The organism is Peribacillus sp. NPDC096448, assembly GCF_044762675.1.
Classification (GTDB): domain Bacteria; phylum Bacillota; class Bacilli; order Bacillales; family DSM-1321; genus Peribacillus; species Peribacillus frigoritolerans_B.
Genome location: NZ_JBIWEU010000001.1, coordinates 333,552 through 391,222, shown reverse-complemented (window position 1 = coordinate 391,222; position 57,671 = coordinate 333,552). Strand labels below are relative to the sequence as shown.

Sequence of the window (57,671 nt, the reverse complement as noted above, 5' to 3'; positions counted from 1 at the left end):
TTCCAAACATTTTTACTTTTTCTTACATATGTTTCATAATACCCAAAAATCATTATTTAAAACCGCTGGAATGCACTTGAATTATATTAATAAAAAGTAAAGAGTGACCAGTGCTCCCAGGCATCCCGCTATGGAAAAATGGAGCAGCTTCAGTTTATTGCCCAATAAAATCCAGAGACCGCAATTAATGAATAAGAAAATATAAAGGATACCCTCTTTGCCGGGTGCCATGAATTCCGCCAAACTGACAGTTAATAAAAGCAATGATAATACCATTCCCATCAAAGCCATCTGAAAAATGATTTTCCTGCCATTTAAGCGGCGGACAGCCAGCCCAAAGACAAGTATTGAAATTGTTGTCATAAGCATTTGCATTCTTATGGTTATTTCAGTAAAATAATTCAAAAATACAATAAATGCAAAAAGGGTTCCAATCAACACCCCGGAAAAGATGCTGTTTTTTTTGCTCCCGGTTTCAATCGATTTTGATGGCGGAAGTTCGCCTTGACAGTATAACGCAAGCAGGTAATTACAATATTGCTCCGGAAGCATACGACTTTCCTTCCAGGAGTTTATTTCTTGAATGATGATTTTCTTTCTCATCTCATCCATGAATCTCACATCCTCATGATGATCTTCTTTTTAACGGCTTAGCTTTTTAAAATTTGTTTCTGTTATAATTTCAGTTATATGGAAAAACCGATAACTTTTGTTTTTATTAGGATATTTTTACATCGAAATTGAAAAAAAGAGCCGCTCCCGAACGCTGGGCATTCAAAGAGGGCTCTGTTAAGTGCATATATATTCTATTCAAGGAAATCTTTCAAGCGTTTGCTGCGGCTTGGATGTCTCAGTTTACGTAGTGCCTTCGCTTCGATTTGACGGATACGCTCGCGGGTGACCCCAAACACTTTACCTACCTCTTCAAGAGTACGGGTGCGGCCATCATCAAGTCCAAAGCGGAGTCTCAAGACGTTCTCTTCACGGTCAGTAAGAGTATCCAAGACGTCTTCAAGCTGTTCTTTCAATAGTTCATATGCTGCATGTTCCGATGGGGAAGTCGCATCCTGATCTTCAATGAAATCACCTAAATGTGAATCGTCTTCTTCACCTATTGGCGTTTCCAATGAAACAGGCTCCTGAGCTATTTTCAAGATTTCACGAACTTTTTCAGGAGTTAAATCCATATCCTCCGCAATTTCTTCCGGTGAAGGTTCACGACCTAAATCCTGAAGAAGCTGTCTTTGGACACGAATCAATTTATTGATGGTTTCCACCATATGCACCGGTATCCGGATCGTTCTTGCTTGGTCGGCAATGGCACGGGTTATCGCTTGGCGAATCCACCATGTTGCATACGTACTGAATTTGAATCCCTTGCGGTAATCAAATTTTTCCACAGCTTTGATAAGTCCCATATTACCTTCCTGAATCAAATCAAGGAAAAGCATTCCGCGTCCGACATAGCGCTTGGCGATACTGACAACAAGACGAAGGTTAGCTTCTGCCAAACGGCGTTTCGCTTCTTCATCTCCATCTTCAATTCTCGTCGCCAGAGAGATTTCCTCTTCTGCCGATAAAAGGTCGACCCGACCAATTTCCTTTAAATACATGCGTACTGGGTCATTAATTTTAACGCCAGGAGGAACACTTAAATCATTTAAGTCAAACTCTTCTTCTTTTGCAAGTTTCTTCTCATCTGGATCATCTTCATCTTCGTCTTCCTCACCATCAGTGAGTATTTCGACGCCGTTTTCTGCTAACACCTCATAGAACTCATCCATTTGATCGGAATCTAACTCAAAACCGCCAATCATTTCAGCGATTTTTTCTAAAGTCAAAGAGCCTCGTTTTTTACCTAGCTCTAGTAATTTTTCTTTCACCTGTTCAAGGCTAAATTCATTATCAACTTGTTTGGAACGTGCTGGTTTTTCAGCCATTAGTTCCCCTCCTTCCAGGACTTACACCTAAACGACTACAACATTTTACGCAATTTAATGATTTCCATGGCAATTTGTGCAGCAGTGACATAATCACTTCGTCTAACTGCATCTTTTTCTTCAACTTGTTTTTCTTTTATCTTTAACAACTTTTCATATTTCAACACTTGATTTATACAATCGGTCAGTTCTTTATCGGTAACTTCCTCATTCACTGACATCATTTCTATTTCCGAAACGATCCTTCTCAAGTTTGGATCCGGTAAATAAGTAAGGAAAAAGCTTGTATCCGGTTCGTGTCCATCTTCATAGAACGCATATAAATAGGTGATGATTGCCTGATGTTCATCTACATGAAAGACCGTTTGCCCAAGCAACTGCTGAATTTTGAAAGCCGTATCCCTGCTTTTTAGCATATGGGCAATCAACTTCATTTCAGCATTATGGTGAGCAGGCTTCAACTTATGCTCATATTGCAGGGCCATTTTCTTTTGGGCTGCTGGCTGCGGCAGTGTCCCCTTCTTGCGTTCCGTAAAGAACACCTGACGCTGCTGCTGTTCCAGCGCATCCAATGAAAGGGAAAATTCAGAGGATAGCTGCCGGAGATAATGATCCCTCTCCACTGCATTGGGCAATCGCGAAATTTCTTTAAGGACTTCTTCGATATATTGAATTCGATCTCCTTCATTATTTACATTTTTCCCTCGACGCAAATAATGCATTTTGAATGCCATGTAGGTTAAACTGGCCCCTATTACTTCAGAAACAAAGCTTTTTTCACCGAATTCCTTTATGTAGTCATCGGGGTCCATGTTATCAGGCATGAGAGCGACTTTCACGGAAAACTCGTGGTCCTGTAGCATATTAACTGCACGATTGGCAGCGTTCAATCCCGCAGAGTCCGAATCGTAGCAAATAAGTATCTGGTCAGTATTTCTTTTTAAAAGCTGGATATGCTGGTCCGTCAGGGCAGTACCCATTGTAGCGACCGCATTCTCCACACCTGCGCCAACTGCTGAAATGCAATCGGCAAAGCCTTCAAAAATGACTGCTTGTTCTTTCTTTCGTATGTGTGGTCTTGCATGATGGAAATTATATAAAGTTTTACTTTTATTAAAGATTGGCGTTTCAGGACTATTCAAATATTTGGGCTCATCGTCCCCCATCGCTCTTCCTGAAAACGCAATCGTATTTCCTTGATGATCCATAATTGGAAACATGACTCTATTTCTGAAACGGTCAAAATATGACTCGTCTTTTTCCCTGTAAATAATAAGCCCTGCCTGCTCCATGTATTCCGCTGGAAACCCGCGTTTTAAAAGAAACTTGGACACGAAGTCCCATGAATCCAAAGAGTAGCCAATTTGGAACTTTTCTATCGTCTCTTCAGTAAACCCCCGTTTAAGTAAGTATTCGAGAGCATCCTGCCCCTCTTTCGTATTAACGAGGAGATGATGATAAAACTTCCTCAGAAGGTCATGGGCTTCAACCATTTGCTGAGCGCCTGCCGGCATGTTGGAACGCTTGGAATCCTTATTGATTTCAACATCCAAAGGAACATTTCCTTTTTCAGCTAAAACTTTTGCAGATTCCACGAAGCTGTAGCCTTCTATATCCATTAAGAAGGTAAAAATATTTCCGCCTGCCCCGCAACCAAAACAGTGAAAGATTTGTTTTTCCGTTGAAACGGAAAACGAGGGCGAGTTTTCACCATGAAAAGGACATAGGCCAAAGTAATTGCGCCCCTGCTTCTTCAACTGGACATACTCCCCAATTAAATCAACAATGTCAACAGCTTCACGAATTTGATTAATTTTCTCATCTTCTATACGGCCATTTATCATTTTTCCACCTTGCAATATTGGTGATAGTTTCTTATTCGATACTGTTTCTTAATTCCCTGCAATGTTCGACAATGTTTTCATAAGTTTATTTGTAAAACATGCACGATTTTCCTTTGTGAATGCTTTCGGCCCTTTCGTATGCTTACCCTGCCTGCGGAGTTTCGCCGACTGATAACGCATATCCAAGAGCATGAAAATATTCTCGTCAGTGTATTCCTTTCCCCTTGGCGAGAGGACATAAACGTTTTTAGGAAGCAGGGTCCCAGCCAAACCAATATCTGCAGTAACGACAATATCACCCTTTTTTACTGAGTTTACTATATAAAGATCTGCCGCTTCTTTGTCTGCATCGACATATACCCATTTACCTTCAGGGTTATTCATCATATTTTTATATGATGCAACAAAACAGACTTCAACATCATGCAAACTTGCACAATGGAGGATTTCGTCTTTCACCGGGCATGCATCGGCATCGACGTGTATCGTAGGTTTATTATTCATACCTTCTAATTCTACATCTTTCTGCATAATCCTTTTTCTCCCCTAAACTTTATGAAGATATGGTGAATTTCCAGCATTGATTCAGAGCGTTCCCTCTAAAAGAGCAAACATTATTCTTCAAAGAATACCTGCTTATTTAAGTGAAAGCACTTCTTTTGCCTTGAAAAAGACCAGCCCCTCCTGAATTATACGGAACATGTCGAATTATTTTTATGATATAAACCTTGACATATCATTAACCTTTAGTTTATTCCTTATTAATTAAGTCTAAACCTTAAGATTACTTTTTTCTCACAATTTTTTATTATAGTCTATTTGACTAGAAGATGCCAACATTTAAATTCCGAATATGTTTTCATGCAAATCAATCGATTTACACTTGGAAACTAAGAGGAATTTTATGTAATTATTTTGATTTTATTCTTATTATTCCCTCATTCGGCCTTGGCATTAAAATGTGAGCTGACACATAGAGTGTCTAGCTCACATTTTGATTTTCGTTAATTTTAAGGATCAACGGTTTTTGTTTTGAAGGATATTGATTATCAAATTGGCTGTTTCTTCGACAGCTTTATTGGTTACATCAATGATTGGACAGTTCAACCTTGATATGATTGTATCAAAGTATGTCAATTCTTCTTTTATGCGCTCCACATTTGCGTAAATGGCATGATCATTGAGCCCAAGTGACTTTAATCGTTCTTTACGAATATGGTTCAGCTTTTCCGGGCTGATCTTTAAACCAATGCATTTTTCAGGAGGTACCAGGAACAGCTCTTCTGGAGGTTCCACTTCAGGCACTAAAGGTACGTTCGCCACTTTATAGCGTTTGTGTGCTAAATATTGTGATAATGGCGTTTTGGAAGTGCGTGAAACACCCACTAAGACGATATCTGCACGTAAAATTCCCCGAGGGTCACGTCCATCATCATATTTTACAGCAAATTCAATGGCTTCCACACGCTTGAAATAGTCATCATCCAGCTTTCTTACCAGACCTGGTTCATTAAGCGGCCCTTTCGGCGCCCTTTCCTGAAGGATGTCCATGAGCGGCCCTAAAATGTCATAAGCAGACAGGTTTTCTTTCTCGACCTGTGCTTTCATATACGCTCTAATAGCTGGCTTCACCAGAGTATAAGCAATAATCGCCCCATCCAACTTAGCCAGTGATATCACTTCATCCACGTTTTGTTCATCTTCAATATACGGAATTCTCTTTATGGAAAAAGCAGATCCCGAGAACTGGCTTGCAGCGGCTTTTGTGACCAATTCCGCTGTTTCCCCTACTGAATCCGATACAACATATATAATAGAACCGTTCATATTCTCCGTCATTCCTTTTGCAAGCCCCCTAATAGCCTTCATCAGCCAAAGCTACGAATGCTTTCGTAATATTGGTTTTTGTAATCCTTCCAATTACTTCATAGCCTTTTTCTGTGTCTTTAACGACCGGTAATGAGTCGATTTGTTTATCAATCAATTTTTTGGCAACATCAATCAAAAGGTCTTCTTTTGAACACATTGTAATATTGGGCATCCTAGTCATGATGATATTGACTGGAATGGAGTTAAGCTCTTGTTTCCCAATACTCGCACGCAATAAGTCTTTCCTTGATAAGACACCAACAAGCAATGCATGCTTATCGACGACGAACATTGTTCCGACATCCTCTAAAAACATCATGACGATTGCATCGTACACGGAAATGCCCTCGTCAACGACGACAGGTATCGATTGGTAGTCCCGTACATAAAGATGGTTAAGGCTATCTGTCAAAAGCTGTGTCCCTGACCTGCCTGTATAGAAATACCCCACTCTGGGCCTGGCATCAAGAAAACCTGCCATCGTTAAAATCGCTAAATCTGGACGAAGTGTCGCCCTGGTAAGGTTCAATCTATCCGCAATATGTTCTCCGGTAATCGGTCCGTTTTCTTTTACAATTTGTAAAATTTGTTCCTGACGCTTATTCAATTGGATTATAATCACCACCCCACTGCTTTCGCAGAGTAAAGTAACAAAAGTTATTCATTTAATAATTATATACTAAATTATTTAATTAGGGCATTTTTGGCCTATTTATTGATCATTTATCTTTTTAAGAAATCGGAAACCCTTATTCAAAGTGTTTCCGATACCCATACATCCTTTCGATCAAGTAAGGATGATTTTATTCATGGCAGCAAAACCTGCAACCAAATCACTGATTTCCTTCATTAAGGATAAACGGTTGTTGCGGATCGCTTCATCTTCTGCCATGACCATTGTATTCTCGAAATATGGCTCTATTTCCGATTGAAGCGAAACAAGCTGTTCAAACCGCTCATTCTCATCTTCAGATTCATTATACCGCTTTGCCACTTTTTGATATTTGACGTATAACGCATTTTCTTGATCATTTTCAAAGGCACCAGGGTCGACTGTCACCTTATTGTCACATTTTACGGCAATGTTCATGACCCGGCTTAAAGCTTCCATGCTTTCTTTAAAGCCTGCTTCGTCTTTTTTAGCATCCAATACATGTGCCCGTTCCACGATGGAGTGGATATAACCGATCTCATTGAGCAAAACTGCGTCAATCAAATCGTAACGGATTTGCTGTTCTTGAAGCAGGTGTTTGACACGGGCTTTAAAGAATGTGAACATATCCGCTTTAACTTCTTCAAGATCACGTTTTAAGATGCCTTTTGATTCCAGTCCTTTAAGACCTAAAGCAATAAGCTCCTCTAATGAAATATTCCATTTCTTCTCAGCTAGAATTTGGACGACACCGCTCGCCTGCCTTCTTAATGCGTAAGGATCCTGGGAACCTGTCGGAATGACGCCAATAGCGAAGAATGAAGACAAAGTATCAATTTTTTCAGCTAAACTCACTACCGCTCCAATGACTGAAGGCGGTACATTATCATCCGCATGCCTTGGCATATAATGTTCATTGATAGCCGCGGCCACTTCTTTGGCCTCCCCTTTCAAGAGAGCATATTTTTCACCCATATACCCTTGCAATTCAGGGAATTCATAAACCATGTTACTTACCAAATCGAACTTGGCAATTGCCGCTGTACGAAGCGCCATTTCTTTTTCCGCCTTTAAATTCAAAGCATCCGCAAGGGCACCGGTCACTTCAGTTACCCGGGCAGTTTTCTCGGCTAATGTACCGATTTCTTCATGATAAACGATGCTGTCAAGCTTTTTCAAAGCATCCGAAATCTCTTTTTTCTGATCTTCTTTATAGAAAAATGCTGCATCCGATAAGCGGGCACGCAATACTTTTTCATTACCTTTAGAAACCTTATCCAAATGGCGGTCATCGCCGTTACGCACGGTTACAAAGTAAGCAAGCAGGTTCCCGTCCTGATCTTTAACAGGGAAATAACGTTGATGTTCCTTCATGGATGTGATAAGTACCTCTGCAGGAAGCTCAAGGAATTCTTCTTCAAAATGTCCAAATAACACCGTTGGATACTCTACCAAATTATTTACTTCTTCTAGCAGATCTTCATCGACAGGGATGATCCAGCCTTTCTCCTGTTCCAGCTCTTTAATCTGATCCAATATAACTTGCCGGCGCTTTTCTGGATCCGCCATTACATATTGTTCTTTCAGCGCATCTTCGTACCGTTCCGGCTGCTCGATGATGGCGCTGTCGCCCAAGAAACGGTGACCTTTTGTTTCACGGCCGGTTTCCACATCAGCAATGCTGAATGGCACTATTTCATTGCCGAATAAGGCAATCAGCCATTTAATCGGACGGACGAAGCGGAGCTCCTGATTGGCCCAGCGCATATTTTTCGGGAACGTCATGCCGCTGATGATTTCAGCAAGCTCCGTTAAAAGCTGAACGGTCTGCTGTCCTTTTATGAATTTATTCACATGGACATATTCCACACCCTTGAGTTCTTTAAAATAAATGTCCTCTGAAGTCATGCCTTGACCCCTGACGAATCCCAATGCAGCTTTAGACCAGTTGCCTTCGCTATCCAAAGCGATTTTCTTGGCCGGACCTTTTGCTTCTTCTTCGATATCCTTTTGGGATTCTTCCACGTCCTTCACCAATACGGCCAAACGTCTTGGTGTGGAAAAAGCTTCAACCGTTCCGAATTCAATCGCTTTTTCCGTTAGCCATTGCTGCACTTTATCTGACAACTGTTTCATTGATGCTGTCACAAAACGGGCAGGCAGCTCTTCCAATCCAATCTCCAATAACAAATCACGCTTGCTCATTTGTATTCTCCCCTTTCACTTTCAGGATCGGGAAGCCTAATTTTTCCCGCTCTTCATAGAAGGTTTTGGCAACCTTACGCGCTAAGTTACGGCACCGGGCTATATAACCCGTTCTTTCCGTCACCGAGATGGCACCTTTGGCATCCAAAAGGTTAAATGTATGTGAACATTTCAAAACATAATCATATGCAGGATGTACAAGTCCTTCTTCCATTTGGCGATGCGCTTCCTTTTCATACATCGTGAAAAGCTGAAACAGCATATCAAGGTCGGAGGTTTCGAACGTATATTTCGAATGTTCGTATTCCGGCTGACCGAATATATCCCGAACTGTGAATCCATCTGTCCATTCTAGGTCAAATACGTTTTCCTTATCTTGAATGTAAGAGGCGAGACGTTCGATCCCGTATGTAATTTCCACGGAAACCGGTTTACACTCTAGACCGCCCACTTGTTGGAAATAGGTAAATTGCGTGATTTCCATTCCATCTAGCCACACTTCCCAACCGAGACCGGCACACCCTAGTGATGGATTTTCCCAGTTGTCCTCCACAAAGCGAATATCATGCTCAAGCGGATTTATCCCTAAAGCGCGTAATGAATCCAAATATAACTCTTGGATATTGTCAGGCGACGGCTTCATGATCACTTGGAACTGATGATGCTGATAAAGTCGATTAGGGTTCTCACCATAACGACCGTCAGCAGGACGGCGGGAAGGCTCTACGTAAGCGACGCTCCATGGTTCCGGTCCAATGGCTCTCAGGAACGTGTATGGGCTCATCGTTCCTGCCCCTTTCTCGACATCATAAGCATTCATCAATATGCAGCCTTGTTCAGACCAATGCTTTTGTAACGTTAAAATCATATTTTGAATATTCATCGTACACCTCCAGGTTATTTAAAACGGCTTTTTTAAGATTAAAGGTCGGAACTCATTACATTTTGGCAAACAAAAAACTCCCGTCCCTATGCGAAATGCATAGGGACGAGAGTATACCCGCGGTTCCACCCTAATTGCCGTTTATTAAACGGCCTCTTTTCAAAGCAACATGCTCCGGAACGCCCTTCCCTGTAAATCCATATCCCGGCTTCCACCGTCCCGGGTTCGCTTTTTATGGAGAATGACAGATACTCTTTTCCATCAACGCAATCTTCTTATTTTGATGATTAGAATTTTATACAAACTAGCATGGAATGTCAATAGTTCAGATCCTAAAACATATCTTTCATCGTATCAATCTGTTTCAGGAACTTTTTTGATTTCAAATGCAGACCGGAATATTCCTCATAATATGCATCGATTATCTTCCGCAGTTCTTTTTTCGTTTCTGGCTTGACTGAAATGTTTCCGAGCCTTGATAAATCGAAATAATAAAAAATTCGAAGCAATTTGACGGCTGCAGGTGAAATTTTATAATGATAAGGGTCTTTCCCCAGACAGCGGTGACAGATAAAGCCCGCTTCCCGAAGCGAGAAGGAGAATTCCCCTTCCGTTTCACCACATACAGCACACTGATTCAGCACTGGGTTAATCCCATTTACGGGCAGCATCTTCATTTCAAAAATGAATTTCAAAACCTCTGCGTCATATTCCTCGTTTATGTAATGCAAGGTTTGCGAAAGCAATTCATACAAATATGGATTCGGTTTCTTATCATCGACGCTTTTATCAAGCAATTCAACAATATATGAAGCATAAGCAGTGGCAAAAAGATCCTCCCTTATGAAACGGAGTGAATCGACCATTTCGCCTTGCTGAAGACTGCCGAGTCCGGTTGATGTAGTTACAAGAAAATACCCGGAGCAAAAAAGCTGTGTGACGGCAGAAAGCCTGCTATTAGGCTTACTGGCTCCTCTAGCCATGACGCCAATTTTTCCTAGCTCACGGGTATATATAGTAATGATTTTGTTATTTTCTCCATATGCAGTTCGCCTTATGACAATGCCCTCACATTTTTGGAGCATACCAAGACACCACCCATGCTCGCCAAGGCTAACCTATGAAACAGGAAAATCAATTTCTGCTAGCTCATCATTCATTCCCAAGTGTCCTTCCTGTCTCTCGACTTCTATCTCCTTAAACAGCAAATAGGTGTCCACATTACCTGTTTCAGTGAATAATTCCCAGGTAAAATCCAACATTTAAAAGCCCACCTTTCATTTTTAACTAGCAATATTAATATCCGACCATATGATTAGCTTGACCGTTTTCCAAACTTTCATGATGCGTAAATTTTGTTAATTAATACTCGCTCTCATTAAAGCCATAATCGCGAAGCTGGCTTGCTTTGTTACGCCAATCCTTCTGTACCTTCACCCACAGTTCCAAGAAAACTTTAGAGCCCAATAGGTTTTCGATATCCACCCTGGCACGGCTACCGACTTCTTTAAGCATTTTCCCTTGCTTTCCGATTACAATGCCTTTTTGTGAATCCCGTTCTACAACGATCGTCGCCATCACATTGATGGTGTCGCTGTTGTCCATTTTTTTAATTGAATCGATGACAACAGCCACTGAATGAGGAATTTCTTCCCGTGTCAGGTGCAGTACCTTCTCGCGGACCAATTCGGAAATGATAAAACGTTCCGGGTGGTCGGTCACTTGGTCAGCTGGATAAAACTGGGGACCTTCAGGCAGATGCTCTTTGATTTGTTCAAGCAGTGTATCAACATTATTTCCTTCAAGCGCAGAAATCGGAACGACTGCCGCAAATGGGTAAAGCTGTTGGTATTTTTCAATGATCGGAAGTAAATCATCTGGATGCATCGCATCGATTTTGTTTACAACCAAGAAAACAGGCGTTTTTACGGATTGAAGTTTTTCGATGATAAACTCGTCACCGCGTCCGTATCCTTCAGTCGCATTGATCATGAAGAGAATCAAATCGACTTCCTTCAATGTATTCGTTGCCACTTTCATCATGAAGTCACCAAGCTTATGCTTTGGTTTATGAATGCCGGGTGTATCGATGAAAATCATTTGTGAATCGTTTTGCGTAAGTACACCCTGGACCTTATTTCTTGTAGTTTGCGGTTTATCGCTCATAATGGCGATCTTTTGACCGATGACCCGATTCAGAAATGTACTCTTTCCAACATTAGGTCGTCCAATAATTGAAATGAAACCTGATTTGTAATCTTTTACTTGTTTATCGTCAAATAGTTTATCCATTTAAATCCTCCGGTGAAAAAGCTCCTGGAAGCAATTCCTGTACTGTTAGTTCTTTTATATCCCCATTTAAATTGGTCAAAACGACCGGCATGTCCTTTTCGCACAGTTCTGAAATAACCTGCCTGCATGCCCCGCATGGAGAAACGGGACCATCGGTATCTGCCACGACTGCAAGTTTGGTGAATTTTTTATCGTTATGGGCATAAGCGCTGAATAAAACTGTCCTTTCGGCGCAATTACACATGCTGTATGCAGCATTTTCTATATTACAACCATGATAGACCTTTCCATCAGCGGTCAAAAGGGCTGCCCCCACCTTAAATTTGGAGTAAGGCACATATGCTTTATCCCTTGCTTTTTTAGCTTCCTCAATCAATTCTTTTGTATTCAATTCACATCTTCCTTTCAAATTGAGTACCATTTCGGCAACCTACAGGCCAAACTTAGGCAAAAAGATAATCAATCCAACTATTATAGAAAATATAGCATATATGAATACAGCTCCGGCTGCAATATCTTTTGCCTGCTTGGCAAGCGGATGGATTTGATCCGTTACCAGGTCCACTACCCTTTCGATCGCAGAATTAACGAGCTCCAACGTAATCGTACCGGCAATGGCCGCCAAAATGAAAAGCCACTCCATCCCATTCAATGAGAAGTGCCAACCAAAGAATACGACGATTGCCGTTAACGCGAAATGAATCTTGATATTGCGTTCAGTCCGAACAGCCTCCAAAATTCCCTGACAGGCAAAAGAGAAACTTTTTAATAAAGGATACCTTTTTTTACCCTTCTCTTGAAAGTCCATATTCTTCCAAGATCTCCTTTTGTTTTGTGAACATCACTTTTTCATCTTCTTCATTCATGTGGTCGAATCCCAATAAATGAAGAAAACCATGCAGCGCTAAAAATCCAAGTTCCCGATCAAATGAATGACCATATTCTTCAGCCTGCTCTTTCGTGCGTTCAATGGAAATGATGATATCCCCTAACATGCGGGGCATTTCCGCTCCGACAATTTCCACTTCGTCTTCGCCCATTTCTTCAAGCGCAAAGGAAATTACATCTGTAGCTGAATCTTTATGACGATATTCTTTATTGATTTCCTGAATCCTATTATTGTCTACAAATGTGACAGACAGCTCGGTGTCTTTTTCAATGTTTTCTTTTCTTGCCGCAAATTGCAGAATGCTTTCAACAAGCTGCTGAGCTTCCTCCGTTACTTCATTCGTTTCATCCATTAAATCGATAGCTAAAATCATTCTTTCACCTTCTGTCCTAATTTATCCGGCTCCGGATATTCAATCCTGGAGTGGAAGATACCATTCAGCGATTCACATAAGGAATGCTTCACGATACTCAATTCTCTCATAGTGATGTCACATTCATCAAATTGACCATCAGAAATCCTTTCCTGAATGATGAAACTTACCAGCTCTTCAATCTTCTCCGGAGTTGGGTGCTTCATCGATCTCACTGCAGCTTCCACACTATCCGCTATGCCGATGACGGCTACTTCCTTCATTATCGCCCTCGGCCCTGGATATCGGTAGGCCGCTTCGAGTGTGGACTCATCCTGTTTTTTTGCCTTATGGTAGAAAAATTTCAATAATGTGGTCCCATGATGCTGCTCTGCAATATCCACAATCTCTTTCGGGAATTTGTGACTGCGCAGCATCTCCCCGCCATCTACGGCATGGGCAATGATGATATCCCTGCTCGTTTCCGGCTGCAGCCGATCATGCGGGTTTTCTTCACTCATCTGATTTTCGATGAAGAAGTGCGGCCGTTTCGTTTTACCGATATCATGGTAATAACTGCCGACCCTTGCCAGCAATCCATTCGAGCCGATGGCTTCACAAGCGGATTCCGCCAAATTGGCGACCATTACACTATGATGATATGTCCCCGGAGCTTCAATCAAGATCCTCCGCAATAGCGGATGATTGGGATTTGCGAGCTCGATAAGCTTAATCGATGATAAAATCCCGAAACCAGCCTCGAAAAACGGTAGCAGTCCCATAGTCAAAACGGCTGAACCCACTCCAGAACCCATGGCAGCAGCAGCATAATATAGGTACTCCATTCTAGTATAATGGCTGTCCATAATAAAGATGAGCGAAAAAACGAATGCCATATTGATTAAAGACAATAGCAGCCCCGCTACCAGCACCTTTGATTTGAAATTGGGCCTGGATAGAATGATGATTGCCGTCAATCCCCCGAAAATGATATACAGCCCCATCGAGAAATCCAGATTTCCAGGGGTATCACCATTAAATATAATCGTACCATACGAACCTAACAATATGATCATTGCTACCGCTAACTTATCATTCAATAATATCTTGATGAGCATCGCCGCCATGGCACCCGGGAAAATGTATTCCAAGTTCGAGTTTTTCAGGTCTGCCAGAATGCTGACCGTTTTCATGGTAGCCATTGAAAGGATAAAGACAAGACTGAAGATCAATAACTGATTGTATTTGTTATCCTTTTTGGAAATGGAATAGTAGAAATAGTAATAAAAAGCGGCAAAAGTCAGGAATATGAATAACAGCAGGCCGATATACGGGTATATGGTAGACTCCGTATTCAAGAAGCCTGCCAGTTCAAGCTGCCTATATACATCCCTGTCCACTAATTGATTTTCTTCAACGATGATCTGACCTTGAAGGATCCTGATTGGCTCCACGCTTTCAACCGCTTTCCTTCGCTGTTCCTCGGTTTTGTCCTTATCGAAAAATACATTCTGGATGATTGCCGTACGTGCAAGGGAAGTAGAGGCTTTTTTCATTTCACCGCTAATGCTCATATAACCCAATTCCTCTACTACCTTTTTCTTGGCATTTTCGACGTCACTTGCAGCGATTCGGGAGCTCATCACATTATTCACTGCCGTAATGGTTGAATCCTTCGCTATTTTCAACTCATCTTCATCCGCCTGCACTAATGCTAGGAAAACGGATTCCTCGATATTTTTATTCACTTCATCGGTCAATTTTTCTTTTAGTATGGAAACTTTTTGAGCATCCGTCTTTACGGTCTCTTTTTTATCCTCATCTTCTTTATGATCTTCATCGGCGTCCGTTTCTTTATTCACCTCAATTGCTGAATCGAAAATGGATGAAATCAGATCGACTTTATTTTTGGCATATTCTTTTTTTAAAGAATAAACATCCGCAACCTGTTTTGAAATCTCTTCTTTTTCCTGTTCCGTCTTATAGGTATCTTCCACAGTCTTGGTTGAACGGATTGTTTGTTCAGCAGGCTTAAAAAGCTCTACCTGTACCCTTTCCGGCTTAACATTGGAGAACATCAAACCATACGCAAACAAACCAAGAATGATGAACAAAAGCACTTGAAAAAAGCGATGGACCAACAGCCCTTTTATTTGAGTGAAAAATTTCTGGATACGATTCAAGGAAGGTCCTCCTAAAAAAATGATGTTTATTATTCTAGATATGTAAAATCATAACAGTTTTCATATGAATTTTCACCTTCGTATTGATAAATGTAAAGGTTCTGTCATTTCCTATCCACTTTTTCACCATAAAGTTTGTTATTTAGACACATCACGAAAAATCCGCCGATTGAAATGGCGGATTTTTTCTTATGACTTCGCCTGCTCGTAAGCAGTGATGATTTTGGCGACAAGCGGATGTCTTACTACATCACTTTGTTCAAAATAAACAAAGGAAAGGCCTTTAACATTCTTCAATATCTCTTCTACCCGGACAAGACCTGACTTCATACCTTTTGGAAGGTCAATCTGGGTCCGATCTCCCGTAATGACCATTTTCGATCCGAAACCAAGCCTGGTCAAGAACATCTTCATTTGGGCTTCCGTCGTATTCTGGGCTTCATCCAATATGACAAAGGCATCTTCAAGCGTACGCCCCCTCATATAAGCCAGGGGAGCTATTTCGATCGTTCCGCGCTCTATCATCCTTTGCGTCTGTTCCATCCCTAGGAGGTCATGGAGAGCGTCATACAACGGCCTTAGATAAGGATCTACCTTTTCCTTCAGATCACCAGGCAGAAAACCAAGGCTCTCCCCTGCTTCGACGGCAGGCCGTGTCAGGATGATCCGTTTAACATGTCCATTTTTCAAAGCATTGATGGCCATCACTACAGCAAGATAGGTCTTCCCGGTTCCGGCAGGCCCAATTCCAAATACAAGATCCTGTTTCTTTATTGCCTGGATATAGTATCTCTGCCCGATTGTTTTGACTTTAATGGATTTCCCCTTAGCCGTTTTAGCGATTTCCTCATCATATAATTCACCGAAATACTCCAATGTGCCTTTTCTTGCCAATTCAATTGCATAAAGCACATCTCTTGAACTGATCGCAATTCCTTTTCTGACCACTGTCAATAATGCCTTGAGGATTTCCTCCCCCATCGTTACCCGCTCGATATCCCCGGCAACACTCACCGCTTCGCCTCGGGTTATGACGGAAATGCCAAGTTCCTCTTCGAGCACTTTTACATTTGAATCTCCATTGCCCAATAAAGCGATCGCCTCATTGGGTGATTCGATTTCGAGCTTAATTACTTTCACATCATCTGCCATTCGTTAGTCTCCTTGAATGATTGGCTGTCCAATCGCTATATCTTCAATAACTTGGTAATGTATAGATAATTTAACTTTACCATTCTCCATGCTTTCGTGCAAAATTTTTTCCTCGACGATTTCATCTTCCTCGTCTAAATGTTTTTTTAATTCCGCTTTAGCCATTTTCCTGCCTTCCTCAACGGCTTCTTTCTCCGTATAACTTCGTACAATATCTTCCTTGCTCCTTAAGGTCACTTGTTTATAAGAAATAGGCAATTCCCATTGAAGAAAGTGAAAAGGCCTCACTGTCGTTTCCTTTTCCTGTTTTTCATATCCCGGATCCTTGAAACCCCATACCGGAAGGGAAAAGCCCCCCATTTTCAAAAAGTGCTTGCTCGTTTCATCCCCGTTAAAAACAGAAAACTTGGTTTTTAACGGAACCTCCACTTTCGCTTTATACCACGTTTTCCCTTTTATTACTCCCTTTGCGGATACAATTTCCTGTTTATCCTCTTTTCCAATCAACCCTGATACAAGAAGTTGTCCTTTTCCTACATAATCATTCACATTAACAATAGATTGTCCTTTTTCAACGAACATATCAGTGATGATCGCTTTTTTTGATGCTACCAAATTCTGTGGAGATGTTTTCTCGACCTCTTTAGGCTGCCGTTTTTCCACAACCCTAAAATGATATGTCGTCCCCTTTAGCTCAACCCCCACCCATGTCAATGCACCAATCCGGTCCGACAGCTTACGCTGAATCGTATCCACATCATCAACAAAGAATTGCACTTTACCGATCTTCACGCCCATCTTGTCCAATTCTTTCCGGATGGCATGCTCGGTTGCAGGTTTGGCATCTTGAACCTCAATGCCCCATACCATATTGGAAAGCACGAAAATGCAAAGCAGGAAAGCGATCATCCCCGCTAAAAAACCGCTGTTTTTCATGACTCTCTTCATCAGGAAAGGGAAACCCTTTCCCTGCATGAATTTTACTTTACAATCACTCTTACGCATGACCTGACGGAGTTTGGGGATATCCCTGATATCCATATGGAAAATCAGGGATTCACTTCCGACACGCTTCACTTCCCAGATATGAAGCCCCCTTCTCGTCAGCATATTAATCAACCGTTCTGCACCTTTTCCATAAGCCTTCACCTTTACATAGCCTGTATAATAGTTTGTCCATTGGTTTTTCATGGAGACCTCCCGGGATCATTCATTGATAAAATAAACCTTGTCAATTTTGCCTTCGAGCATGATTTCTTCCGGCAAAATCGTCTTTATGACAAAGGCATTTCCCTTTATCAGCAACTGCCCATTTTTCAGCATCAATCGTACTTCGCTGTCTGTGAAAGCCAATAAGCCACGATGGTTTTCAATATAAATATGTAATTGTCCGATCATTGTAATTCGCGGCAGGTCCATCATGACATCTTGCGGAAGGTCCATTGTTTTGGTCATAAGCTGTTTCACTTTTTTTCCCCAATTGCGTGCCATAAAAAAGAACCCCCTTTCATCTCAATGTATGAAATGAAAGAGGGTTCTAGCACAAAATTATAAGTGAATGAAAGTCTATTTTTTCATGCTCATTTAATGACGCTCTAAAAAAAGCCCGGGGCTCCGAATCACCTTCTGGACCTATGAAGACTTCTCTTCGCTCTTGGCGGTCCCAGCACTTCTGACATGATGATGCCATCAATCAGCTGCTTTTTGCCAAAAGTCGGTCCTTTGCGATAGACCGGACTGTTATTATCAGAAATCGTTGATCTAAGTTGATCCGCCTTCGCTTTTTGATGCAAACGCTCTTGATCGTACTTCTGCTGTAGCCGTCTAAGCTCCGCAATCCTTTTGTTCGCTTCGTTCTTCGTCTCATCGATCACTTCTGCAGCCTGAGCTGCCTGCTGTTCGACTTTCCTTACGGGAGCAGGTGCAGGTCTTTGCTGCTGATTCCCTTGCTGCATTTCACCTTGAAGCTCCTGCATTACCTCCTGCCATTTCTTTTTCGGAGGCGTGTTAGGATCTTGAGGCTGTTTTTTCTTTCCTAACATGGACGATAAAATACCGATCAAGACAATGATAAGGAATGGGTTCTCGAGAAAGAAATCAATAAAATCTCCCATTTAAAGACCTTCCTTCCCTGACCTAATTATTATTATGGTTATTGTTGTTATCTTTTGGATTGTCTGATATTTTACTGATGGAATCGCGCATATCCGTATCGGCCGTGATATTTTGGATATTCATATAATCCATCACTCCAAGGTTTCCGCTTTTCAGTGCATCGGCCATGGCCAATGGAACTTCCGCTTCGGATTGTACAACCTTCGCTCTCATTTCCTGAACACGGGCAACCATTTCCTGTTCAAGCGCAACAGCCATTGCACGTCGTTCTTCGGCCTTTGCCTGGGCTATTTTCTTATCGGCTTCGGCTTGGTCCGTCTGTAATATGGCCCCGATATTTTTACCGATATCCACTTCAGCGATATCAATGGATAGAATTTCGAATGCCGTTCCTGAATCCAACCCTTTCGATAAAACCGTTCTTGAAATCAAATCGGGGTTCTCCAGTACATCCGTATGCATTTTCGAAGCACCGATCGTCGATACGATCCCTTCACCTACACGGGCAATGATCGTCTCTTCACCGGCACCACCGACCAGGCGTTCAATATTGGCTCGGACCGTGATCCTTGCCTTCGCTTTCACTTCAATACCATTCATCGCCACACCAGAGATGAATGGAGTTTCGATAACTTTCGGGTTAACGCTCATTTGAACGGCTTCCAGTACATCACGGCCAGCAAGGTCAATAGCTGCACCCCGTTCGAAAGGCAGTACGATATTGGCACGTTCTGCAGCAATTAATGCATTTACCACTCGATCGACATTACCGCCTGCAAGGTAATGGCTCTCCAATTGATTCGTTGAAACATTGATTCCAGCCTTATGGGCCTTGATAAGAGGGTTGACGACCCTGCTTGGTATAACACGGCGAAGCCTCATCCCAACTAATGTAAATATGCTGATTTTGACTCCTGCCGCTAAAGCAGAAATCCATAACATTACTGGTACGAATGTGAAAAACACTGCCAATACGATGATAGCAGCAATCACTGCCAGTACAATAAATATCGTTCCTGAAGTTATCACTAAATGATTCATCCTTCCTGTATCTTTTGATTTTAATTTGAATCCGGAATTTCCCGGACGACTACCCTTGATCCTTCAACTTTAACGATAATGATTGTCGAACCTTTGGAAATAAAACTTCCTTCGGACACGACATCCACTCTTTCTTCTTTGACCAAAGCTGTTCCTGAAGGCCTCAAATCTGTTAGGGCCTTCCCTTCTGCACCTAATAAATCCAAACGATTCGGATTGCTGACATATCCTTGTTCCGTTTTTGTTGCATCGGTTAATATCATTTTCCTGAAAAATTTCATCTGTTTTCCAAACACCTTTACAAGTAGGATGAATACCAAAATGGATACGGTGACCGCAATTAGCAAGGAGATCGTCATATGGACCGGATCACCTGTCGCGAGGAACAGACTCCCCACTATCGCTGTAAACCCGAGCAGCCCGATAATCCCCCCTGGGATAAAAAATTCAATTAGTACGAGAATGACCCCAATGATGAACATCGCTAACGATTCGTATCCGGTGATACCGGCGACAAGATGACCATAGAAGAATAAGACAAGACTGGTGATTCCAATGACCCCCGGAATTCCAAAACCAGGTGAAAACAATTCCATCACAATCCCGATTCCCGCTATCGTCAATAAAATGGGAACGACGATCGGGTTGGTCAAAAAGCGGGCAAGTTTCTCAGGAAAGCTTTCTTCGATTGACCGAATATCAGCATCTTCAACTCCAAGTATACTATACAGCTCCGCTTTCCCAGAGACGGTGCCTTCACTATATCCAGCCTTTTTTGCCTGTTCGGCTGTAAATGTCAGCAACTTCCCTTTTTCAGCTCCATATTCGGGTAGATCGATGTCAACATCCGCCATCGCCTGGGCGTATATGGGATCACGCCCATTTTGTTCAGCAGCAGTTTTCATGGCAGCCAACCAATAAGATTGCGCTTTCTTACCTGCAGCGTTCCCCGTTGAATCAATAACAGCCGCAGATCCCATGGTGGCACTCGGAACCATATAGATCTCATCTGCACTTAGAGAAATGTATGCCCCAGCAGATAAAGCCCTGTTATTGACGTAGGCAACTGTCTTGATTGGTGAATCGGACAGTAACTTTGCAATTTCCCCTGCTGCATCCACAGCACCTCCAGGGGTATTCACCTCGAAAACGACAAGATCTGCATCAGCTGCTTCAGCAGTGGTCAGTGCGCGTTCCAAAAAGGCCGAGAGTCCCTTTTCCACCGTCTCTTCAATTGGTACATGGTAAACGATCTTCTCGTTTGCAGATACCGTCGAACCCCCAAAAGAAGACATGGTGAACAGCAATCCAAATAAGAGTACAGATAAATAACGCCAAATTTTCAACGGAACGCCCCCTTTCCCGTATTAAACGCGGTAAGCGCCCCTATACCCAGGAACCTACCAATAAATTCAGCCCGCAACTAAAATTCGAATAAGGAGCAAATGAAGCAACCCTTTACCCTGTTCTTTAGTTATTACGTATGTATATGAAAAAGGTTTCAAAAAAAGCAAATAAAATTAAAAGTGCCCCTATTATCTTGGCTTCGTTTCAATAATATACGCATAAAATTCATGAAATACACAAAAACCACAGGCAAGTTGCCTGCGGTTAGGTTTCGAGTTTTAAGTTTAGAGTTTAAGATAGATGTTGTTGTACTAATTTGTTTACTAGAGAACCATCCGCTTTACCTTTAACTTTAGGCATTAAAGCTCCCATAACTCGCCCCATATCTGCTTTGGATGTTGCATTGACTTCTAAAATCGTTTGTTTAACGATTTTAGAAATGTCTTCTTCTGAAAGTTGCTGAGGCATATATGCCTCTACGTATACTAGTTCGGTGCGGACTTTATCCACGAGATCTGAACGACCTGCGTTTTCAAACTCCTGGAGGGAGTCTTTGCGTTGTTTTAATTCGCGAGAGAGCACTGTCAATTCTTCATCATCTGTTAAATCTTGTCTCTGCTTCATGGCTTCGTTTTGAATAGAAGCTTTCAGCATCCGAATAACAGATAGTTTGTCCTTTTCCTTGTTCTTCATCGCTTGTTTCATATCATTATTTAAACGCTCGAGAAGACTCATCTTTCCACCCTCTCTTAGAATTTACGTTTTCTTGCAGCTTCAGACTTTTTCTTACGTTTTACGCTTGGTTTTTCATAAAATTCACGCTTCCTAGCTTCCTGAAGCGATCCTGCTTTAGATACAGTACGTTTGAAACGACGAAGAGCATCTTCAAGCGATTCGTTTTTACGAACGACGGTTTTAGACATCTCTTTCCCTCCCTCCGAAAACAACACACTAATTCAAGTTGTCAACATGTTATACATGTACTAAACAATTATAATATATCATCTTTAGCAGGTCAACCAATAAAATCAAACTTATTTTGAATATAATCATGTTATTATCATAATTTTTCACTAACGATGATTCAACTTGCATGAAAATCCAATTTATAGCATGTCTCCCGTTGATGGGCCATAAGCTTACTAAGAGGTGACAGTCATGCATGAGCTATTTTTATTCATTTTATTCATTGCGATATTTTTGGCGGGTATGTCAGTTTTACGAATCGGACTGTTCAATATGTCCGGTGCAGCATTAAAAACTTTTCTCTCAAAGGTTACGGATAAGCCATGGAAAGGCTTCTTGGCCGGAACCATCTTTACCGGGATCCTGCAGAGCAGCTCGGCGGTCATGGTCATGACGGTCGGCCTCGTTTCCGCAGGAAGCTTAACATTCCCGCAAACAATCGGGATTATTCTGGGAACGAATATCGGCTCCACCTTTACAGCAGAGTTCATGACGTTCTCTTTGGATCGTTGGATCATTCCCGGTGCCGTAAGCGGCGCTTTCCTTTGCTTCATGCCAAAAGCATTACCGAGAAGCATAGGGATGTCCTTGATCGGAATATCATCCATCTTCGCGGCGATGAGCGGTTTTAAAACGCTTTCGACACCGATTGCAGCCTATCCATCCATACAAACGCTCATCCATTACATAGAGGGCCATATGAGTTATGCCCTATTTGCGGGGATATTATTGACGGCACTCATTCACTCCAGTTCGGCAACCATCGGGATAGCCATGAGCTTTTTGATGAATGGGGAGTTATCTGTCTCCTCGGCAATCATCATCATGCTCGGATCGAATATAGGCACCTGCATCACCGGATACATGGCCAGCATCGGTTCTGGCAGACAAGCTGCCTTCACAGCTTATGCACATATTTGGCTGAACGTCATCGGGGTTGCCGCATTCCTGCCTTTTGTGGACATCCTGGAAAGGACTGCTGCCTTTTTCACCGAAAACAAAGGCACACAGCTCGCGCATGCCAGTGTCATTTTCAATATCTTGACCTCTTTGGCCGTCTTGCCATTCGCACGGCAATTCTCCAACCTCATTCTTTTGGTGCATCGGCCACTCTTAAAAAAATAAGGGCTGTCCATCTTTCAGCGTAGCTCCTGGGGAAGAATGGACATCATAAACATAAGCACGTTTACTCCCTGCTTGATACCCCCTAAATCCACTTATTTTTGAATTTATGGGTTCCAAAAATGATACGGGTCCTCTTTTTTTCATGAATGAATAGGCGCAATGAACAAAGGCATGGGCTATTACCAGTTGAATTACAATCCGATTTATATTGGAATCAATAAAAAACAGGCGGAGAAAAAATAATTCATTTTTCTCCGCCTGTTTTATTTCATGGACTTATTATAAGGTCCTTACAATATCAATAATCGGAATCAGCCGTTAAGCCCTTTACGATGGAGACACCTGCACTCGCTCCAATTCTTGTAGCACCAGCTTCAATCACTTTCTGGGCATCGCTTGTATTGCGGACCCCGCCTGAAGCTTTGACACCGATATCCGGGCCAACCGTTTTTCTCATAAGCGTGATATCTTCAACTGTCGCTCCGCCGGTCGAAAAACCAGTTGATGTTTTCACATAATCCGATCCGGCTTTTACGGCCAATTCACATGCACGGACTTTTTCTTCATCGGTCAATAAAGAAGTTTCAATGATCACTTTTGAAAGGGCCTTACCAGTGGATGCAGCTACCACAGCACGAATATCCCGCCCTACCAATTCATCATCCTTGTCCTTCAATGCGCCGATATTGATTACCATATCGACTTCGTGAGCGCCATTGGCGATGGCATCTTTCGTTTCAAAAGCCTTGGTTTCCGGTGTATTTGCACCTAGAGGGAAGCCGATAACCGTACAAACTTTCACTTCTGAACCTTCCAAAAGTTCACTTGCATATTTCACCCAAGTTGGGTTTACGCATACTGAAGCAAAGTTATACTCTCTCGCTTCTTCGCATAATACTTTTATTTGCTCTTTGGTTGCATCTGCTTTTAATAACGTGTGGTCAATTAAACCTGCTACATTTTGTGACATTAATAAATCCTCCTCAAAAACAATCTATTACTAGTTGTACGTACCTCTCATGATACCATAGTTTATTCATTTTGACGATATATATAGTCTTTACCCGAAAGAGCCAAGAAAACACATCAAAAAAAAGACAGCGATTAACCGCTGTCTTAGATATTGGATGCTTGTTGCAACGGAAAATCCTTCACGACCGTCACGAACTGACCTTCACTAAATGGATAGCCAGACTTTGTAATTTTCACTTTGACGATTTCACCGACCATTTCTTCCGAAGCCGGGAAGACGACTTTCATGTAATTATCGGTGTAGCCCTCATAAAGGCCATTTTCCAACTTCGTTTCAGGAATGACTTCCAGAACTTCCCCCTCGAATCGGGAGGCATACTCTTTTGCCAACTGATCCGACAACGTTATAAGACGGTGGACGCGTTCATTTTTGATATCTTCATCCACTTGATCTCCCATACGGGCAGCCGGAGTCCCTGTTCGTTTTGAATAAGGGAAAACATGAAGTTCGGAGAATTTATATTTTTCTATAAAGTTATATGTCTCCATGAATTCTTCCTCGGTTTCACCTGGGAAACCTACGATGACATCAGATGTAACAGCAAGTCCCGGAAGTGCAATTTTCAACTTTTCGATTCGATCACCGAAGAAATCCATCGTATATTTACGTCTCATCCGTTTTAGAACTGTATCGGAACCCGATTGGATTGGTATATGCAAATGACGTACCACTTTTTTCGAATTCGTCAGCACTTCAATGATTTCATCTGTAATTTGGCTGGCTTCAATGGATGAAATACGGATACGCTTCAGCCCATCGACTTTTTCCAAGTCCCGCAGCAGCATCGCCAAATTATAGTCTTTCAAATCGTCCCCGTAGCCGCCAGTATGAATTCCGGTAAGGACTAGCTCTTTATAGCCTGCCTCGACAAGCTGTTCAGCCTGGTGAACGACTTCTTTTGGATCGCGGGAACGCATCAAGCCACGTGCCCAAGGGATGATGCAGAAAGTGCAGAAATTATTGCAACCTTCCTGAATCTTAAGTGAAGCGCGTGTTCGGTCTGTGAAAGCAGGTACATCCAACTCTTCATAGACACGGTTTTTCATGATATTTCCTACGGCATTGATTGGTTCACGCTCTACCTTGAATTGCTCGATGTAATCAAGGAGCTTAACCCTGTCTTGTGTTCCTACAACAATATCCACACCTGGTATGGCCATGATTTCTGCCGGCGATGTCTGTGCGTAACATCCCGTTACCGCGATGACGGCATTCGGATTCTTACGAATGGCACGACGGATGACCTGACGGCTTTTCTTATCGCCAGTGTTTGTCACCGTGCATGTGTTGATGACATATACATCTGATGTATTTTCAAACTCAACACGATCATATCCCCCAGTTTTGAATAATTGCCATATAGCCTCTGTTTCATAATGATTCACTTTACAGCCTAATGTATGGAAAGCGACCGTTGCCATTTTTCATCACCTCAAAAGTTCTACATGATAAGAAACAGCGGAAAGTGCATATAAAGGTGCTGTTTCAGTTCTTAATATTCTTGGTCCAAGACCGCAAGCCATAAAACCGGCATCAGTCAGTTTATCAATTTCCTTATCTGCTAAACCACCTTCAGGCCCAAAAACGAATAGGATGGATTGCCCAGCAGTAATATCTTTCAAGACAGAAGCGAGTACCGAAGTTTCCCCCCGTTTTGCCTCTTCTTCAAAAGCGATTAATTTATGATCGAAACCGGAAGCATACCCAGCTAGTTGATCTGCCGTCATCGGTTCCTTGATGGCAGGGATAACCGTGCGGTGAGATTGCTCAGCCGCCTCTTTTGAAATCTTCTGGAGCCTCTCCAATTTCTTACCTACCTTTTTGTGGTCCCATTTTACCACCGAACGAGCAGCAATAAAAGGGATAAATTCAACGGCACCCAGTTCAGTACCCTTTTGAACGATATATTCCAACTTATCCCCTTTAGGCAGACCGCTCGCAATCACAACCCTTACAGGAAGTTCCTTTTCTTCATTCTTCCATTCGGCTACAGTACCTATTACAGCATCATCAGTAATTTCTGAAATTTCCGCGATAGCTGTCATGCCATTACTTTTCACCGTGATGATCCGTTCCCCTGGTCCCATTCTCATCACCCTGGCGATATGGTGAAAATCATCACCTGATATCGTCACCGTGTTTCCATTGATATCTACTTCATTAAGAAAATACCGTTGCACACTGCCACCTACTTCGTCTAGTCTAAAAAACTCACAGGCTAACAGTCAGAATCCAGAATGCAAGCCGTGCAAAGATTCAAGCTAAAAAAAGGTACTCTGACTATCAAAAAACCCGATAATCAGAGTAACTTTTCCAATTAAGCATTTCTTTTCGCGATTATTGCCACCCAATCTTCCATCAAGATCGTTTCCTCAACAGTGAAACCAGATGCTATAATCGCTTCCTTCACATCTTGTTTCTTAGTTTGAATGATTCCGGAAGCGATGAAATGTCCGCCAGGTTTAACGACTTTCGCTACATCATCCGTAAAACGCATGATCACTTCGGCAAGAATATTAGCCACGACGATATCCGCTTGTTCATTCACACCATCCAATAAATTGCCTTGTGACACGGACACTTTATCCTGCACGTTATTTATTTCCACGTTTTGTTTGGCTGACTGTACTGCCACTTCATCCAAATCAAGGGATTGGATTCGTTTTGCATCCAATAATGCAGCTGCAATGCTTAGAACACCAGAACCAGTTCCTACATCAACGACTAAATCCCCAGGCGATACAGTACGTTCCAGCGCTTGGATGCACATGACCGTCGTCGGGTGTGTTCCCGTTCCGAAGGCCATGCCTGGATCAAGTTCAATGATCAATTCGTCACTGCTTACTGGAGTGTAGTCTTCCCACGTTGGCACGATGGTAAAACGTTCGGATATCTTGACGGGGTTATAATATTTTTTCCAAGCCGTCGCCCACTCTTCTTCATTCACTTCACTAATTGAAACAACATTTTTCCCAAGGTCTATATCAAAAAGAAGGAGATTATTGATTGATTCCTTAATAGCATCAATAGTATCGCCAAGGAAGCTGTTAACTGGCAGATAAGCCTTAATGACTACACCTTCATCCGGATAATCATCTGGGTTCAAGTGGTAGATTTCGCCAAAAACATTTTCACGTTCCTTGACTAATTCTAGAGGATCCTCAATGACAACACCGCTCGCACCTGCCTCATGAAGAATATTCGAAACAGGTTCAACCGCTTCATTCGTTGTTTGGATTGCAAATTCAGACCACTTCATAATCTACCAACTCCCAATTTGTTCTTTTACTTTTATTCACCTATCTTTGAAAGCACGCTTTACTTTTGAGAAAAAGCCATCATCTTGTTCATCTACACCTTGTCCGCTGATTTCACTGAACTCACGAAGCAAGTCCTTTTGTTTTTCCGTTAATTTCTTAGGCGTGACCACTAATACGACCACATGCTGATCTCCTTGGCCATATCCTCTGACATTCGGAACCCCTTTGCCTTTTAAACGGAAACGGGTGCTCGTTTGTGTACCTGCAGGAATCTTCAGCTTCACTTTTCCATGCAGCGTCGGAACTTCTATTTCATCCCCTAATGCTGCCTGGGCAAAAGTAACCGGCATTTCACAATAAATATCATCGCCATCCCGTTCAAAGAATTCATGGCTGCGTACATGGAAGACTACATAGAGGTCTCCTGCCGGGCCGCCATTGATTCCTGGCTCGCCTTGGCCGGTTACGCGCAACTGCTGTCCATCATCAATTCCTGCTGGCACCTTGACTTGGATCTTTTTACGTTTTTGGACTTTTCCGTCGCCGCCGCATGTTGAACATTTATTAGGAATGATTTTTCCTGTTCCTTGACAATGGTGACATGCTCTCCGGTTCACAATCCTTCCGAAAGCTGTGTTTTGTTCAACATTTAATTGACCGGTTCCATGACAATGTGAACAGTTTTCCACCTTTGTACCTGGTTTGGCACCGGATCCTTTACAAGTGCCACAATTCTCTTCACGCGGAATTTCGATCTCAGTATCTTTTCCGAATGCAGCTTCTTCAAACGAAAGCGTCATCGTATACTGTAAATCCGCCCCTTGACGCGGTGCATTAGGATCTCTCCTGCGTCCGCCGCCGCCAAAGAAGCTACTGAAAATATCTTCAAAACCGCCGAAACCGCCAAAGTCCTGACCGCCAAAGCCCTGATTGGGATCTGTATGTCCGAATTGGTCATAATGGGCTTTTTTCTGTTCGTCACTCAATACTTCGTAAGCTTCCTTGATTTCCTTGAATTTATCCGCAGCATCGTCCGCTTTATTAATATCAGGGTGATATTGTTTGGAGAGCTTACGATACGCTTTTTTGATTTCATCCTTCGAAGCACTTTTCGAAAGGCCTAACACCTCATAATAATCGCGTTTACTCATATCTAAAATCCACTCCCGATTCGATTCACATAAAGGTAATATTATCACTGAACGAAGATAATAATCAACTAGAAAAGTACAAACGGCTTTAACACATTTTTGCAAATGGCATTGCCTGGCCCAATTTGCACACATTTTTCCCTAAAATCCCACGATTCCCCATCAGTGATTGCAACACTTCACGACAATGATTCCATTCACTGTAAAAAAAGCCAAAGTCAAGATAACCTGACTTTGACTTTTTTACAATGGCAGGCAGAAATACTGCCCAATATATCAGTGTCCCGTTTGGACCACTTTTTATTTTTTCTCTTCTTCGTTAACTTCAGTATATTCAGCATCAACCACATTATCGTCTTGAGCAGACTCGCCAGCACCGGCTTCGCCAGCTTGCTGAGCTTTTGCCGCTTCTTCATAAAGCTTCATTGTTAAAGCTTGAACGATTTCGTTAAGTGCATCTTTTTTCACGCGGATTTCTTCAAGCTCATTTTTCTCGATTGCAGCTTTCAGTTCATCCTTCGCTTCATTCGCTTTTGTTACTTCCGCTTCGTCCACTTTACCTTCTAGATCCTTAAGCGTTTTTTCCGTTTGGAAAACTAATTGATCTGCTTCGTTACGAAGTTCAACTTCTTCTTTACGTTGTTTATCGCTATCGGCATTTTCTTCTGCTTCACGTACCATGCGTTCGATTTCTTCATCAGAAAGGCCTGAAGAGGATTTGATGGTAATCGCTTGTTCTTTGTTCGTACCAAGATCTTTCGCACGAACGTTCACGATACCGTTTTTATCGATATCGAATGTCACTTCAACTTGCGGAACTCCACGCGGTGCCGGTGGAATGTCACTCAATTGGAAACGACCAAGAGTTTTATTATCCGCTGACATTGGACGCTCACCTTGAAGGACATGGATATCAACTGCCGTTTGATTATCAGCCGCTGTCGAGAATACTTGTGATTTACTTGTCGGGATTGTAGTATTACGGTCAATCAGTTTCGTGAATACTCCGCCCATCGTTTCGATTCCAAGTGAAAGTGGAGTTACATCAAGAAGGACAACGTCTTTAACATCCCCTGTTAATACGCCACCTTGAATTGCAGCACCCATAGCCACGACTTCATCAGGGTTTACACCTTTGCTTGGTTCTTGACCGATTTCCTTTTTGATCGCTTCAACAACCGCAGGAATACGTGTAGATCCACCGACAAGGATTACTTTGTCGATTTCAGATGCCGAAAGACCAGCATCTTTCAATGCTTGACGAGTCGGTCCCATCGTACGTTCCACAAGACCTGTAGAAAGCTCATCGAATTTAGCTCTAGTCATCGTTACATCCAAGTGAAGCGGGCCAGCTTCTCCAGCAGTGATGAACGGTAAAGAAATTTGAGTTGACGTTACGCCGGAAAGATCTTTTTTCGCTTTTTCAGCTGCATCTTTCAAACGTTGAACTGCCATTTTATCTTTTGAAAGGTCGATTCCGTTTTCTTTCTTGAATGCTTCAACTAGGTAATCGATGATTACTTGGTCGAAATCATCTCCACCCAGACGGTTGTCGCCAGCTGTTGACTTAACTTCGAAAACGCCGTCTCCAAGTTCCATGATCGACACGTCAAATGTACCGCCGCCAAGGTCGAATACAAGGATCGTTTGATCTTCTTCCGTTTTATCCAAACCGTATGCAAGTGCTGCAGCTGTCGGTTCGTTGATGATACGTTCTACTTCAAGGCCGGCAATTTGACCAGCATCCTTAGTTGCTTGACGTTCTGCATCATTGAAGTAAGCAGGTACAGTGATAACCGCTTTAGTAACTTTTTCGCCAAGATACTCTTCAGCGTATGATTTCAAGTATTGAAGGATGATTGCAGAAACTTCTTGAGGTGAGTATTCTTTTCCTTCAATTACTTCTTTATGGTTGGTACCCATATGGCGTTTAATGGAAATGATCGTGTTAGGGTTTGTAATCGCTTGGCGTTTTGCCACTTCCCCTACTTGCCTTTCTCCATTTTTGAATGCCACTACGGATGGTGTCGTACGGTTTCCTTCGGGATTCGGGATTACTTTTGGTTCCCCGCCTTCCAGTACAGATACACAAGAGTTTGTTGTACCTAAGTCAATACCAATAATCTTGCTCATAGTTTCACTACCTCCCAATTATTTATATGTAAAAATCTTATTCGTTCACTTTTACCATTGCAGGTCGAATCACACGGTCTTTAAGAAGGTATCCTTTTTGGAATTCCTCGACGACGATATTCGAACCGAAGTTTTCATCTTGAACTTGCATGACCGCTTGATGCAAACGCGGATCGAACTCTTCGCCAACCGAACTGATCGGTTCGATGCCTTCTTTAGCCAATGCATCAGTAATCGCTTTGTAGACCATTTCCATGCCAGATAGCAAGGATTTCGTTTGTTCATTTTCCGCTTCGATTTTTGTAGCTCTTTCAAAATTATCAAGAGCCTCCACTAAATCACTAGCAATACTTTGAACTCTATATTTTTGAGCCGCCTCCATATCAAGCTTGGCACGGCGTCTTGAATTATCAAAATCGGCCTGCAGACGAAGATAACGGTTATCCATTTCCTCGATTTTCGCCTCAAGTTCGGCAATCTTTTCTTGAGCCAATTGAAGTTCATCTTTTTCAACCGGACCATCGTTTTCTTCCGCTGGAATTTCTTCTTCAGCGAAAACTGCTTCTGCAGCGCTTTCCTCGATTGTTTCATTTTCCAATGTTTGTTCTTCGTTTTTATTTTCTGTCACAATCTCACCTCCCTAAAAGGGTAATACAATTTATGCTAAAGTAATATGCCAGGCCGCGGAATATACTCCTCCGCCACCTTAACAATATTACCTTTGCTACTATTTTTGATACAGTTTTGTCATCAGGGCCGTTAAATCTTTCGAGAAAAACGAAAGCAAACTGATCACTCTCGAATATTCCATTCTCGTTGGACCCAATATGGCCAATGTGCCAACTTGCTCCTGCCCGATTGAGTAGGTTGCCGTAATCAAACTGCAGTCATCGAGCACTGTGTTTTGATTTTCACGGCCGATCTTGACGTGGATGCCCGATGGATTTTGAGTAATTAGTTCATAAAATCCCTGTTCCTGCTCAATCATCGATAAAAGCGTACTTACTTTAGCAATATCATGGAACTCCGGCTGCCTCAACATATTCGTTTTCCCGCCGAAAAATATTTTTTCGGGCTTTGTGTCCGTCAGGGTCTCCGCAAGGATCGAGACCATCGATCCATAGTTATGAATGTGGCGGCTCAATAGAACTGCCACTTCCTTATAGATCTTATCCTTTAGATCAACTAGCGGAACATCGACCAAACGGGAATTCAATATGTTTACCATCTTTTCAATTTCATTTATATCAAAAGAAGGCGGTAAGGAAATCATTCGATTTTCCACATGACCTGTATCCGTAATAATGATGGCTATTGCCGTTTCAGGACTTAAAGGAATGATCTGGATTTTTTTCAGCTTATGCTCATTCACTTTTGGCCCGAGTACAATTGCCGTATAATTCGTCAGTTCCGAAAGTATTTTCGCTGACTTCTGAACGATCTTTTCCAATTCATAAATTCGTTCTACAAAAACGGATTTTAATATCTTCATTTCATTCTTTTTCGGAGCTTGAGGAGAAAGTAAATGATCCACATAATATCTATACCCTTTTTCAGAGGGGATCCTACCGGAAGATGTATGGGTTTTTTCTAAAAATCCCATTTCTTCAAGATCAGACATTTCGTTGCGAATTGTGGCAGAGCTGAACGTAATTTCATCTTTCTTCGACAAGCTTCGTGACCCGACTGGCTGGGCAGAATGGATGAAATCCTCGATTATCACTTGTAGAATCAATAATTGACGATCAGTTAGCATGTATGATCACCTCTGTTAGCACTCTGTCTCATCGAGTGCTAATATACTAATAAATTATCAAATGCAGCTTATGATGTCAACAATGAAAACCGCTTATTCATCGTTAAAATAACACTGATTTCCTTCAGTCGGGATCAATCACGCCTAAAAATGTTTGGAACACTTCATTTCCTAGAAGTTTGCCCCGCTCAGTCAAGCGCACAAACCCGCCTTCCACCTTAAGCAAACCCTTTGCCGATCCTTCTTCGAGCGGTTTCCTGAAAATCTCCGTCATTTCTACAAAAAATTTATTCTTGAAGATTTCCAATGAAACTCCTTCCGTTTTCCGGAGACCCAAAAACATCTCCTCTTCCATCCGTTCATGAAGCGGAACTGGGTGTTCTTCCAACACAGGCAGCTCGTTCGCCAGCAACGGAGTGATATATTTCTTCACAGGCCCATGATTGGCCACCCTTTTACCTCCAGTATAGCCATGTGCACCGGCACCAATCCCATAATACTCCACATTATCCCAATATGTCAGGTTGTGCTTGCTTTCAAACCCAGCTCGGGCAAAATTACTGATTTCATATTGATGCAGACCATGCTTCTCCATCTCTTCCATCAGCCTCTCATACATCGAAGCCTCGAGCTCCTGCGGCGGCAGGTTTAATTTACCCCTTCGCATCTGATTATAAAAAACCGTTTTCGGCTCAACGATCAGTGAGTAGCTGGAATAGTGCGGCAATTGAAGGGCAATCGCTTTATCCAGCGTATCCTTGAAATCTTCCATCGTTTGGCCCGGCAATCCATAAATCAAGTCGATGCTTATATTCGTAAAGCCAACCTCTTGAGCCAAATGAATCGTTTCATAGACTTCAGATGCCCGGTGAGTCCGGCCAATCCGCTTTAATAATTCATCATTGAAGCTTTGCACCCCAAAGCTAAGTCTATTGACCCCTGAATCATAAAGGATCTCGAGTTTTTCCCTTGAAAGATCCCCTGGATTGGCTTCGAATGTATATTCAGCTTTCATGGGATCAAAGGGGAGGGTTTCATTGATTGCTTCACATAAGAATGCAAGTTGCTTTTCATCCAGGGAGGTCGGTGTCCCTCCACCGACGAAAACCGTATCCAAACCTGCAGTCGGGTATTTGGAAAGCTGCATCACCATTTCCCTTTTCATCATCTGTAAATATTCGTCGACCGGCTGTCCCTGCAAAAATACTTTATTGAAATCACAATAGTGACAAATATGTTCACAAAATGGTATATGGAGGTAGGCGCTTTTGATCATTGTGTTCACAACCTTTTAATCGAATGAGTCGATAGAAAAAGAGGCTAGATCCCCTCTACCCTCTTTTTTCTAACTATCGTTTATTTTATTTATTTTTTTGGTGTCGTATCATCCATTTTCAAAACAGCCATGAAAGCTTCTTGCGGAACTTCAACGGAACCTACTTGTTTCATCCGCTTTTTACCTTCTTTCTGTTTTTCGAGCAACTTACGTTTACGGGAAATATCGCCGCCGTAACATTTAGCCAATACGTTTTTGCGCATTGCACTAATCGAAGAACGGGCGATGATTTTTTGACCGATCGCCGCTTGGATCGGCACTTCGAATTGTTGCCTTGGAATCAATTTCTTCAGTTTTTCAACAATGACTTTACCGCGTTCATAAGCAAAGTCCTTATGAACGATGAAACTTAAAGCATCGACAGTTTCAGAATTCAGTAAGATATCCATCTTCACAAGCTTGGACGGTTTGTAGCCGATCAACTCATAATCGAATGAAGCATAGCCTCTTGTATTGGATTTCAATTGATCGAAGAAATCATACACGATTTCCGATAATGGAATTTCATAATGAATGCTCACACGAGTCTCATCGATATATTCCATATCAATGAAGTTACCGCGTTTATTTTGACAGATTTCCATGATGGCCCCGACAAACTCTGTCGGTGCCATCATTGTCGCTTTGACGTATGGCTCCTCGACACGTTCGATCTTTTGAGCATCGGGCATATTGGACGGGTTATCCACTTGCAGGACCGTTCCGTCCGTTTGCACCACATCATAAATAACACTCGGTGCAGTGGTGATCAGATCGATTTTGAATTCACGTTCAATCCGTTCCTGGATGATTTCCATATGAAGGAGTCCAAGGAATCCGCAACGGAAACCGAAGCCCAATGCTTGCGATGATTCCGCTTCGAACTGCAGCGCTGAATCGTTCAATTCCAGTTTCTCCAATGCATCCCGTAAATCATTGAATTTCGATGCGTCAATCGGGTATAAACCGCAATATACCATCGGATTCATCTTTCTGTAACCCGGCAATGGTTCTGTCGCACTATTCACGGCACTTGTAATCGTATCACCAACAGTCGTATCACCAACGTTTTTAATGGATGCCGTAAGAAAACCTACATCACCGACGTTCAGTTCATCCAGAAGCTGGGTCTTAGGATTGAAGACACCCAATTCGGTGACATCGAATTCCTTGCCAGTGGACATCATTTTGATTTTGTCGCCCACTTTAACCGAACCCTCAACAACACGGATATAGGCAACTACACCGCGATACGCATCAAACAGTGAATCGAAAATAAGCGCCTTGAAAGGAGCATCTGGATCACCTTTCGGAGCTGGAACCAATTCAACGACCTGTTCCAAAATCTCCTCGATTCCGATTCCGGCTTTAGCCGAAGCCAAAACTGCATCGGAAGCATCCAATCCGATCACTTCCTCGATTTCTCCGCGCACCCGTTCCGGATCTGCACTCGGCAAATCAATTTTATTGATGACCGGAATGATTTCCAGGTTGTTGTCCAAAGCTAAATACACATTTGCAAGCGTTTGGGCTTCAATTCCCTGTGCCGCATCGACAACAAGGACAGCGCCTTCACAAGCTGCAAGGCTTCGTGACACTTCATACGTAAAATCGACATGTCCCGGTGTATCAATGAGATGGAAGATGTATTCTTCTCCATCTTTCGCGTTATATTTCAATTGAATCGCATTCAATTTAATCGTAATTCCACGCTCACGCTCTAAATCCATGGAATCCAACAGCTGACTCTTCATTTCACGCTGAGTCATGGCGTTCGTTTTCTCAATGATACGATCCGCCAATGTTGATTTACCATGATCAATATGAGCGATGATGGAAAAGTTACGAATTTTTGATTGTCTTTTTAATTTTTCTTCTCTATTCATGACGTTCACTCCCACTAGTCGACACAATACACTATTTTTTATTATATCAATAGAAAATGCAAGATTCAACAGAATAGTTACAAAAGAAGCATCATTGCAGGGCAAAGGATAAAAAAAGGCTGCATCCAGGATTCGGATGCAGCCTTTTGTCAGGGCACACTCAACTCAACTCATTTCATACCTAAATCATATCAATAAGTGCTTGAAAGGCACCTGATATAGTCTCTCCAAGCGTTTTGCCGATCGATGAGAAAAAGTTGAAGGCTTTCATTTCTTCAAGCTTTTCTTTTTTCGTCTCCAAATCATGACTCGTCACTTTTTCACCAAGGATATCCGCTTCCATCTCCCCTTGGTCCGATTGGTTAATGATGAATGCACTATTCAAAGAGGGATCTTCATACCCCTTCATTTTTTTCATCCCGTCATTCGCTTGCTGCATCCCGATCAGAACACCTAAAAATAATACGAGCACAATCCCTGTACATTTCAACCAAAATCGAACCATGATAAGAGAACTCCTTTCAAATTACTTCGCTTCCGATTCCCCAGTCGTTTTATCAACCGCTTTGGCATCCCAGTAAAATTCACTGAAAACATCGGTAAAGGCATCAACGGTCAAGTACATTTCCTCGAAAGTATTATCAACACCGCCAATTTCTATGAGCATGGCATTGCTTGACAAATCCTGATTGTATACTCCATTCTGCCCCGCTCCGCCTTGTTTCATAACCCCTCGTGAAATGCCAGGGTATTTTTTCTCCAAAGCTTTATGAAGCTTATTGGCAAGCGCTGCATTTTTTTCGAAGTTCGGGTTATTGCCCCCGACCACGAAGGCAATCTTGGCATAATCTTTACCGCTAATGTTAATGGTCGTATCTTTTTTTCGTTTAGAATCACGATGGATATCAATGATATATTCTAGATCTTTGTTGGTAGCCAACGCAGTCTGTACGGATTTCCGAGACTCTTGATAGGATTTGGCATAATTCAATCCTTTATTATTGAGATTTCCCATGATATCCGTTTTATCGAGCGATGAACCGATCCCCTTATCAGCCAAATCTTCAACCATCCGTTCCCCGAGTTTCGTAATATTGATTTTAGAATGGTAGGCTAGGTCCGGTTCGGTCACGCCCTTTAAATAAGGAAGATACGATTCCCGGTTATGGCTATGGTAAATCTCGACCACTTTCCGGCCATTGGTCGTTTGATTCGGCTGATTGGCCACTCCTTTATCCGGTTCTTCAATCTCATCCAGGTTTTGCAGGGATGCATCCCTTTCTTCATTCAGGACATCCACTGGCGGTGAAGATTCATACGGCATATTCGTATAATTCGTTCCTTCCCCAGCAACGAGGATCTCATTATCAAAAATCGAAAAGCCAGGAAGCTCCCTTCCCAGTAAACTTCGCGGGTCCTCCAATGAAATGTTGGTCGAGACTTTTATCAATTGATTCGTGATGATCGATTCCTGCTTACCTTCCGGCAGGGCATTAAAAAGATAATGATTTTCATTGGCCAGCATCGAAAACAGCATTTTTCCCGAGAATTGATTGGCTACAGTATGTACGGAGTTAGAAGATATCCGATACTCCGGTCTTAGGGAAGTCATGACCCCACTGACTGAAAAAACAAAAAGAAGCAAGGCGAGAATACCTAGAAAAGTTTTTATTATCGTTGATCCATGAATGGCTGTTATGATTCCTGGGGAATTTCTTCTTTTCATCCTTCCACCCTCTCTATAGCTTGTCTATTAATACCTATGACTTTGCTAGAAAGGGTAGAACACCATTTTTGGGCACTGAAAGTGATTTAACGGGTATAATAGCCGGCATTATCTTGATTTATTGAATGATGCAAGGCTGCATTTAAACCATTGGCTATCAAATTGGCCATATCCTCGATGAAAACATCTACTTCTTTCGGTGTAACCATTAAATTATGACCAAGTGGCGAAAGCACTTCATAGATCAATTTCCTCTTCTCTTCATCAGGGAGGACACCTATCATTCCCAAGAAGGTTTGGCGTTCCTTTTCACCTGGCATATCCTCTTCGGTCAGCTTTGTCCGCTTTCCAAAACTGAATCCAGCAGGTGCCAGTGAACGTGATGGTCTGTCCCCTTCATTCATTTCCTTGCCAAAATGCTTCAAAATATAATCAATCGTATCGCTTGCAATCGATACGGCATCCACGACGGTAGGTATTCCAATTGCTATAACTGGAACTCCCAGTGTAGCCTGACTTAATTCTTTACGTTTATTTCCTACACCAGACCCTGGATGGATCCCTGTATCCGTAATTTGAATCGTTGCATTCACACGATCGATCGAACGGGCAGCCAATGCATCAACGACGATCAGGAAATCTGGATTACTTTTTTCGATGACTCCTTTTATGATGTCACTCGTCTCGATTCCCGTAATCCCCATCACCCCTGGGGAAATCGCACTGACCGGCCGATAGCCTTCCTTGACGGATTCAGGCTGCAATTCGAACAAATGTCTTGTGACTACAAGGTTCTCAACGACTGCAGGTCCCAGAGCATCGGGGGTAACATTCCAATTACCAAGACCGACGACCAAACAACTGCTTTCCTTGGTGATTTTATTTCTTTTCAAGAAGTAAGCCAGTTCGTTGGCAAACACCTTTTCCACCCGTTGCTGAGTTTCCGTATCCTGCTGGCGGATTCCCTGGACCTCGATGGTCAAATAACTGCCCTGTTTCTTACCGATTTCTTTTTCTCCCTCAGCCGTGACCTCGACTAAGGATACCTTCAGATCATCCACTTCTTTTTCTTTAATAATGACCCCTTCAATACGGGATACATCCACTTCCTCTACTACACCTTTATGTTCAAGGGCTATCTCCTTTGCTTCAATCGCCAAATCTGTACGAATTCCGTATTCACTAAGGTCCAAATTATTTTCCATAACGGCCTCCTGATGTTTGAATTGTATCTAATCTAGTATTTTCAATAGTCTCTCTTAAACATTCTGTCGTTTTTGCTTTTTTATTATTCATTTTTTTGGTACAATGAGTGATGACGAGATGAATTTTTTCCCGAAATTATAATTCCTTTTCGATTCTCAATCTGAAGTATTGCATATTTATGAGCAGTCTGATAGAATATCACTTGTGCTATTTGATATGGATTTGAAAAGTCGAGTTCATATAATCTCGATTTCTTTGTAGGAGGTGAACGGAATGCCAAACATTAAATCTGCTATTAAACGTGTAAAAATCAACGACAAAAAACGCGTTCATAACATTACTGTTAGATCAACTATGCGTACTACAGTGAAAAACGCTGAAGTTGCATTAGCTGGTGAAAACGTTGAAGCTGCTAAAGAAGCTCTTTTAACAGCTGCTGTGAAATTAGACAAAGCTGCATCTAAAGGATTAATCCATAAAAATGCGGCAGCCCGTAAAAAATCTCGTTTAGCGAAAAGACTTAACGCTCTTAACGCATAATGACAAAAAATTAAACGATCCAATCGGATCGTTTTTTTTGTGCCGTTTTTTGCATAAAAAAGGTGACAGGATATCTGCCACCTTTTTTATCATCTAATTTTTAAAAGCAGCAGCTCAAGCGTGATTGCCTTATCTGCTTGGCCGGTCTTCATTTTATAATCAGCTTCCGCTAAGTCGTTCATGATGCTCAACAACTCGCGTTCCTGGAATTTCCCCGTCTTTTCAAGTGCCAGCTTTACCCTGTAAGGGTGCACCTTCAGTTGACCTGCAATTTTTTGCTGGCTATAGCCCTGACGGGAAAGCTCCTTCACTTGATACATGAGCCTGACCTGTCCTGCCATGACACTCAAGATCTTGATCGGCTCTTCATTCTGCCTGAGAAGATCGTGCAGTATCGTCATGGCACTCTCCATCTTCCGCTGTAACACATGATCAACAAGTGTGAAGATATTCTGTTCAAGGGATTTAGCGACCAGCTTTTCCACTACCTCGACTGTAATGTGTTTATCAGCTTCCGTATAAAGCACCATTTTATCCAGTTCATTCGTCAGCATCATCAGATTCGTTCCTGCAAGTTCAAGTAAAAGCTCTGTAGCCTGCTCATCTATTCGGACTGAAGAAGCTTCGACCCTCTCCTTCACCCACCCCTTTAACTCATGATCACCAAGCTTCTTCGCTTCAACGAGAACCGCCTTACGCTTCAGTTCCTTGGTGATTTTTTTCCGTTCATCCAGCTTCTCATAAGGTGCGGTCAATACGACAATAGAATATGGAACCGGGTCAGCCAAATACGCTTCCAGTCTTTTCACATTATGTTCAACTCTTGACTTCGTTTTTTCAGCTGTCAAAAAAAATGGGTTTTGCATGAAAACAAGGCGCCTTTCCCCGATAAACGGAAGGGTTTCGACATCTTCAAGCGCAGTTTCAACAGGCGTCTCTTCTAAATCAAATTGAGAAAAGTTAAAATCCATCTCATCTTCGTGAAGGACATTCTCGATCAATAGCTGCTTTGTTTCATTAATTAGATAGGCTTCCGTCCCATATAACAAGTATACTGGCGCGAATTGCCCTTTTTTTATACTTTTCCAAACGTCTAATACCAATAGAATCCGCCTCTTTACTATGTATTCTTCTCTAATGGTATAGGTGGATGGACCATTTGACAAGCTATAAAGGGAACTAGCCCTTAAAAGGGCTAATTCCGGATCTATATGAACACTTTCAAGAGAGGCCCGGGTAATCTTCCTTGAAAGCGGGTAGAGTATTCATGTAGAACAAATGAGCATTTTTCTTTTTCGCTTACTTTGTTTGTACTTCTATTTTGACCTCAAAATCCCAAACTATTTGTGACAACTCTTGTCAGTAAAGGAAATGAAGGAATGAAGCCTGTAGATTTTTTTTTGGTAATGTTTTATACTATTAGCAGAAATAGGAGGGGTAAATAATGAACGAATTCGAAAAGAATGTTCAATCAAAAACAGATGACGTCGCTGATTCCGCTATAGGATTCATCGGTTCTTTTGTATTTTTCGCTGCCATGTTCACCATAGCTGTCGTCATTAAAGCTGTCGGATCCTGATTTCATTCATTACATGCACTTATTTTTCCTGATGGAGGCTGCCGCTGCAGTCTCTTTCTTTTTGATTTTCTATATACTATGGGAGAGTCTTCCGAAAGGTTCCACTGCTTTTGTAATACTTGTAAATAATAGAACCATCCTCGTCCGTCCTGAACACTTTTATGCCATTTCCCTCGAGATTCCCAATTACGTCTCCATGGGGGTGACCGTAGCGGTTATCTTTTCCAACTGAAATAAGCGACGCTTTCGGCTGCAGCTGTTCAAGGAAGGGCACGGAAGAAGAAGTTTTACTGCCATGGTGACCGACCTTCAAGATATCTGCCTGCAACTGCGGAAATGTTCTCATTAGTTCCCTTTCCCCTTCTTCTCCCATATCGCCTGTCAATAACCATGACAATCCCCCAAGCTCCGTGAATAGAACTATGGATGAATCATTCTTATTTTCTTCTTTCTCAAATGGACTTAGCACAGCAAAAGGCGCTCCGCCCGCAACCCAATGGTCCCCCCTTTTCAGGACAGTCATTTTCATTTTTTTATCTCTTGCCACGGATACAAAATCCATATCCCTGTATTGCTCTTCACTCCAGCCTCCAATGATGATCTCCGCAACTTTAAAATGTTCTATTAATTCTTTTGCACTTCCCATATGATCTGCATCCGCATGGGTTAAAATCAGTTTGTCCAATTGGTGGATTCCTTTACTTTTCAATAATGGAATAATGATATCATCTGCCGTGTTGAACTTCTTTCGCTTTATTGCCCATGTATCGATTGGAAATGTAATTTGTCCACCCGTATCAATCAAATAATTACCGCGATTGAAAGGCAGGATAATTAAAATGGAGTCACCTTGTCCAACGTCGATGATTTGCACTTCACCAAAAGGCGAGAACCTTTGTAAGTTATATTGCAAAAGTAAAAGGACAATTATTATTCCGCACCAGATTTTACTTTTTTCAAAGGATGCTTCCCAAGTCATGCCCAACCCTAAAAGGGAAATAACAAGTAATGACATCATGAGGAAAGGTGGCTTTCCAAACGGAATGGAGGCCAGCGGCAAATCCGATGCTGCATCCGCGGCTTCATTGCAGACTACGAAGGTGAAATTCAATAATGATATGAGAGGTTGACCTAAGGAAGGCAGTAATAAATGAATGAGGAGGGAAATCAGTGAAAATGGCAGCAATATGATGGAATAAAGTGGAACATACAATACGTTCAGAAACACGCCAAGGAAAGATACTTCAAAAAAGTGAAAAAGCAAAATCGGAAGGGCTGCCAATTGGCAGATGGTACTGAGGATGAACAGCTGCAGCGTTTTCTTCGGATATTGAAAGAAGATGCTTGAAGACATGATAATGGAGAATGTGACCGCGAATGAAAGCTGAAAACCTATATCATAGAGCATATTAGGCCGAAAAAACAATAGTGCCATATAAGTCGAGCCGATTGCGGCTCCCGCCGAAACCCGCTTCTTGAATAGCAGAAGCAGAAAGAAAAGCATAGCCATTAAACAGGATCTCACCACTGATGGACTGGCACCTGAAAGTAACATGTAAACCGGAAGGAAGAGTAAGATGGCCACCATCATTCTTTCCCGTGTATTCCCAACCCTGATGCCGATGTAAAATAACATCCCCGTTAAAAAACTGACATGAAGACCGGAAATCGCCAGTAAATGAACCAAACCCAAACGCTGATAATTAGTAAGGTCGCCTTCATCTATATATGTCTGGTCGCCGAATATGAGAGCTGTGACAAAACCGCTCGATTCCTCAGGAAAGTGTTCTCTAATATATGAAATCCCCTTTAAGCGCAAATTACGAATCGAAACTAGAATCGAGCTTCCGCCCTCTTTGCATTCTTGAAATGAAATGGAATCCACTTTGAATATCCAATGGATGCCTTGGCGGAAAAGATAACGCTGGTAATTGAAACTGTTTTCATTCCTGTTTTCCTCCGGAATTTGCAATGTCCCTTCAGCCGGACATGATAAACCGATTCGCAGAAACTTACTTAGATTTTCCTGCTCCAATTCGGTGGTGATTTTATAACGAAGTACTAACCGTTCGCCTTTCTCACTGCCAATGAAACCTTTTAATGAATTTCCATCTATATTCGGTTGGTCGGTAAACGTGATGATAAATTGGCTTTCCGTTCCATCATAGGCAGTTTTGTTTCGGTGATCGGAGAAGGAGGCGGCCCCTAAAAATATCCCCATGATCACCAAATGAAAAGCAAGGGCCTTCACACTTAACCCCACCGAAAAATAAAGGAAACAGAGAAATATAAGGATAATGATCAGCAGCCTTACATTTAAAAGAGAATGGGCCGTAACACCAAAGGTGGCTGAAACGGCCAGTAAGATAAGTTGTCTGGCCATGCCTGCCCTCCGTCCTATTTAATTTTCAAATATCTGATTGGCCTGTTTTTCCAGCTCCAATAAATCTTCTTTTCCAAGGCCTGTTCGTTCAAGTTGAGCTAGCAATAAGAATACAAAGTCTTTTTTTTGTTTTCCATTAACATCGATGGCCCCTTTTGCTTCAACCTTCTCGGTCTTGACACCAGCCTGTTTAAATAATTCGAGGGCATATGGATGGTTTTTGTAATCCTCGGCATAATAAACAGCCTTTATGCCAGCTTGGATGAGTGATTTACAGCACTGAAGACACGGAAAATGCGTCACATATATTTCCGCTCCATCAGTAGGCACCCCAAATTTCGCACATTGTAAAAGTGCATTCATTTCTGCATGTATCGTTCTGACACAATGATTATCAATTACATAACAGCCGTCATCAATACAATGCGTCCCCCCTGCAATGGACCCATTATATCCCCCCGCAATGATTCGGTTGTCCCTGACGATGGTCGCCCCTACCGTGAGGCGTGTACATGTGCTTCTTAAAGCCAATAAATGGCTTTGTGCCATGAAATATTGATCCCAACTAATTCTGTTCATGTTGTATCCCCTTACCACTAGAATGATTTTCTTCAATTTTACCCTCTTCCTGTCCATTTGTGTAGCATATTCAATCATTCATTTCACTGAAATGGAATCCCGTAACCTTTCAAACGTTTTATCGCCGATTCCCGTAACCTTCTTCAATTCATCGACCTCCTTGAATTTCCCTACCGTCTCCCTGTATTCCAGGATCGCATTCGCTTTGGATGGTCCAATTCCCGTCAAGGTTTCCAAATCTTCCAGTGTCGCTGTATTCAAGTTCACCAGTCCTCCTGACATCCCCTTAGTGACGGCATCACCAGACGACCCGACTTGTATATTCTCCAACTTCCCTTTGTCTTCTTCACCTATTTCCGGAACATAAATGACCATTTGATCTTCGACGATTTGGGCAAAATTCACTTTATCCGTATCAGCCTTGTCCGTAAAACTGCCCGCAGCTGAAATCAAATCAATCACCCGGTCACCTGCCTGTGCAGTAAATATGCCCGGGGACTTGACCGCTCCTTTAACGTCCACTTTAATGATCTCAGCTTCCGCAGCGGACTCATTTACACTTTGTTCCATTTCAGCTTCTTTTGTAGTAACGGGAAATATATCTTCCGTATCAGCCGGACTCTCCCCTTGTTGCAAAAAAAAGTAAATGCCTGCTGCTAGAAATGCCACGGCAACGCTTATCATCGTCATCTTCTTTTTTGAAATTCCTTCCATTTCTTTACCTCCTTATTGGATTTCGCACGATACTTTGTCATAGGACAGATTAAAAATACATAGTGTTTTTAGGAGAATCAATCGCTTTAAGTGAGAGGAGTTGATCGGAATTGAAGAAAATCGGTGTTATCGGAACCGGCAATATGGGTACCATTTTAATTGAGGCATGGCTGGAGGCAAAGATATTGAATCCGGCAGATCTAATCATTACAAATCGTACGCTTTCCAAAGCATTGGTGCTGAAGGAGAAACACTCGGGTATCAAGGTCGCGGAAAGCGCAGCCGAAATCGTCGAACAAGCGGACTTTATTTTTCTCTGTGTAAAACCATTGCAGATTAACAGCCTATTACAAGGCATCAAACACCATATAAAAAGGGATCAGCTGGTTATTTCCATCACAAGCCCGGTTTCAGTCTCCCAGCTCGAATCGGCAGTGAATGCCCCCTGTGCCCGTTTTATCCCGAGCATAACGAACCGTGTGGGTTCAGGGGTATCGTTACTGAGTTTCAGCAAGAGCTGCAGTAAGGAGAAAGTGTCAACTTTATTTGATTTGGCTTCCGCCATATCGGCACCGGTCATCATTGAAAATGATATCACCCGGGTAGCTTCCGATATCGTCAGCTGCGGTCCTGCCTTTTTCAGCTATTTAGCTCAAGCTTTTATTGAGGCGGCTTGCCAAACGACGAAGATAGATAAAGAAACGGCTACGACTTTGACTGAGAATATGCTGGTTGGCTTAGGGGAATTGCTCGGCAAAGGGGTTTATACATTGCCGACCTTACAGGAAAAGGTTTGTGTAAAGGGTGGAATAACAGGTGAGGGGATCAAGGTTTTAGAAGCTGAAACCGGGGAAATGTTCCATCATCTTTTTCAAGCGACACATGAAAAGTTTGCAGAGGATCTTCACGAAGTTGAAAAACAGTTCGACCATCCTTATTAAAATTCGTAATCAAGATCTCGATTCCTGCTAAAAGCAAAAAAAAAGAAGAGGTCAGACCTCCAATCGTACAGACTGATGTACGAACGGGGGATCTTGACCTCTTTATCATTTACTGGCTACAAACAAGATTCTTTCGGTTTCCTTTACAAGCGGTGCTTCTTCAAGATCCGCCAGAATTTCAGAAACCTTGAAACCTGCTTGCTCCAACCAGTTTTTATATTGTTCAACCGGATAGGTCCGTTGATAATGCAACTCATCAAAACGGTCATAAAGCCCGCTTTCATCGTCCCTTACGAAAAAACTTAAATCATGTTCCACACTGTAAGGTTCTTCACCCGGAAAGCAATCCCATATATAGGATACTTCTTCACCATTGACAGCAAACGTATTATCACCAAAGATTTCTTCCATTTTATAAATGGAATGGATATCAAACAGAAATAATCCGCCATCCTTCAAATGCTCATGAACCCGGCTGAACGTCTTGACTATATCCTCTTCATCACGAAGGTAGTTCAGCGAATCACAAAAAATCGTGACACAATCAAATTGGCCAAGCCCTTCAAGTTCTGCCATATTCTGCTGGAAAAGCGGAATCGATAATCCAAGCTTAACCGCTTTTTCATTAGCGACAAGAAGCATTTCATCAGATAAATCCACGCCGGTGACTTCGAATCCGTGCTGCGCCAATTCAACGGTCATTTCCCCGGTTCCACACGCTAAATCCAGGACTTTCCTTCCACCAACTCCATACTGTTCCAGCTTCGCCGTAAGGATCATCAGCCATTTTTCATAAGGTGCGTCCTTCATCAATTCATCGTATACATAGGCAAAGCGTTCGTAAGTCATGAAGTCAGTTCACTCTCTAGATCTTCAAAAGGTGCATCTCCCCATAAACGTTCGAGGTTATAGTAGTTTCTTTCATCTTTATGGAAAATGTGTGCCACTACATCGCCTAGATCCACAAGCACCCATTTCGCCTCGTCAAAACCTTCAAGACGCTTTACATTGATTCCTGATTCATCAGCTTTACTCTTCATTTCACGAGCTATAGCTTGTACTTGTTTTTCGGAATTACCGTGACAGATCAAAAAGTAATCCGCTACAAGGGAAATACCTTGCATGTTCAATGCCACGATATCCTCCGCTCTTTTATCATCCGCCGCTTTTGCTGCAATTACAAGAAGTTCACGTTCAGTCATTACATCTTCTCCTTCAAATTCATGATTAAATCATTATATGTCTTAAATGTGTCAGGGTAAATTGCCTGATTCCTTTTCATTAAAAAAACAACTGTATTCCTTAAAGCCTGGATGACAGCATGATCCAAATTTTGCTTTGCTGTCTGCCTGACTTCGTCGACACCGGGAAAAGAACGTCCCGGCTCGATATAGTCAGCAAGGTATACGACTTTATCCAAAAGGCTCATGCCAACCCTGCCAGACGTGTGATAGGCAATCGCATCCAAGATTTCGGCGTCCTGAATGCCAGCTTCCTTTTTCACCAAATAAGCCCCGACAGGAGCGTGCCACAGCTCCATATTGTATTCAAGTAATGCCGGGTCCATTTTTTCAGCGATTATAATTTGCTCCATTTCTTCTTTTGGACGAAATTTTGCATAATCATGGAAAATGGCTGCCAGTTCCGCTTTTTTGACGTCGGCACCATACCGTTCAGCAAGTTCAATCGCTGACTCGACCACACCCAAGGTATGAATGTACCTGTGCTCGGTGATTTGTTCTTTGACCAGCGCCAATGCTTTCTCACGATTCATATAAACCATTCCCTTTAATATACTTCACCACTGGATCTGCTATTAAATATTTCACGGTTTTCCCCGTTCTTAACTTCCTTCGTATCATGGAAGACGAAATGAACATCTGGGGGACTTTCACCATCGTGATTGGGTATAAGGTCTTTTCATTGTATCCAGGGCGCTTCACCCCGACGAAATTGACCATATGCACCAGCTCGTCGATACGGTGCCAATTCGGTAAGTATTCAATCATATCTGCGCCAATTATGAAATAGAACTCATTGGTTGGCTCAAGTTCTTTCAGCAATTTTATCGTGTCATACGTATAAGATGTGCCTTTTCTTTCTATTTCAATACCCTCAATATAAAAAGATGGGTTTCCGGCTATCGCGTTTTCCAACATGGCCAGCCTGTCCATATCGGTTACTTCCTCCGATTTTTCCTTATGTGGAGGAACGTGATTTGGCATGAACCTGATTTCATCTAGCTCAAGGGCATCCAGCACTTCATTGGCTATAATTAAATGCCCGATATGCGGAGGATTGAATGTACCGCCAAGAATTCCAATTTTTTTCATAGATAGGTTCCTTAAGGTAATTTAAGTTGTTTGTTTTCTTTTGATTCTTTATACAGCACAATTGTGTTGCCGATAATCTGAACCAATTCCGCCCGTGCACCTTTTGATAAAGTAAGCCCCACATCATTGCGGTCCTCTTCACAGTTTTGCAGGATGCTGACCTTGATTAATTCACGTACTTCAAGCGCCTCACCAATTTGCTTGATGAGATTATCATTGACTCCGCCTTTACCAACTTGAAAAATTGGATTGAGGTGATGGGCCTTTGATCGTAAAAATCTTTTCTGTTTTCCTGTTAACATGTGTTACCTCCTAGTTTGTTCAAGACAATATCTGTCATTCTTGCTGTATCCGGCATAATGCCTGTCCATATCTCAAATGCGAGCGCGGCCTGGTTGATGAACATCCCCAGACCATTTTGCGTTTCGGCCCCTTTTTCCCCAGCTTCACGCAGCAGCTTGGTTTGCAGAGGGTTATAGATGATGTCACTGACAATTGCCCCGGTTTTAAGCTGGTCGACCTTTAACGGTGAATGATCCAATTCAGGACTCATTCCAGAAGAAGTCGTTTGGATGATTAAATCATATTGTGATAAGCTTTCTTCCGCTTCGATAATCGAGAGTGCCTTCGATACTTTATCATATGGGCAATCAGAAACAAGCTGGGCCGCTCTTTCCTTTGTCCGGTTTGCAATATCAACTTGCTTTACCCCTTCTTTCACGAGGGTAAAATAAATCGCACGCGCAGCACCGCCCGCTCCGATCACTAACGTTTTTTTAGCCTTGATGTCACCTGATATTTCATCGCATAAAGATTTGAAAAATCCTTTTCCGTCTGTATTATACCCTATAAACCGACCATTTTTGTTAACAACCGTATTTACAGCCCCGATTGCAAGGGCCAGTTCATCCACTTCATCCAGAAAAGGGATGATTGAAGTCTTATGAGGAATCGTGATGTTAAACCCTTCTATACCAAGGGCTTTCATGCCTTTCACAGCATCGTTCAAACCTTCTTTCGTCACAAGAAAATGGTGATAAACCGCTTCTATATTTTCTTTTTCAAATGCATCATTATGAATGTCCGGTGACATCGAATGTGCAATTGGATCTCCCATTACCCCATATATCTTTTTCATAGTCTAGACGACCCCTATATTTAGATTAATGATTTGCGAACGATCACATTGACGCCCTTTGGAACATGTGCGACGATTTTCGCTCCTGGCTCATTGACCGTCACCCAGCCAAGACCAGAAAACACAATATCCATTTTACCATCTTTCAAGGAGAATTCATGTGGAATCAGCTTCGGAAACTCCTCGATTTGTTCTGGCCGTGGAGGCGTCAGTAATTCCCCGGCATGATTTTTATACAATTCATCGGCTTTTTCCAGTTTCGTACGGTGAATATTCAATTCATTCGAAAGGTAGCAAGTCAATGAACGCCTTCCGCCTGAAACATAGTCCAACCTGGCGAGCCCTCCGAAAAATAGCGTCTGCCCTTCATTCAGTTGGTACACTCTCGGCTTGATTTCCTTTTTCGGCATAATCACCTTGAAGTCCCGTTTGTCCACATAGTGAGCCATTTGATGATGATTAATGATTCCTGGTGTATCGATCAATGCCTGTTCATCATCCAAAGGAATTTCGATCATATCCAAAGTAGTCCCAGGGAAGTGGGAAGTCGTGATGATATCACTTTCACCGCTCACTTCTTTTATAAGACGGTTGATGAAAGTCGATTTTCCTACATTCGTACAGCCCACCACATAGACATCTTTTCCTCTGCGATACCGCTCGATCGCATCCGCCGCTTCAAGTATGTGCTTTCCCTTTTCCGCACTGACAAGCAGGACATCGACCGGGTTAAGACCCAATTCCTTGGACGATTGCTTCATCCAATTGATCAACTTGTTCGGTTTTACGGATTTAGGCAATAAATCGACCTTATTTCCGATTAGAAGAACATCATTTCTTCCTACAAATCGATGAAGGCCAGGCAGCCAGCTTCCATTGAAATCAAAAATATCGACGATTTTGACGATTAAAGAGTCGGTTTCGCCTACTTTATTCAAGATTTTCAAGAAGTCATCGTCTGTTAAGGATACATCCTGAACTTCGTTATAATGTTTCAATTTAAAGCAGCGCTGACAAACGATGCTCTCTTTTTCCAGAGCCGATTTAGGGGCAAAGCCCAACTCCTTCGGATCTTCAGTCTGGACCTTCACACCGCAGCCGATGCACACTAATTCTTGATGATTGTTCAATTGTGATCCTCCCATTCTATCATTCCTTTTCGTTTAAAAAACGCCATGATCTTTCTTTCAAAATAACGATTGATCCTTGTTCTGAATTCGTCGGTTTGTGCGACAGGGACCACTAAGATCGTATGAAATCCGCCTCTGTTCCCTCCCAATACATCCGTCAATAACTGATCGCCGATTACCACCGTTTCTTCTAATTTCAGCCCCATTGTCTTACGGGCTTTATGGAAAGCCCTTGCCATCGGTTTTCTGGCCTGGAAGATGAACGGAATGTGAAGCGGATCGGAAAAAGCCCGAACCCGATTTTCATTATTATTGGACACAATCGTCACTAAAATCCCATGATCCCGCATATTGTCGAACCATTTGATTAAATCGGGGGTGGCAGTTGGCCTGTCCCATTCAACGAGAGTATTATCCAAATCGGTAATGACGCCCTTAATCCCTCTTTTTTTCAATTCTTGAGGATCTATATTAAAAATGCTTTTAACATGTTCACTCGGCAAAAATAATTTAAGCATATTGGCACCTCTATATTTTCATTAAAATTTACCGTTTCCATCATATCGAATTTTCAGCCCACTTTCAAAAAAAATTAGGAAAGAATGGCTGACGGTAAAGAAACATCATAATGTATGTTTTCTGATATGGAAAGGCATTTTTTATTAAATAATGGGAAATTTGCAGGCAGACCAGAACCAAAGAACTAATTATTCATAAAAGATTTCGACAAAAATTTCATTTATTCAACCTGTGGATAACTTTACTAACATTTTCCATACTGATGTGCACCATTCCGTTCACCTTGTAAACAACTTAACCACAGGTTATCCACTTTTATCTGTGGATAACAGAACGATTGTTCTCCACGTTTATTTCTGATACAGTAGGGGTACATCAAGGAAGACTTATCAATATATGCAAGTAAATACTAAATTATTCCTCGCAATCCCTACTGGAGGTGAGCAGCCCATAAGTGGCGTTCTGATGCAAAAACTATCTGATGACCTGTTGCTTGAATCCTATTTTAAAGCACAGAATTTAAAGTTGAGTACTGATTTCATCCGCCTCATAGAAACGGAAATTCATCGAAGATCCCTAACACATAAAATCCGATCCATATTTTAATATGAAATACATAGGCTGACATCAAATGTCAGCCTCTTATTTTCATTTGAAGTTAGATGGCTCTCATGAATCCGATTGTTTCACCTACACGGATATCTGCGGGAATGGATATGTTCCCTTCAAGTTCAAAACTTCCTTTTTCAAAAAGAAGCACGACTGTGGACCCAAAGCTGAAATAAGAAAATTCCTGTCCTTTTTCCAATTCATCCGATTCATCAGTAATGACGATCGAATTTATGAACATGGCCCCGACTTTCACCATTGCCAGATTTCCCGCTTCATTTTGAAGTTCAGTTATTGTCCGATAATTTTTTGATAAAGGCTCTTTTCCATATTTCATCCCCCATTTATTAACGGGATATGATTTCCTTCCAAGGGTCCAACGTTTGACTACGGAACCCTTGATTGGCGCATGGATCCTATGGTAATGACTCGGGCTTAAGTATAACACGAGATATTTGCCGCCTAAGTACTTTTCCAAAAAAAGCTCATCCCCGAGCATTTCCTCCATTGAATATACCTTTCCCTTAACGACGATCTTTTTATCAGCGCGTATCTCCCCTGAATCCTCAAGAACACCGTCCACGGGACAAGCTACCGCAGACGGGACTGCCGTAATTGGCCTCGCGTCCGCCTTTAACTGCCTTGTAAATAGCTCGTGCAAATTGGTATATGCTTTTAACTCCTTACCAAATTCCTCTTGATTAAGGTTGAATGTTTTTACATAAAATAAAATTAAGGGCCTGCTCCAACGAGATTGGCTAAAGTGTTTTAATAAACCTGATGAATACTGACCATTCGTCAGTTCAATAAGAACGCGATACAAAGACTGAAACAAATAAAACCACTCCAAATTGTAAAATTATTCTAAAATCCCTTGCATAAATTGTGTTAAATAAAATATTATTATATAATAAATACTTATGTTTACTATATTTTGTTTTAATTTGTTTCATTTGAAAGGAGTGAAAAGATGTTTTTATTACACGCCCTAGATCAAACCATTAAAAAAGTGAAAGCACAAACAGCAAATATACTTACTTTAATTAATTTATCCCTTGGTGGATTTGCGATAATTGCCGTGATGCACGGCCAATTGAATTTAAGCCTGCTTTTAATCTTCCTGGCTGCCCTTGCAGATCGCTTTGACGGTATGGTTGCACGGAAATTCAACATTGAATCGGAATTGGGTAAGCAACTTGACTCCATGTGTGACATCATATCCTTTGGCGTTGCACCGGCTCTATTATTATACCAAGGAATATTGATAGAATTCGGAGCACCTGGCACACTCTTCACGGTTTTCTATATTGGCTGTGGCGCATTTCGTCTCGCCCGCTTCAATATAAGTGAAAGCAATGGATATTTTACAGGAGTGCCAATTACGGTTGCGGGCTGCATCGCTACTTTAAGTTATCTAGCCATCCCGTATTTCCATCCGGTCTTTTTCTTATCCCTCATGATTATATTATCATTACTTATGGTCAGTCCATTTAAACTGAAGAAAGTTTAATAAGAAAGCGGATGTCCTAAACCGGACATCCGCTTTTTTCGTTCATATTCCAGCCTGAACCCATCTTATGCTTTTCGGACTAATGGGTCGGTCAAACGCATGAATTCTTCTACATCCTCCATACAGGCATTAACTGCTTCCTCCCAAAAATCCCGGGTCTTTAAATCGACTCCTAAATGTTTCTCCGCCAAATCCTCGACCTTCATGGAACCGGTATCCTTTAATAGGGCGATATATTTTTCTTCGAATCCTGCAGGTTCTTTCAGGGCATTCGCGTATATGCCTAATGAGAATAAGTATCCGAATGTATACGGAAAATTATAAAATGGCACTCCTGTAATATAAAAATGGAGCTTTGAAGCCCAGAACGTTGGATTATAATCACTCAAAGCATCGCCATAAGCTTCTTTTTGTGCATCGACCATCAGTTCACTCAACCGTTCGGCACTGACATATCCTTGCTTCCTATCTTCATAAAACCTTGTTTCGAATAAGTAGCGGGCATGAATATTCATCAATAATGCCACGGAACGCTGAATTTTATCTTCTAAAAGCACCAGCTTTTCTTCCTCACTGGCCGCTTCCTTCACAGCTGCATCCGCTACGACCATTTCAGCAAAAGTGGAGGCGGTTTCAGCCACATTCATTGCATATGACCGATTCAATGGATGGATATCCCTCATCGCATAAGAATGGAATGCATGTCCCAATTCATGAGCCAATGTCGATACATTGGATGGGGTGCCCGAATACGTCATGAAAATCCTTGATTGCTTATTTAATGGAAAGCCCGTGCAAAAACCGCCTGGTCTCTTACCTGGCCTGTCTTCAGCTTCAATCCAGCTGTCTTCAAAAGCCTTTTGGGTGAAGTTCGCCAATTGAGAGCCGAACTTAGAGAATTGCTGTATGATGAAATCTGCACCTTCTTGATAATCCATTACTTTGGACTCTGCTGTAACAGCGAGCGGTGCATCCAGATCCGCCCAACTTAATTTATCCATACCCAGTAATTCCGCTTTCCTTTTTAAAAACCTCACAAGCGGTTCCTTATGATCGGCAATTACATTCCACATGCTTTCGAGGGTTTCTTTTTTCATCCTCCCTATTTCAAGAGGCTCTTTCAAAATATCATCCCAGCCCCTTTTTTCATTCACACTGAGACGGAAGCCAGCCAAGTGGTTCAAAGTCCGGGCAAAAAGGTCACTTTTTTCCTCCCAAGCCTGTTCCCACGCAGTAAATAATTCTTTCCGGGCCCTTTCATCAGGATCAGAAAATTTATTCGCAGCTTGGCCCACTGAAAGCTTTTCACCCTTATAAGGGATGGTCATTGAACCGACGATCGTATCATACATTTGGCTCCAACCCTCGAAACCGTCCATGGCCAATTGGGTGATTAATGATTCTTCTTTCACGGAAAGCTTTTCCTTTGCCTTTTCCCGACGTTCATTCAATACGAATTTAATTTCGTTCAATGGTTCTTTTTCGAGGATTTTTTTAAAAAATGCATCATCAAGCTGTATCAACTTTTCATCCAGCTTGCTTAACACCATTTTTAGTGAAGCGACTATCTTCATTTGTTTGACCCGCAGCTGACCAGCCTTTTTATCCTGCGCATTTTGAGCTTCCAGGCATCCAATGAAAGCACCTGCCTGCGAAGATTTCATATTTGTATTTTTAAAAAGATCCAATGCCTGGATTAAACTGATTTCATCATTTCCTACCGGATTGAAATTGTTTACAAGTCGGTCTAATTCTTTTACCTCCTCGTTGATTTCATCTAAAAAAATCAGGAACTCCTTAGAAGAGCTTCCTCCTTTAAAAAAGATATCCAAATCCCATGTTAAAGAATATCCCATCCTGCATTGCCCCCTTTTTATCACTAATCCCATTATAGAGGTTAATTCAATATTTTTCTAATTAAAAGGAATTTTCAGTATTTTGTCGGAACATTTTTCTATATCCCAGATTAAAAGCATGTTATGATGAATATATTCTTAGGAAAGGGGTGGATGATTCATATGAAATTCTTTATTCACATGTCTGCCATCATCCTGCTCCTTTGGACACTGCCCATACAGTTCCACCATCATGCACAGCAGCTAACCATTGAAGAACATACCGATGTTCACCATTGGGATAAGGCCGATAAGAAACAGCCTTTCGTGCCTTCCTTTAGTTCCTGGCAGTCACTTATCGTTATTCTCATTTTCGAATTTTCCATCATGGGCTTTCTTTATTTTCACTCTAATCTTCGGCGACGATATCTCAGTCCGGTTTTTTTTCAGGCGAATTACGTAGCCTCACGCTCTGACATTTTATAAAAATAAAATGGAGGAGTGATTCATATGTGGTTTCGACTAATTATGATAGGGGTTTTTTCTTTAACCGCTTCACGTCTGTTCCTTTTTCAAGGAATCGAGATTTATCATGCATTTGCAGATTTGATCAGAAATAAATATTAAAAAAAGAGTGCGGGGAAATTTCCCCGCACTCTCTTTGTTTACCATTCCTATCCTTTAGCTTTCTTTTCCTTCTCTTTTTCTGCCCTGTAAAATTCATGGAACATCTTCATCAAAGCACGTTTTTCGATCCTTGATACATAACTGCGGGAAATGCCAAGCTCTTTAGCGATTTCCCTCTGGGTTTTCTCCTTTTTCAAATCCAGTCCAAACCTGCCTACAATGACTTCCTTTTCGCGTTCATCCAAAATATCAATATACTTTTTCACCTTTTCAATTTCCATATTGAGCTGAATCGTATCGATGACATCTTCCGATTCCGATTTCAGCACATCGATTAAACTGATTTCATTACCTTCCTTATCCTGACCGATCGGATCATGCAGGGAAATATCTTTCTTCGTTTTCTTTGTCGCTCGTAAATGCATCAAAATCTCATTCTCAATGCATCGCGCCGCATATGTGGCAAGCTTCGTACCCTTACCATCCGAATAACTCTCAATGGCCTTTATCAAACCAATTGTCCCGATCGAAATCAAATCCTCTGTATCTTCGCCCGTATTCTCGAATTTCTTGACGATATGGGCAACAAGCCTGAGATTATGTTCGATCAGGATGTTGCGGGCATCACCGTCCCCTTCACTCATAAGCTTCAGATATCTCTTTTCATCCTGAGATGACAAGGGCTGGGGAAAAGCGTTGTTTTTCACATAGGAAACAAATAAGTAAAATTCTTTAATAATATAACCGACAACTGTAAGTATTCCGGGCATTGGCTTCATCCCCCGTTTCTTTGGTTTCCCTATTCATACCTATGCAACAGTGGGCTTGTTCGTGTCTGTCCCACTAAAAGAAATCAAGAAAGTGTCAAATGTTCAAACCAGCCTGGATGAATTCACAAACGAACGAAGGCAAATGTTCATATAATGATAGGGAATTTTTGAGGGAAAGGGGGTTTTTACGATGGGATATAACTATGGACCATACGGATGCAGCTATGGTTATCCGGCTCCTGCGCCTTGTTATGCAGGGTCCGGTTACGGCTTTGGTTATGGCCTGTTTATTGTCCTCCTGATATTATTGCTCATTTTCGGGTTTTGGTGGTTGCCGGGATGTGGATTTGGTTATGGGGGATCAGGTCCGTGCTGCTGATTCAGGCAAAAGAAAAAAACTCGGCCCGAGTGCCGAGTTTTCCCATTTTACATATTCATTTCTAACGTTGCAGTTCCTAGTTGATCAGCGTCAAAACCATCATGTCAACAAACCTTCAATTTATCAAGTTTCCAATCGTATTTTCCGCTGTCCATATACATACAAACCATGACAATGCTGGCATTGCACCGGCACATCCGTTAGCCGGTATCCTTCTCCTGCCAATAGCAACGCTTCTCTCCTTTTACGTAAAACAAATTCAACATTTTAACCTCCACCTTTCTTAAAATTTTTTTACGAACGGGATACCTACCTCATATGTTTTTAGAAAAAAGGACGATGCTTCATCGCTTTATCTAGATGTTCTTCTCGAATCTTGTGGATTCTCTCCTGTTGCAAACATTCCTCGGCAGTCATTTTTTTCATTTTAATCGTGATTGTGAAAAAAAGCATATTCAGTGTCATAATATCACCTCCTTTAAGGGAGCGGCCCAACAAAAAGGCATAAAAAGGCCGCAGAAAGTTACGTCCTCCTGCGGGTTTTTTTAGAGAATATAAAAAGACCGCAGGATAAAACACTTCTCCCTGCGGCCGCTATGTCTGAATGATTAATAAAGCCAAATTGCTTTAGAAATATTCCGCTTGGCACAGGTCGAATGTTATGTGATTGTCAATTGAAACGGACCGGCTGATTGCGACGACTCCATGTAGATACAATATCATTTTCTTCGACCTCCTTTGGAATATTTTTTATTACTTGGTAAGTATATCCACAAATTCGATATTTGTAAACGGCTTTTGCCTATTTATTTGAAAATTTCGATCTTTTTACCCACTTTCAAGAGCTTTTATTAAATGAAGGAGGCAAGAAGTATGATGAATCTCCCCTTGATGGGCAAAACACTAGAAAAATAAAAAAACCTGATTCTTTTAAAGAATCAGGTTTGCTTCTATTGTTGTAAAGTATCCTGGTCATCCATTTCGGCCAAGATCTTCTTGTATTTTTTGGATAATGAGAAAAATACTATGGATATGCCCAGGAACATTATTGTCGCTCCCATATAGACATATGTGTCTATCATCGCTTTGTCGCCAGAGGGAAGGATGGTTCCTATATAGAAGAACGAACCCACACATAACAAAGTGATCGCAAACTGTTTAAAATCGACCATTTTCGAACGCAGCATTGACGCCGTTTGTTTTTTGCGGTTTTTCATGCCATTCCACCTTCTTTCAAGCTAATAAGATACCGATATCTCATTCTACCATATTTATTCCAAATGACAGGGTGTAAATAATGGCAGTCAGCTATGAGGCGGTCCATCCACGATTATCCTTGTAGCGCTTGTTCCAGGTCTTCCAATAAGTCTTCAACATCTTCCAGACCTACTGAAATACGAATCAACCCATCAGTTATCCCAAGTTCTGCACGACGCTCAGCCGGAATGGAAGCATGTGTCATCAAGGCCGGAATTGAAATTAAGCTCTCCACTGCCCCCAGACTTTCCGCAAGTGTAAAGAATCTCACTTTATTCAAAACGGACTCGGCCTTTTCCGCACTGCCGACATCAAATGAAACCATACCGCCGAATCCACGCGATTGTTTTTTGGCAATATCGTGATTTGGGTGGTTTTCAAGACCTGGGTAATAGATTTTCGAAACGCCTTCATGCCCGGATAGGAAACGAACGATTTGAGATGTATTTTTTTCATGTTCTTCCATCCTGATTCCCAGCGTTTTAATGCCTCGCATCAGCAGCCATG

The 57,671-nt window shown here is 41.9% G+C and carries 62 protein-coding genes and 1 other annotated feature (1 of these 63 only partly in view); of the genes, 8 read left to right on the top strand and 54 right to left on the bottom strand.

Annotation, left to right across the window (positions count from 1 at the left end; genetic code table 11):
• Window positions 1-81 precede the first annotated feature (81 nt).
• The 23 genes from ACIQ0C_RS01915 to rpsU all read right to left on the bottom strand — a co-directional run bounded on the left by ACIQ0C_RS01915 (window position 82) and on the right by rpsU (window position 21,687).
• The gene (locus ACIQ0C_RS01915; protein WP_403056389.1) at window positions 82-612 is read right to left on the bottom strand and encodes a hypothetical protein; all 531 of its coding nucleotides are present in this window, start codon (window positions 610-612) and stop codon (window positions 82-84) included.
• Window positions 613-806: 194 nt separating this feature from the next.
• The gene (gene rpoD / locus ACIQ0C_RS01910; protein ID WP_034308477.1) at window positions 807-1,940 is read right to left on the bottom strand and encodes an RNA polymerase sigma factor RpoD; all 1,134 of its coding nucleotides are present in this window, start codon (window positions 1,938-1,940) and stop codon (window positions 807-809) included.
• 35 nt (window positions 1,941-1,975) lie between these two features.
• Window positions 1,976-3,781, bottom strand: coding sequence for a DNA primase (gene dnaG / locus ACIQ0C_RS01905; RefSeq protein WP_402835479.1), 1,806 nt, complete (start codon window positions 3,779-3,781; stop codon window positions 1,976-1,978).
• Window positions 3,782-3,832: 51 nt separating this feature from the next.
• A complete protein-coding gene (locus ACIQ0C_RS01900; protein ID WP_403057091.1) occupies window positions 3,833-4,288 on the bottom strand; it encodes a YaiI/YqxD family protein in 456 nt (151 codons plus the stop codon).
• Window positions 4,289-4,801: 513 nt separating this feature from the next.
• Complete coding sequence (locus tag ACIQ0C_RS01895; protein ID WP_370662553.1) at window positions 4,802-5,623, bottom strand: pyruvate, water dikinase regulatory protein; 822 nt, start codon at window positions 5,621-5,623, stop codon at window positions 4,802-4,804.
• Between the two features lie 16 nt (window positions 5,624-5,639).
• The gene (ccpN, locus tag ACIQ0C_RS01890; RefSeq protein WP_034308483.1) at window positions 5,640-6,278 is read right to left on the bottom strand and encodes a transcriptional regulator CcpN; all 639 of its coding nucleotides are present in this window, start codon (window positions 6,276-6,278) and stop codon (window positions 5,640-5,642) included.
• Between the two features lie 162 nt (window positions 6,279-6,440).
• Window positions 6,441-8,510 (bottom strand): glycine--tRNA ligase subunit beta, encoded by a 2,070-nt coding sequence (gene glyS, locus ACIQ0C_RS01885; RefSeq protein ID WP_403056386.1) that lies wholly within the window; start codon window positions 8,508-8,510, stop codon window positions 6,441-6,443.
• Window positions 8,497-9,393, bottom strand: a complete 897-nt coding sequence (gene glyQ, locus ACIQ0C_RS01880; protein WP_034308488.1) for a glycine--tRNA ligase subunit alpha — start codon at window positions 9,391-9,393, stop codon at window positions 8,497-8,499. The genes glyS and glyQ overlap by 14 nt, the downstream gene beginning before the upstream one ends.
• A gap of 98 nt (window positions 9,394-9,491) precedes the next feature.
• Window positions 9,492-9,667 (bottom strand) — a binding site (T-box leader).
• A gap of 58 nt (window positions 9,668-9,725) precedes the next feature.
• Complete coding sequence (recO, locus tag ACIQ0C_RS01875; RefSeq protein WP_402835065.1) at window positions 9,726-10,478, bottom strand: DNA repair protein RecO; 753 nt, start codon at window positions 10,476-10,478, stop codon at window positions 9,726-9,728.
• Window positions 10,479-10,511: 33 nt separating this feature from the next.
• Window positions 10,512-10,655: a YqzL family protein gene (locus ACIQ0C_RS01870; RefSeq protein ID WP_402835066.1), complete on the bottom strand. Its 144-nt coding sequence runs from the start codon at window positions 10,653-10,655 to the stop codon at window positions 10,512-10,514.
• 100 nt (window positions 10,656-10,755) lie between these two features.
• Complete coding sequence (gene era, locus ACIQ0C_RS01865; RefSeq protein ID WP_076365244.1) at window positions 10,756-11,685, bottom strand: GTPase Era; 930 nt, start codon at window positions 11,683-11,685, stop codon at window positions 10,756-10,758.
• Window positions 11,678-12,076, bottom strand: a complete 399-nt coding sequence (locus tag ACIQ0C_RS01860; RefSeq protein WP_403056383.1) for a cytidine deaminase — start codon at window positions 12,074-12,076, stop codon at window positions 11,678-11,680. The genes era and ACIQ0C_RS01860 overlap by 8 nt, the downstream gene beginning before the upstream one ends.
• 39 nt (window positions 12,077-12,115) lie before the next feature.
• Window positions 12,116-12,493, bottom strand: a complete 378-nt coding sequence (locus ACIQ0C_RS01855; protein ID WP_402835067.1) for a diacylglycerol kinase family protein — start codon at window positions 12,491-12,493, stop codon at window positions 12,116-12,118.
• Window positions 12,471-12,947: an rRNA maturation RNase YbeY gene (gene ybeY, locus ACIQ0C_RS01850; protein WP_403056380.1), complete on the bottom strand. Its 477-nt coding sequence runs from the start codon at window positions 12,945-12,947 to the stop codon at window positions 12,471-12,473. The genes ACIQ0C_RS01855 and ybeY overlap by 23 nt, the downstream gene beginning before the upstream one ends.
• On the bottom strand, window positions 12,944-15,109 hold the full coding sequence (locus ACIQ0C_RS01845; RefSeq protein WP_403056377.1) for an HD family phosphohydrolase: 2,166 nt from the start codon (window positions 15,107-15,109) through the stop codon (window positions 12,944-12,946). The genes ybeY and ACIQ0C_RS01845 overlap by 4 nt, the downstream gene beginning before the upstream one ends.
• A 189-nt stretch (window positions 15,110-15,298) precedes the next feature.
• A complete protein-coding gene (locus ACIQ0C_RS01840) occupies window positions 15,299-16,261 on the bottom strand; it encodes a PhoH family protein (RefSeq protein ID WP_034308506.1) in 963 nt (320 codons plus the stop codon).
• A gap of 3 nt (window positions 16,262-16,264) precedes the next feature.
• Window positions 16,265-17,452 carry a sporulation protein YqfD gene (yqfD, locus tag ACIQ0C_RS01835; RefSeq protein WP_403056374.1) on the bottom strand — a complete coding sequence of 396 codons (1,188 nt, stop codon included), beginning with the start codon at window positions 17,450-17,452 and terminating at the stop codon, window positions 16,265-16,267.
• Window positions 17,453-17,467: 15 nt separating this feature from the next.
• Window positions 17,468-17,752, bottom strand: coding sequence for a sporulation protein YqfC (gene yqfC / locus ACIQ0C_RS01830; RefSeq protein WP_034308511.1), 285 nt, complete (start codon window positions 17,750-17,752; stop codon window positions 17,468-17,470).
• A 128-nt stretch (window positions 17,753-17,880) separates the two neighbouring features.
• Window positions 17,881-18,375, bottom strand: coding sequence for a hypothetical protein (locus ACIQ0C_RS01825; RefSeq protein WP_403056371.1), 495 nt, complete (start codon window positions 18,373-18,375; stop codon window positions 17,881-17,883).
• A 22-nt stretch (window positions 18,376-18,397) separates the two neighbouring features.
• The gene (floA, locus tag ACIQ0C_RS01820) at window positions 18,398-19,387 is read right to left on the bottom strand and encodes a flotillin-like protein FloA (protein ID WP_402835481.1); all 990 of its coding nucleotides are present in this window, start codon (window positions 19,385-19,387) and stop codon (window positions 18,398-18,400) included.
• A gap of 50 nt (window positions 19,388-19,437) precedes the next feature.
• A complete protein-coding gene (locus ACIQ0C_RS01815; RefSeq protein WP_402835482.1) occupies window positions 19,438-20,712 on the bottom strand; it encodes an NfeD family protein in 1,275 nt (424 codons plus the stop codon).
• A 343-nt stretch (window positions 20,713-21,055) separates the two neighbouring features.
• Complete coding sequence (locus ACIQ0C_RS01810; protein WP_403056368.1) at window positions 21,056-21,499, bottom strand: GatB/YqeY domain-containing protein; 444 nt, start codon at window positions 21,497-21,499, stop codon at window positions 21,056-21,058.
• A 14-nt stretch (window positions 21,500-21,513) separates the two neighbouring features.
• Entirely contained in the window at window positions 21,514-21,687 is a 174-nt protein-coding gene (gene rpsU, locus ACIQ0C_RS01805; protein ID WP_028391853.1) for a 30S ribosomal protein S21, read from the bottom strand.
• Window positions 21,688-21,922: 235 nt separating this feature from the next.
• Here rpsU and ACIQ0C_RS01800 point away from each other — a divergent pair, with 235 nt between their 5' ends.
• Window positions 21,923-22,855: a Na/Pi symporter gene (locus ACIQ0C_RS01800; protein ID WP_402835082.1), complete on the top strand. Its 933-nt coding sequence runs from the start codon at window positions 21,923-21,925 to the stop codon at window positions 22,853-22,855.
• 298 nt (window positions 22,856-23,153) lie between these two features.
• Here ACIQ0C_RS01800 and deoC read toward each other — a convergent pair whose 3' ends face one another.
• The 13 genes from deoC to gpr form a co-directional block, all read right to left on the bottom strand.
• Window positions 23,154-23,825, bottom strand: a complete 672-nt coding sequence (gene deoC, locus ACIQ0C_RS01795; RefSeq protein WP_403056365.1) for a deoxyribose-phosphate aldolase — start codon at window positions 23,823-23,825, stop codon at window positions 23,154-23,156.
• Between the two features lie 146 nt (window positions 23,826-23,971).
• Window positions 23,972-25,309: a tRNA (N(6)-L-threonylcarbamoyladenosine(37)-C(2))-methylthiotransferase MtaB gene (mtaB, locus tag ACIQ0C_RS01790; RefSeq protein ID WP_403056362.1), complete on the bottom strand. Its 1,338-nt coding sequence runs from the start codon at window positions 25,307-25,309 to the stop codon at window positions 23,972-23,974.
• Between the two features lie 6 nt (window positions 25,310-25,315).
• The gene (locus tag ACIQ0C_RS01785) at window positions 25,316-26,068 is read right to left on the bottom strand and encodes a 16S rRNA (uracil(1498)-N(3))-methyltransferase (RefSeq protein ID WP_402835085.1); all 753 of its coding nucleotides are present in this window, start codon (window positions 26,066-26,068) and stop codon (window positions 25,316-25,318) included.
• A gap of 137 nt (window positions 26,069-26,205) precedes the next feature.
• Window positions 26,206-27,147: a 50S ribosomal protein L11 methyltransferase gene (gene prmA, locus ACIQ0C_RS01780; protein WP_402835086.1), complete on the bottom strand. Its 942-nt coding sequence runs from the start codon at window positions 27,145-27,147 to the stop codon at window positions 26,206-26,208.
• Between the two features lie 36 nt (window positions 27,148-27,183).
• Window positions 27,184-28,299, bottom strand: a complete 1,116-nt coding sequence (gene dnaJ, locus ACIQ0C_RS01775) for a molecular chaperone DnaJ (protein WP_402835087.1) — start codon at window positions 28,297-28,299, stop codon at window positions 27,184-27,186.
• A gap of 300 nt (window positions 28,300-28,599) precedes the next feature.
• Entirely contained in the window at window positions 28,600-30,432 is a 1,833-nt protein-coding gene (gene dnaK / locus ACIQ0C_RS01770) for a molecular chaperone DnaK (RefSeq protein ID WP_034308533.1), read from the bottom strand.
• A gap of 37 nt (window positions 30,433-30,469) precedes the next feature.
• Entirely contained in the window at window positions 30,470-31,060 is a 591-nt protein-coding gene (gene grpE, locus ACIQ0C_RS01765; RefSeq protein WP_402835089.1) for a nucleotide exchange factor GrpE, read from the bottom strand.
• 99 nt (window positions 31,061-31,159) lie between these two features.
• Window positions 31,160-32,188 carry a heat-inducible transcriptional repressor HrcA gene (gene hrcA, locus ACIQ0C_RS01760; RefSeq protein WP_076365204.1) on the bottom strand — a complete coding sequence of 343 codons (1,029 nt, stop codon included), beginning with the start codon at window positions 32,186-32,188 and terminating at the stop codon, window positions 31,160-31,162.
• Between the two features lie 124 nt (window positions 32,189-32,312).
• Entirely contained in the window at window positions 32,313-33,464 is a 1,152-nt protein-coding gene (gene hemW, locus ACIQ0C_RS01755) for a radical SAM family heme chaperone HemW (RefSeq protein WP_403056358.1), read from the bottom strand.
• 89 nt (window positions 33,465-33,553) lie between these two features.
• Window positions 33,554-35,389, bottom strand: a complete 1,836-nt coding sequence (lepA, locus tag ACIQ0C_RS01750) for a translation elongation factor 4 (protein ID WP_402835091.1) — start codon at window positions 35,387-35,389, stop codon at window positions 33,554-33,556.
• A gap of 181 nt (window positions 35,390-35,570) precedes the next feature.
• Complete coding sequence (locus tag ACIQ0C_RS01745; RefSeq protein ID WP_053535740.1) at window positions 35,571-35,894, bottom strand: YqxA family protein; 324 nt, start codon at window positions 35,892-35,894, stop codon at window positions 35,571-35,573.
• Window positions 35,895-35,915: 21 nt separating this feature from the next.
• The gene (gene spoIIP, locus ACIQ0C_RS01740) at window positions 35,916-37,115 is read right to left on the bottom strand and encodes a stage II sporulation protein P (protein ID WP_402835092.1); all 1,200 of its coding nucleotides are present in this window, start codon (window positions 37,113-37,115) and stop codon (window positions 35,916-35,918) included.
• 86 nt (window positions 37,116-37,201) lie between these two features.
• Window positions 37,202-38,320 carry a GPR endopeptidase gene (gene gpr / locus ACIQ0C_RS01735; RefSeq protein ID WP_403056355.1) on the bottom strand — a complete coding sequence of 373 codons (1,119 nt, stop codon included), beginning with the start codon at window positions 38,318-38,320 and terminating at the stop codon, window positions 37,202-37,204.
• 274 nt (window positions 38,321-38,594) lie between these two features.
• Between gpr and rpsT the strand changes: the two genes are divergently transcribed.
• A complete protein-coding gene (gene rpsT, locus ACIQ0C_RS01730) occupies window positions 38,595-38,861 on the top strand; it encodes a 30S ribosomal protein S20 (protein WP_034308554.1) in 267 nt (88 codons plus the stop codon).
• A gap of 89 nt (window positions 38,862-38,950) precedes the next feature.
• Here the strand turns inward: rpsT and holA are convergent, their stop codons facing one another.
• Entirely contained in the window at window positions 38,951-39,964 is a 1,014-nt protein-coding gene (holA, locus tag ACIQ0C_RS01725; RefSeq protein WP_252278004.1) for a DNA polymerase III subunit delta, read from the bottom strand.
• A gap of 341 nt (window positions 39,965-40,305) precedes the next feature.
• On the opposite strand from holA, the gene ACIQ0C_RS01720 reads away from it, so the two are divergent.
• Window positions 40,306-40,440, top strand: coding sequence for a YqzM family protein (locus tag ACIQ0C_RS01720; protein WP_034308559.1), 135 nt, complete (start codon window positions 40,306-40,308; stop codon window positions 40,438-40,440).
• A 76-nt stretch (window positions 40,441-40,516) separates the two neighbouring features.
• Here ACIQ0C_RS01720 and ACIQ0C_RS01715 read toward each other — a convergent pair whose 3' ends face one another.
• The 3 genes from ACIQ0C_RS01715 to ACIQ0C_RS01705 form a co-directional block, all read right to left on the bottom strand.
• Window positions 40,517-42,823: a DNA internalization-related competence protein ComEC/Rec2 gene (locus ACIQ0C_RS01715; RefSeq protein ID WP_403056352.1), complete on the bottom strand. Its 2,307-nt coding sequence runs from the start codon at window positions 42,821-42,823 to the stop codon at window positions 40,517-40,519.
• An 18-nt stretch (window positions 42,824-42,841) separates the two neighbouring features.
• Window positions 42,842-43,402 carry a ComE operon protein 2 gene (locus ACIQ0C_RS01710; RefSeq protein ID WP_402835095.1) on the bottom strand — a complete coding sequence of 187 codons (561 nt, stop codon included), beginning with the start codon at window positions 43,400-43,402 and terminating at the stop codon, window positions 42,842-42,844.
• Window positions 43,403-43,480: 78 nt separating this feature from the next.
• Complete coding sequence (locus ACIQ0C_RS01705; protein ID WP_403056349.1) at window positions 43,481-44,116, bottom strand: helix-hairpin-helix domain-containing protein; 636 nt, start codon at window positions 44,114-44,116, stop codon at window positions 43,481-43,483.
• Window positions 44,117-44,226: 110 nt separating this feature from the next.
• On the opposite strand from ACIQ0C_RS01705, the gene comER reads away from it, so the two are divergent.
• Entirely contained in the window at window positions 44,227-45,057 is an 831-nt protein-coding gene (comER, locus tag ACIQ0C_RS01700; protein WP_403056346.1) for a late competence protein ComER, read from the top strand.
• A 105-nt stretch (window positions 45,058-45,162) separates the two neighbouring features.
• Here comER and ACIQ0C_RS01695 read toward each other — a convergent pair whose 3' ends face one another.
• From ACIQ0C_RS01695 to ACIQ0C_RS01660, 8 genes are read right to left on the bottom strand one after another with little or no spacing between them, the layout of a single operon-like run.
• Complete coding sequence (locus ACIQ0C_RS01695) at window positions 45,163-45,906, bottom strand: class I SAM-dependent DNA methyltransferase (protein ID WP_403056343.1); 744 nt, start codon at window positions 45,904-45,906, stop codon at window positions 45,163-45,165.
• The gene (gene rsfS, locus ACIQ0C_RS01690) at window positions 45,903-46,259 is read right to left on the bottom strand and encodes a ribosome silencing factor (RefSeq protein WP_034308569.1); all 357 of its coding nucleotides are present in this window, start codon (window positions 46,257-46,259) and stop codon (window positions 45,903-45,905) included. The genes ACIQ0C_RS01695 and rsfS overlap by 4 nt, the downstream gene beginning before the upstream one ends.
• Window positions 46,259-46,831 carry a bis(5'-nucleosyl)-tetraphosphatase (symmetrical) YqeK gene (gene yqeK / locus ACIQ0C_RS01685; protein ID WP_403056339.1) on the bottom strand — a complete coding sequence of 191 codons (573 nt, stop codon included), beginning with the start codon at window positions 46,829-46,831 and terminating at the stop codon, window positions 46,259-46,261. Before yqeK ends, rsfS begins: the two co-directional genes overlap by 1 nt.
• Window positions 46,821-47,390, bottom strand: coding sequence for a nicotinate-nucleotide adenylyltransferase (locus ACIQ0C_RS01680; protein WP_241589856.1), 570 nt, complete (start codon window positions 47,388-47,390; stop codon window positions 46,821-46,823). Before ACIQ0C_RS01680 ends, yqeK begins: the two co-directional genes overlap by 11 nt.
• A gap of 11 nt (window positions 47,391-47,401) precedes the next feature.
• Window positions 47,402-47,692 (bottom strand): ribosome assembly RNA-binding protein YhbY, encoded by a 291-nt coding sequence (yhbY, locus tag ACIQ0C_RS01675; protein ID WP_034308574.1) that lies wholly within the window; start codon window positions 47,690-47,692, stop codon window positions 47,402-47,404.
• Window positions 47,686-48,528: a shikimate dehydrogenase gene (gene aroE / locus ACIQ0C_RS01670; RefSeq protein ID WP_403056336.1), complete on the bottom strand. Its 843-nt coding sequence runs from the start codon at window positions 48,526-48,528 to the stop codon at window positions 47,686-47,688. The genes yhbY and aroE overlap by 7 nt, the downstream gene beginning before the upstream one ends.
• Before the next feature lie 20 nt (window positions 48,529-48,548).
• Window positions 48,549-49,658 carry a ribosome biogenesis GTPase YqeH gene (gene yqeH / locus ACIQ0C_RS01665; protein ID WP_403056333.1) on the bottom strand — a complete coding sequence of 370 codons (1,110 nt, stop codon included), beginning with the start codon at window positions 49,656-49,658 and terminating at the stop codon, window positions 48,549-48,551.
• On the bottom strand, window positions 49,655-50,176 hold the full coding sequence (locus ACIQ0C_RS01660) for a YqeG family HAD IIIA-type phosphatase (RefSeq protein ID WP_034308582.1): 522 nt from the start codon (window positions 50,174-50,176) through the stop codon (window positions 49,655-49,657). Before ACIQ0C_RS01660 ends, yqeH begins: the two co-directional genes overlap by 4 nt.
• 466 nt (window positions 50,177-50,642) lie before the next feature.
• Between ACIQ0C_RS01660 and ACIQ0C_RS01655 the strand changes: the two genes are divergently transcribed.
• The gene (locus tag ACIQ0C_RS01655; RefSeq protein WP_034311351.1) at window positions 50,643-50,783 is read left to right on the top strand and encodes a sporulation histidine kinase inhibitor Sda; all 141 of its coding nucleotides are present in this window, start codon (window positions 50,643-50,645) and stop codon (window positions 50,781-50,783) included.
• Window positions 50,784-50,835: 52 nt separating this feature from the next.
• On the opposite strand, the gene ACIQ0C_RS01650 is transcribed toward ACIQ0C_RS01655, so the two are convergent.
• Entirely contained in the window at window positions 50,836-51,621 is a 786-nt protein-coding gene (locus ACIQ0C_RS01650) for a phosphatidylserine decarboxylase (protein ID WP_403056329.1), read from the bottom strand.
• A 135-nt stretch (window positions 51,622-51,756) separates the two neighbouring features.
• Between ACIQ0C_RS01650 and pssA the strand changes: the two genes are divergently transcribed.
• The gene (pssA, locus tag ACIQ0C_RS01645) at window positions 51,757-52,296 is read left to right on the top strand and encodes a CDP-diacylglycerol--serine O-phosphatidyltransferase (protein ID WP_034308587.1); all 540 of its coding nucleotides are present in this window, start codon (window positions 51,757-51,759) and stop codon (window positions 52,294-52,296) included.
• Between the two features lie 65 nt (window positions 52,297-52,361).
• Here the strand turns inward: pssA and ACIQ0C_RS01640 are convergent, their stop codons facing one another.
• A complete protein-coding gene (locus ACIQ0C_RS01640) occupies window positions 52,362-54,152 on the bottom strand; it encodes a M3 family oligoendopeptidase (RefSeq protein ID WP_403056326.1) in 1,791 nt (596 codons plus the stop codon).
• Window positions 54,153-54,314: 162 nt separating this feature from the next.
• Between ACIQ0C_RS01640 and ACIQ0C_RS01635 the strand changes: the two genes are divergently transcribed.
• Complete coding sequence (locus ACIQ0C_RS01635) at window positions 54,315-54,617, top strand: hypothetical protein (protein WP_403056323.1); 303 nt, start codon at window positions 54,315-54,317, stop codon at window positions 54,615-54,617.
• A 188-nt stretch (window positions 54,618-54,805) separates the two neighbouring features.
• On the opposite strand, the gene sigK is transcribed toward ACIQ0C_RS01635, so the two are convergent.
• A complete protein-coding gene (gene sigK, locus ACIQ0C_RS01630; protein ID WP_048682796.1) occupies window positions 54,806-55,528 on the bottom strand; it encodes an RNA polymerase sporulation sigma factor SigK in 723 nt (240 codons plus the stop codon).
• Between the two features lie 190 nt (window positions 55,529-55,718).
• Between sigK and ACIQ0C_RS01625 the strand changes: the two genes are divergently transcribed.
• Window positions 55,719-55,907, top strand: coding sequence for a hypothetical protein (locus tag ACIQ0C_RS01625; RefSeq protein WP_048682791.1), 189 nt, complete (start codon window positions 55,719-55,721; stop codon window positions 55,905-55,907).
• Between the two features lie 324 nt (window positions 55,908-56,231).
• Here ACIQ0C_RS01625 and ACIQ0C_RS01620 read toward each other — a convergent pair whose 3' ends face one another.
• The 3 genes from ACIQ0C_RS01620 to ACIQ0C_RS01610 form a co-directional block, all read right to left on the bottom strand.
• On the bottom strand, window positions 56,232-56,372 hold the full coding sequence (locus ACIQ0C_RS01620) for a YrzI family small protein (protein WP_072273247.1): 141 nt from the start codon (window positions 56,370-56,372) through the stop codon (window positions 56,232-56,234).
• 485 nt (window positions 56,373-56,857) lie between these two features.
• The gene (locus ACIQ0C_RS01615) at window positions 56,858-57,124 is read right to left on the bottom strand and encodes a YrhC family protein (RefSeq protein WP_403056320.1); all 267 of its coding nucleotides are present in this window, start codon (window positions 57,122-57,124) and stop codon (window positions 56,858-56,860) included.
• Window positions 57,125-57,237: 113 nt separating this feature from the next.
• On the bottom strand, window positions 57,238-57,671 hold the final stretch of the coding sequence (locus tag ACIQ0C_RS01610) for a bifunctional cystathionine gamma-lyase/homocysteine desulfhydrase (RefSeq protein ID WP_402835108.1). It continues 703 nt past the right edge of the window; 434 of the gene's 1,137 nt are visible here — the last part of the coding sequence; its start codon lies off the right edge, out of view; its stop codon occupies window positions 57,238-57,240.

Coding starts and splice junctions, on each gene's coding strand:
- ACIQ0C_RS01915 (WP_403056389.1), bottom strand. CDS start 612: ATGGATGAGATGAGAAAGAAAATCATCATTCAAGAAATAAACTCCTGG.
- rpoD (WP_034308477.1), bottom strand. CDS start 1,940: ATGGCTGAAAAACCAGCACGTTCCAAACAAGTTGATAATGAATTTAGC.
- ACIQ0C_RS01900 (WP_403057091.1), bottom strand. CDS start 4,288: ATGAATAATAAACCTACGATACACGTCGATGCCGATGCATGCCCGGTG.
- ACIQ0C_RS01895 (WP_370662553.1), bottom strand. CDS start 5,623: ATGACGGAGAATATGAACGGTTCTATTATATATGTTGTATCGGATTCA.
- glyS (WP_403056386.1), bottom strand. CDS start 8,510: ATGAGCAAGCGTGATTTGTTATTGGAGATTGGATTGGAAGAGCTGCCT.
- glyQ (WP_034308488.1), bottom strand. CDS start 9,393: ATGAATATTCAAAATATGATTTTAACGTTACAAAAGCATTGGTCTGAA.
- recO (WP_402835065.1), bottom strand. CDS start 10,478: ATGCTCCAAAAATGTGAGGGCATTGTCATAAGGCGAACTGCATATGGA.
- ACIQ0C_RS01870 (WP_402835066.1), bottom strand. CDS start 10,655: ATGTTGGATTTTACCTGGGAATTATTCACTGAAACAGGTAATGTGGAC.
- era (WP_076365244.1), bottom strand. CDS start 11,685: ATGGATAAACTATTTGACGATAAACAAGTAAAAGATTACAAATCAGGT.
- ACIQ0C_RS01855 (WP_402835067.1), bottom strand. CDS start 12,493: ATGGACTTTCAAGAGAAGGGTAAAAAAAGGTATCCTTTATTAAAAAGT.
- ybeY (WP_403056380.1), bottom strand. CDS start 12,947: ATGATTTTAGCTATCGATTTAATGGATGAAACGAATGAAGTAACGGAG.
- ACIQ0C_RS01840 (WP_034308506.1), bottom strand. CDS start 16,261: ATGGCAGATGATGTGAAAGTAATTAAGCTCGAAATCGAATCACCCAAT.
- yqfD (WP_403056374.1), bottom strand. CDS start 17,452: ATGAAAAACCAATGGACAAACTATTATACAGGCTATGTAAAGGTGAAG.
- yqfC (WP_034308511.1), bottom strand. CDS start 17,752: ATGGCACGCAATTGGGGAAAAAAAGTGAAACAGCTTATGACCAAAACA.
- ACIQ0C_RS01825 (WP_403056371.1), bottom strand. CDS start 18,375: ATGGGAGATTTTATTGATTTCTTTCTCGAGAACCCATTCCTTATCATT.
- ACIQ0C_RS01815 (WP_402835482.1), bottom strand. CDS start 20,712: ATGTCTTCTTTTGGGGGTTCGACGGTATCTGCAAACGAGAAGATCGTT.
- ACIQ0C_RS01810 (WP_403056368.1), bottom strand. CDS start 21,499: ATGAGTCTTCTCGAGCGTTTAAATAATGATATGAAACAAGCGATGAAG.
- rpsU (WP_028391853.1), bottom strand. CDS start 21,687: ATGTCTAAAACCGTCGTTCGTAAAAACGAATCGCTTGAAGATGCTCTT.
- ACIQ0C_RS01800 (WP_402835082.1), top strand. CDS start 21,923: ATGCATGAGCTATTTTTATTCATTTTATTCATTGCGATATTTTTGGCG.
- deoC (WP_403056365.1), bottom strand. CDS start 23,825: ATGTCACAAAATGTAGCAGGTTTAATTGACCACACGTTATTAAAAGCA.
- mtaB (WP_403056362.1), bottom strand. CDS start 25,309: ATGGCAACGGTCGCTTTCCATACATTAGGCTGTAAAGTGAATCATTAT.
- prmA (WP_402835086.1), bottom strand. CDS start 27,147: ATGAAGTGGTCTGAATTTGCAATCCAAACAACGAATGAAGCGGTTGAA.
- dnaJ (WP_402835087.1), bottom strand. CDS start 28,299: ATGAGTAAACGCGATTATTATGAGGTGTTAGGCCTTTCGAAAAGTGCT.
- dnaK (WP_034308533.1), bottom strand. CDS start 30,432: ATGAGCAAGATTATTGGTATTGACTTAGGTACAACAAACTCTTGTGTA.
- hrcA (WP_076365204.1), bottom strand. CDS start 32,188: ATGCTAACTGATCGTCAATTATTGATTCTACAAGTGATAATCGAGGAT.
- hemW (WP_403056358.1), bottom strand. CDS start 33,464: ATGATCAAAAGCGCCTACCTCCATATACCATTTTGTGAACATATTTGT.
- lepA (WP_402835091.1), bottom strand. CDS start 35,389: ATGAATAGAGAAGAAAAATTAAAAAGACAATCAAAAATTCGTAACTTT.
- ACIQ0C_RS01745 (WP_053535740.1), bottom strand. CDS start 35,894: ATGGTTCGATTTTGGTTGAAATGTACAGGGATTGTGCTCGTATTATTT.
- spoIIP (WP_402835092.1), bottom strand. CDS start 37,115: ATGAAAAGAAGAAATTCCCCAGGAATCATAACAGCCATTCATGGATCA.
- gpr (WP_403056355.1), bottom strand. CDS start 38,320: ATGGAAAATAATTTGGACCTTAGTGAATACGGAATTCGTACAGATTTG.
- rpsT (WP_034308554.1), top strand. CDS start 38,595: ATGCCAAACATTAAATCTGCTATTAAACGTGTAAAAATCAACGACAAA.
- ACIQ0C_RS01720 (WP_034308559.1), top strand. CDS start 40,306: ATGAACGAATTCGAAAAGAATGTTCAATCAAAAACAGATGACGTCGCT.
- ACIQ0C_RS01715 (WP_403056352.1), bottom strand. CDS start 42,823: ATGGCCAGACAACTTATCTTACTGGCCGTTTCAGCCACCTTTGGTGTT.
- ACIQ0C_RS01710 (WP_402835095.1), bottom strand. CDS start 43,402: ATGAACAGAATTAGTTGGGATCAATATTTCATGGCACAAAGCCATTTA.
- ACIQ0C_RS01705 (WP_403056349.1), bottom strand. CDS start 44,116: ATGGAAGGAATTTCAAAAAAGAAGATGACGATGATAAGCGTTGCCGTG.
- ACIQ0C_RS01695 (WP_403056343.1), bottom strand. CDS start 45,906: ATGACTTACGAACGCTTTGCCTATGTATACGATGAATTGATGAAGGAC.
- rsfS (WP_034308569.1), bottom strand. CDS start 46,259: ATGACTGAACGTGAACTTCTTGTAATTGCAGCAAAAGCGGCGGATGAT.
- yqeK (WP_403056339.1), bottom strand. CDS start 46,831: ATGAATCGTGAGAAAGCATTGGCGCTGGTCAAAGAACAAATCACCGAG.
- ACIQ0C_RS01680 (WP_241589856.1), bottom strand. CDS start 47,390: ATGAAAAAAATTGGAATTCTTGGCGGTACATTCAATCCTCCGCATATC.
- yhbY (WP_034308574.1), bottom strand. CDS start 47,692: ATGTTAACAGGAAAACAGAAAAGATTTTTACGATCAAAGGCCCATCAC.
- aroE (WP_403056336.1), bottom strand. CDS start 48,528: ATGAAAAAGATATATGGGGTAATGGGAGATCCAATTGCACATTCGATG.
- ACIQ0C_RS01660 (WP_034308582.1), bottom strand. CDS start 50,176: ATGCTTAAATTATTTTTGCCGAGTGAACATGTTAAAAGCATTTTTAAT.
- ACIQ0C_RS01655 (WP_034311351.1), top strand. CDS start 50,643: ATGCAAAAACTATCTGATGACCTGTTGCTTGAATCCTATTTTAAAGCA.
- pssA (WP_034308587.1), top strand. CDS start 51,757: ATGTTTTTATTACACGCCCTAGATCAAACCATTAAAAAAGTGAAAGCA.
- ACIQ0C_RS01640 (WP_403056326.1), bottom strand. CDS start 54,152: ATGGGATATTCTTTAACATGGGATTTGGATATCTTTTTTAAAGGAGGA.
- ACIQ0C_RS01635 (WP_403056323.1), top strand. CDS start 54,315: ATGAAATTCTTTATTCACATGTCTGCCATCATCCTGCTCCTTTGGACA.
- sigK (WP_048682796.1), bottom strand. CDS start 55,528: ATGCCCGGAATACTTACAGTTGTCGGTTATATTATTAAAGAATTTTAC.
- ACIQ0C_RS01625 (WP_048682791.1), top strand. CDS start 55,719: ATGGGATATAACTATGGACCATACGGATGCAGCTATGGTTATCCGGCT.
- ACIQ0C_RS01620 (WP_072273247.1), bottom strand. CDS start 56,372: ATGACACTGAATATGCTTTTTTTCACAATCACGATTAAAATGAAAAAA.
- ACIQ0C_RS01615 (WP_403056320.1), bottom strand. CDS start 57,124: ATGAAAAACCGCAAAAAACAAACGGCGTCAATGCTGCGTTCGAAAATG.